The organism is Streptomyces sp. NPDC087901 (assembly GCF_044742205.1).
GTDB lineage: Bacteria > Actinomycetota > Actinomycetes > Streptomycetales > Streptomycetaceae > Streptomyces.
Map to the genome: position 1 here is coordinate 56,238 of NZ_JBIUUC010000006.1, position 57,271 is coordinate 113,508.

50 protein-coding genes, 1 pseudogene and 1 riboswitch (2 of these 52 only partly in view) are annotated in these 57,271 nt (G+C 70.5%); of the genes and pseudogenes, 32 read left to right on the forward strand and 19 right to left on the reverse strand.

Annotated features, from left to right (window positions below):
• Both ACIOEW_RS20485 and ACIOEW_RS20490 read right to left on the reverse strand, forming a co-directional pair.
• Positions 1-523, reverse strand: the 5' portion of a protein-coding gene (locus tag ACIOEW_RS20485; RefSeq protein ID WP_401965017.1) for a TauD/TfdA dioxygenase family protein. It extends 335 nt beyond the left edge of the window; the window shows 523 of its 858 coding nt (coding positions 1-523); its start codon is at positions 521-523; its stop codon lies off the left edge, out of view.
• A 241-nt stretch (positions 524-764) separates the two neighbouring features.
• Complete coding sequence (locus ACIOEW_RS20490; RefSeq protein WP_401965018.1) at positions 765-1,952, reverse strand: serine hydrolase domain-containing protein; 1,188 nt, start codon at positions 1,950-1,952, stop codon at positions 765-767.
• A gap of 308 nt (positions 1,953-2,260) precedes the next feature.
• Between ACIOEW_RS20490 and ACIOEW_RS20495 the strand changes: the two genes are divergently transcribed.
• Both ACIOEW_RS20495 and ACIOEW_RS20500 read left to right on the forward strand, forming a co-directional pair.
• Positions 2,261-3,496 (forward strand): nucleotide disphospho-sugar-binding domain-containing protein, encoded by a 1,236-nt coding sequence (locus ACIOEW_RS20495; protein ID WP_401965020.1) that lies wholly within the window; start codon positions 2,261-2,263, stop codon positions 3,494-3,496.
• Positions 3,497-3,531: 35 nt separating this feature from the next.
• Positions 3,532-4,908: an NDP-hexose 2,3-dehydratase family protein gene (locus tag ACIOEW_RS20500; RefSeq protein WP_401965022.1), complete on the forward strand. Its 1,377-nt coding sequence runs from the start codon at positions 3,532-3,534 to the stop codon at positions 4,906-4,908.
• A 323-nt stretch (positions 4,909-5,231) separates the two neighbouring features.
• On the opposite strand, the gene rfbD is transcribed toward ACIOEW_RS20500, so the two are convergent.
• From rfbD to gcvT, 7 genes are all read right to left on the reverse strand, one after another.
• A complete protein-coding gene (gene rfbD, locus ACIOEW_RS20505; protein WP_401965023.1) occupies positions 5,232-6,155 on the reverse strand; it encodes a dTDP-4-dehydrorhamnose reductase in 924 nt (307 codons plus the stop codon).
• On the reverse strand, positions 6,152-7,138 hold the full coding sequence (rfbB, locus tag ACIOEW_RS20510; RefSeq protein ID WP_362550826.1) for a dTDP-glucose 4,6-dehydratase: 987 nt from the start codon (positions 7,136-7,138) through the stop codon (positions 6,152-6,154). The genes rfbD and rfbB overlap by 4 nt, the downstream gene beginning before the upstream one ends.
• Complete coding sequence (locus ACIOEW_RS20515) at positions 7,135-8,202, reverse strand: glucose-1-phosphate thymidylyltransferase (RefSeq protein WP_362550823.1); 1,068 nt, start codon at positions 8,200-8,202, stop codon at positions 7,135-7,137. Before ACIOEW_RS20515 ends, rfbB begins: the two co-directional genes overlap by 4 nt.
• Before the next feature lie 396 nt (positions 8,203-8,598).
• Positions 8,599-9,981 carry an L-serine ammonia-lyase gene (locus ACIOEW_RS20520; RefSeq protein WP_362550820.1) on the reverse strand — a complete coding sequence of 461 codons (1,383 nt, stop codon included), beginning with the start codon at positions 9,979-9,981 and terminating at the stop codon, positions 8,599-8,601.
• A 155-nt stretch (positions 9,982-10,136) separates the two neighbouring features.
• The gene (gene glyA / locus ACIOEW_RS20525; RefSeq protein WP_362550817.1) at positions 10,137-11,396 is read right to left on the reverse strand and encodes a serine hydroxymethyltransferase; all 1,260 of its coding nucleotides are present in this window, start codon (positions 11,394-11,396) and stop codon (positions 10,137-10,139) included.
• An 18-nt stretch (positions 11,397-11,414) separates the two neighbouring features.
• A complete protein-coding gene (gene gcvH / locus ACIOEW_RS20530) occupies positions 11,415-11,792 on the reverse strand; it encodes a glycine cleavage system protein GcvH (RefSeq protein ID WP_362550815.1) in 378 nt (125 codons plus the stop codon).
• 101 nt (positions 11,793-11,893) lie between these two features.
• Positions 11,894-13,009 (reverse strand): glycine cleavage system aminomethyltransferase GcvT, encoded by a 1,116-nt coding sequence (gcvT, locus tag ACIOEW_RS20535; protein ID WP_401965024.1) that lies wholly within the window; start codon positions 13,007-13,009, stop codon positions 11,894-11,896.
• Positions 13,010-13,151: 142 nt separating this feature from the next.
• A riboswitch (glycine riboswitch) is annotated at positions 13,152-13,245 on the reverse strand.
• Positions 13,246-13,413: 168 nt separating this feature from the next.
• Between gcvT and ACIOEW_RS20540 the strand changes: the two genes are divergently transcribed.
• From ACIOEW_RS20540 to ACIOEW_RS20590, 11 genes are all read left to right on the forward strand, one after another.
• Complete coding sequence (locus ACIOEW_RS20540; protein WP_401965025.1) at positions 13,414-14,148, forward strand: AAA family ATPase; 735 nt, start codon at positions 13,414-13,416, stop codon at positions 14,146-14,148.
• A gap of 116 nt (positions 14,149-14,264) precedes the next feature.
• Positions 14,265-15,035: an enhanced serine sensitivity protein SseB gene (locus ACIOEW_RS20545; RefSeq protein WP_362550807.1), complete on the forward strand. Its 771-nt coding sequence runs from the start codon at positions 14,265-14,267 to the stop codon at positions 15,033-15,035.
• 175 nt (positions 15,036-15,210) lie between these two features.
• On the forward strand, positions 15,211-16,017 hold the full coding sequence (locus ACIOEW_RS20550) for an enhanced serine sensitivity protein SseB C-terminal domain-containing protein (protein WP_401965026.1): 807 nt from the start codon (positions 15,211-15,213) through the stop codon (positions 16,015-16,017).
• Between the two features lie 394 nt (positions 16,018-16,411).
• Complete coding sequence (locus ACIOEW_RS20555) at positions 16,412-17,404, forward strand: ABC transporter permease (protein ID WP_362550801.1); 993 nt, start codon at positions 16,412-16,414, stop codon at positions 17,402-17,404.
• Positions 17,405-17,448: 44 nt separating this feature from the next.
• The gene (locus ACIOEW_RS20560) at positions 17,449-19,209 is read left to right on the forward strand and encodes an ABC transporter substrate-binding protein (RefSeq protein ID WP_401965027.1); all 1,761 of its coding nucleotides are present in this window, start codon (positions 17,449-17,451) and stop codon (positions 19,207-19,209) included.
• A gap of 90 nt (positions 19,210-19,299) precedes the next feature.
• The gene (locus ACIOEW_RS20565; RefSeq protein ID WP_362550795.1) at positions 19,300-20,289 is read left to right on the forward strand and encodes an ABC transporter permease; all 990 of its coding nucleotides are present in this window, start codon (positions 19,300-19,302) and stop codon (positions 20,287-20,289) included.
• Positions 20,286-21,374, forward strand: coding sequence for an ABC transporter ATP-binding protein (locus tag ACIOEW_RS20570; RefSeq protein ID WP_362550792.1), 1,089 nt, complete (start codon positions 20,286-20,288; stop codon positions 21,372-21,374). Before ACIOEW_RS20565 ends, ACIOEW_RS20570 begins: the two co-directional genes overlap by 4 nt.
• Complete coding sequence (locus ACIOEW_RS20575; protein WP_401965028.1) at positions 21,371-22,672, forward strand: ABC transporter ATP-binding protein; 1,302 nt, start codon at positions 21,371-21,373, stop codon at positions 22,670-22,672. Before ACIOEW_RS20570 ends, ACIOEW_RS20575 begins: the two co-directional genes overlap by 4 nt.
• 18 nt (positions 22,673-22,690) lie before the next feature.
• Positions 22,691-23,350 carry a trimeric intracellular cation channel family protein gene (locus ACIOEW_RS20580; RefSeq protein WP_350991017.1) on the forward strand — a complete coding sequence of 220 codons (660 nt, stop codon included), beginning with the start codon at positions 22,691-22,693 and terminating at the stop codon, positions 23,348-23,350.
• A gap of 153 nt (positions 23,351-23,503) precedes the next feature.
• Entirely contained in the window at positions 23,504-24,370 is an 867-nt protein-coding gene (locus ACIOEW_RS20585) for a thioesterase family protein (RefSeq protein WP_362550786.1), read from the forward strand.
• Positions 24,371-24,448: 78 nt separating this feature from the next.
• Positions 24,449-25,441 (forward strand): helix-turn-helix transcriptional regulator, encoded by a 993-nt coding sequence (locus ACIOEW_RS20590; protein WP_401965030.1) that lies wholly within the window; start codon positions 24,449-24,451, stop codon positions 25,439-25,441.
• Here ACIOEW_RS20590 and ACIOEW_RS20595 read toward each other — a convergent pair.
• Both ACIOEW_RS20595 and ACIOEW_RS20600 read right to left on the reverse strand, forming a co-directional pair.
• Positions 25,389-26,252 (reverse strand): alpha/beta fold hydrolase, encoded by an 864-nt coding sequence (locus tag ACIOEW_RS20595; protein ID WP_401965031.1) that lies wholly within the window; start codon positions 26,250-26,252, stop codon positions 25,389-25,391. The genes ACIOEW_RS20590 and ACIOEW_RS20595 overlap by 53 nt on opposite strands.
• Before the next feature lie 175 nt (positions 26,253-26,427).
• On the reverse strand, positions 26,428-27,081 hold the full coding sequence (locus tag ACIOEW_RS20600; RefSeq protein ID WP_401965032.1) for a TetR family transcriptional regulator: 654 nt from the start codon (positions 27,079-27,081) through the stop codon (positions 26,428-26,430).
• 87 nt (positions 27,082-27,168) lie between these two features.
• Here ACIOEW_RS20600 and ACIOEW_RS20605 point away from each other — a divergent pair, with 87 nt between their 5' ends.
• The 3 genes from ACIOEW_RS20605 to ACIOEW_RS20615 all read left to right on the forward strand — a co-directional run bounded on the left by ACIOEW_RS20605 (position 27,169) and on the right by ACIOEW_RS20615 (position 29,070).
• Positions 27,169-27,345: a hypothetical protein gene (locus ACIOEW_RS20605; protein WP_362551002.1), complete on the forward strand. Its 177-nt coding sequence runs from the start codon at positions 27,169-27,171 to the stop codon at positions 27,343-27,345.
• Positions 27,346-27,394: 49 nt separating this feature from the next.
• The gene (locus ACIOEW_RS20610; protein ID WP_401965033.1) at positions 27,395-27,757 is read left to right on the forward strand and encodes a DUF4190 domain-containing protein; all 363 of its coding nucleotides are present in this window, start codon (positions 27,395-27,397) and stop codon (positions 27,755-27,757) included.
• 143 nt (positions 27,758-27,900) lie between these two features.
• Positions 27,901-29,070 carry a cysteine desulfurase family protein gene (locus tag ACIOEW_RS20615; RefSeq protein WP_362550771.1) on the forward strand — a complete coding sequence of 390 codons (1,170 nt, stop codon included), beginning with the start codon at positions 27,901-27,903 and terminating at the stop codon, positions 29,068-29,070.
• 133 nt (positions 29,071-29,203) lie between these two features.
• On the opposite strand, the gene ACIOEW_RS20620 is transcribed toward ACIOEW_RS20615, so the two are convergent.
• On the reverse strand, positions 29,204-29,881 hold the full coding sequence (locus ACIOEW_RS20620) for an N-acetylmuramoyl-L-alanine amidase (RefSeq protein WP_362550768.1): 678 nt from the start codon (positions 29,879-29,881) through the stop codon (positions 29,204-29,206).
• Positions 29,882-29,942: 61 nt separating this feature from the next.
• On the opposite strand from ACIOEW_RS20620, the gene mnmA reads away from it, so the two are divergent.
• Positions 29,943-31,079, forward strand: coding sequence for a tRNA 2-thiouridine(34) synthase MnmA (gene mnmA, locus ACIOEW_RS20625; protein WP_362550765.1), 1,137 nt, complete (start codon positions 29,943-29,945; stop codon positions 31,077-31,079).
• 201 nt (positions 31,080-31,280) lie between these two features.
• Here mnmA and ACIOEW_RS20630 read toward each other — a convergent pair whose 3' ends face one another.
• Both ACIOEW_RS20630 and ACIOEW_RS20635 read right to left on the reverse strand, forming a co-directional pair.
• Positions 31,281-32,081 carry an alpha/beta fold hydrolase gene (locus tag ACIOEW_RS20630; RefSeq protein WP_401965035.1) on the reverse strand — a complete coding sequence of 267 codons (801 nt, stop codon included), beginning with the start codon at positions 32,079-32,081 and terminating at the stop codon, positions 31,281-31,283.
• Positions 32,082-32,187: 106 nt separating this feature from the next.
• Positions 32,188-32,523: a DUF427 domain-containing protein gene (locus ACIOEW_RS20635; RefSeq protein ID WP_362550759.1), complete on the reverse strand. Its 336-nt coding sequence runs from the start codon at positions 32,521-32,523 to the stop codon at positions 32,188-32,190.
• A gap of 124 nt (positions 32,524-32,647) precedes the next feature.
• Between ACIOEW_RS20635 and ACIOEW_RS20640 the strand changes: the two genes are divergently transcribed.
• The 9 genes from ACIOEW_RS20640 to gatB all read left to right on the forward strand — a co-directional run bounded on the left by ACIOEW_RS20640 (position 32,648) and on the right by gatB (position 43,506).
• On the forward strand, positions 32,648-33,187 hold the full coding sequence (locus ACIOEW_RS20640) for a TIGR00730 family Rossman fold protein (protein ID WP_362550756.1): 540 nt from the start codon (positions 32,648-32,650) through the stop codon (positions 33,185-33,187).
• 38 nt (positions 33,188-33,225) lie between these two features.
• On the forward strand, positions 33,226-33,915 hold the full coding sequence (locus ACIOEW_RS20645; protein WP_401965037.1) for an SDR family oxidoreductase: 690 nt from the start codon (positions 33,226-33,228) through the stop codon (positions 33,913-33,915).
• A gap of 121 nt (positions 33,916-34,036) precedes the next feature.
• Positions 34,037-35,062 carry a methionine synthase gene (locus ACIOEW_RS20650; RefSeq protein ID WP_362550750.1) on the forward strand — a complete coding sequence of 342 codons (1,026 nt, stop codon included), beginning with the start codon at positions 34,037-34,039 and terminating at the stop codon, positions 35,060-35,062.
• A 30-nt stretch (positions 35,063-35,092) separates the two neighbouring features.
• Positions 35,093-37,303, forward strand: a complete 2,211-nt coding sequence (gene ligA, locus ACIOEW_RS20655; protein ID WP_401965039.1) for an NAD-dependent DNA ligase LigA — start codon at positions 35,093-35,095, stop codon at positions 37,301-37,303.
• 257 nt (positions 37,304-37,560) lie between these two features.
• Entirely contained in the window at positions 37,561-39,732 is a 2,172-nt protein-coding gene (locus ACIOEW_RS20660; protein ID WP_401965041.1) for a putative bifunctional diguanylate cyclase/phosphodiesterase, read from the forward strand.
• Positions 39,733-39,939: 207 nt separating this feature from the next.
• The gene (gene gatC / locus ACIOEW_RS20665) at positions 39,940-40,236 is read left to right on the forward strand and encodes an Asp-tRNA(Asn)/Glu-tRNA(Gln) amidotransferase subunit GatC (protein ID WP_003966094.1); all 297 of its coding nucleotides are present in this window, start codon (positions 39,940-39,942) and stop codon (positions 40,234-40,236) included.
• A gap of 5 nt (positions 40,237-40,241) precedes the next feature.
• Positions 40,242-41,744, forward strand: coding sequence for an Asp-tRNA(Asn)/Glu-tRNA(Gln) amidotransferase subunit GatA (gatA, locus tag ACIOEW_RS20670; RefSeq protein ID WP_362550740.1), 1,503 nt, complete (start codon positions 40,242-40,244; stop codon positions 41,742-41,744).
• Positions 41,741-41,983 carry a hypothetical protein gene (locus tag ACIOEW_RS20675; RefSeq protein WP_148020961.1) on the forward strand — a complete coding sequence of 81 codons (243 nt, stop codon included), beginning with the start codon at positions 41,741-41,743 and terminating at the stop codon, positions 41,981-41,983. Before gatA ends, ACIOEW_RS20675 begins: the two co-directional genes overlap by 4 nt.
• A gap of 14 nt (positions 41,984-41,997) precedes the next feature.
• Entirely contained in the window at positions 41,998-43,506 is a 1,509-nt protein-coding gene (gene gatB, locus ACIOEW_RS20680; protein ID WP_401965043.1) for an Asp-tRNA(Asn)/Glu-tRNA(Gln) amidotransferase subunit GatB, read from the forward strand.
• An 82-nt stretch (positions 43,507-43,588) separates the two neighbouring features.
• On the opposite strand, the gene ACIOEW_RS20685 is transcribed toward gatB, so the two are convergent.
• Complete coding sequence (locus ACIOEW_RS20685; protein ID WP_401965044.1) at positions 43,589-45,511, reverse strand: protein kinase; 1,923 nt, start codon at positions 45,509-45,511, stop codon at positions 43,589-43,591.
• 341 nt (positions 45,512-45,852) lie between these two features.
• Here ACIOEW_RS20685 and ACIOEW_RS20690 point away from each other — a divergent pair, with 341 nt between their 5' ends.
• The 3 genes and pseudogenes from ACIOEW_RS20690 to ACIOEW_RS20700 all read left to right on the forward strand — a co-directional run bounded on the left by ACIOEW_RS20690 (position 45,853) and on the right by ACIOEW_RS20700 (position 49,879).
• Complete coding sequence (locus ACIOEW_RS20690; protein WP_401965045.1) at positions 45,853-48,084, forward strand: MMPL family transporter; 2,232 nt, start codon at positions 45,853-45,855, stop codon at positions 48,082-48,084.
• A 310-nt stretch (positions 48,085-48,394) separates the two neighbouring features.
• Positions 48,395-49,211, forward strand: a pseudogene (locus ACIOEW_RS20695) (polymorphic toxin-type HINT domain-containing protein); the annotation flags it as partial.
• Between the two features lie 359 nt (positions 49,212-49,570).
• Entirely contained in the window at positions 49,571-49,879 is a 309-nt protein-coding gene (locus ACIOEW_RS20700; protein ID WP_401965047.1) for a hypothetical protein, read from the forward strand.
• Positions 49,880-50,026: 147 nt separating this feature from the next.
• Here ACIOEW_RS20700 and ACIOEW_RS20705 read toward each other — a convergent pair whose 3' ends face one another.
• Entirely contained in the window at positions 50,027-50,305 is a 279-nt protein-coding gene (locus tag ACIOEW_RS20705) for a hypothetical protein (RefSeq protein WP_401965049.1), read from the reverse strand.
• Positions 50,306-50,532: 227 nt separating this feature from the next.
• Between ACIOEW_RS20705 and ACIOEW_RS20710 the strand changes: the two genes are divergently transcribed.
• The 3 genes from ACIOEW_RS20710 (at position 50,533) to ACIOEW_RS20720 (ending at position 54,828) form a co-directional block, all read left to right on the forward strand.
• The gene (locus ACIOEW_RS20710; protein ID WP_401965050.1) at positions 50,533-51,210 is read left to right on the forward strand and encodes a hypothetical protein; all 678 of its coding nucleotides are present in this window, start codon (positions 50,533-50,535) and stop codon (positions 51,208-51,210) included.
• Positions 51,211-51,456: 246 nt separating this feature from the next.
• Positions 51,457-51,636, forward strand: coding sequence for a hypothetical protein (locus ACIOEW_RS20715; RefSeq protein WP_362550716.1), 180 nt, complete (start codon positions 51,457-51,459; stop codon positions 51,634-51,636).
• Positions 51,637-51,693: 57 nt separating this feature from the next.
• Entirely contained in the window at positions 51,694-54,828 is a 3,135-nt protein-coding gene (locus ACIOEW_RS20720) for an AAA family ATPase (protein WP_362550987.1), read from the forward strand.
• A 68-nt stretch (positions 54,829-54,896) separates the two neighbouring features.
• Here the strand turns inward: ACIOEW_RS20720 and ACIOEW_RS20725 are convergent, their stop codons facing one another.
• From ACIOEW_RS20725 to ACIOEW_RS20735, 3 genes are all read right to left on the reverse strand, one after another.
• Positions 54,897-55,187, reverse strand: coding sequence for a DUF6191 domain-containing protein (locus tag ACIOEW_RS20725; protein WP_401965052.1), 291 nt, complete (start codon positions 55,185-55,187; stop codon positions 54,897-54,899).
• Between the two features lie 55 nt (positions 55,188-55,242).
• Entirely contained in the window at positions 55,243-56,433 is a 1,191-nt protein-coding gene (locus ACIOEW_RS20730) for a PQQ-dependent sugar dehydrogenase (protein WP_401965053.1), read from the reverse strand.
• 218 nt (positions 56,434-56,651) lie between these two features.
• A protein-coding gene (locus ACIOEW_RS20735; protein ID WP_362556130.1) for an aldo/keto reductase crosses the window boundary here: on the reverse strand, positions 56,652-57,271 show its 3' portion. 373 nt of this gene lie beyond the right edge of the window; 620 of the gene's 993 nt are visible here — the last part of the coding sequence; its start codon lies beyond the right edge, outside the window; its stop codon occupies positions 56,652-56,654.

The following is a 57,271-nucleotide window of genomic DNA, read 5'->3' on the forward strand; positions in this document are numbered from 1 at the left end:
ACCGCTGGGCGAGGAACGCCTTGCGCGTCGCCTCACCGCGGTCGGTGCCGAGCCGGGGCTGCTCGGCGTGGTTGGTGTGGACTGCCCACAGCCTGTCGGCGATCTCCCTCAGCTCCGACGGGAGTTGCTTGTAGGCCGCCTCGCCGTTGGCGACCAGGGTGTCGCCTCCGTAGGGCGGCAGGACGACGCTGCGCAACGTCGTCCCCATGGACGGAGTCGGTGTGAAGCTGATGTCGGTGTGCCAGTGGTCCGCACGCTGGTCCTCGCCGTCGACCGCGATCACCTGGGGCTTGCCGCCCACGGTGCGCATCATCGGGTGCTTCTGCGTGAGCGGGCCGAACCGGCCGGCGAAGGCCAGCTGGTCCTCGTCGGTGATCTTCTGGTCCCGGAAGAAGAGCACCTTGTGCTCGAGAAGGCCCTGGCGGACCTGGGAGAAGACCGGACCGGAAAGCTCACTGCTCAGATCGACGCCGATCACCTCGGCGCCGATATGACCACCGATCCTACGGATTTCTAAGGACATTCTTGGTTCCCTTCATCGACAGCGGATCGAAGAAGAACAGGTACGGCTAAGGGCCGTCCCGTATTCCCTGGTGGATCAGCGCGCGGCGTCAGATGCGGCGCATCGCAAGGCGGAGGGGCGTCCGCATACTGGATGTATTCGGGCGTTCCGACAACGGAGGGGGTCCCCCGTGCCATTGAGGCCACGGGGGAGGGGTGCCGTAGCTGTCGTCGAGCGCCCGCCAGGGATTACGGGACAGCCCTCAGGCGCCGGATGAAGCTGTGTCGAACTTCCCGACACTGCGGTAGACGGCCTCGATGAGCCGTCGCGGCCGCTCGTCCAGACTTCCCATCACAGGGGAGCCGGCGTTCTGCATATAGCCGAAGGCGATGTCGTACTCGGGGTCGGCGAAAATGTACGACCCGGTCGCCGCGCTGAGGCCGAAAGCGGTGTCGAGGCCGGCCGAGGCCGGGAACACCGGATGATCAGGCACCTGGAAACCCAGGCCCCAGTTGCACTGCGTGAGCGTCACCAGGCAGTGGCCCTCGGAGTGCGGCCGGGTCAGCTCCGCCAGGGTGGCGGGGCTGAGCAGCCGGATGCCGTCGACCTCACCGATCAGCGCGGCCATGAAGCGGGCGAGTGAAGGCGCGCTGGCCCGTGCCCCGTAGGACGGGTCCTCGGCCACCAGTTCCACCACACCGCCGTCCAGCGCCAGGCTGCCCATCATCGAGCGGTAGGTGAGCGAGGCGGTGTCGATGAACGAGGCCAGGTCGATGTCGTCGCCCGCGAACAGCGCCTCGGCCTTGGACTGGAACATGGTGGCGACATGGACCGCGTCCGGATCGGGAACGCCGATGTAACAGTCCAGCCCGAGCGGACCGGCGATCTCCCGGGCGAAGAACCGGCCGACCGTCAACCCGGTCCTGCGACGCACCAGTTCACTCACCAGGTACCCGAAGGTGATGCCGTGGTAGCCGTGTGCGGTGTCCGGCTCCCACTCCGGACGCGCCGCGGCGAGCGCCTCGGCGATCGGGGTGTGGGCCCGCATGGCCTCGTTGGTGATCGGGGCGTGGTCCAGGCAGACCACTCCGGAACGGTGGCTGAGCACCATCCTGAGGGTGATGTGCTCCTTGCCGCCGGCGGCGAACTCGGGCCAGTACTCCGCTACCGGAGTGTCCAGTTCCAGGAGCCCCCGCTCCACCAGCAGCAGCGCCGAAACGGTGACCAGCGCCTTGGTGGGTGAGGCGAGAAGACCGAGGGTCTCGGGCCGCCAGAGGTCGTCGGCGTTCTCGCTCGCGGTGCCGGCCCACAGGTTCACCACCGGCCGGCCGCGGTGGTAGACGCATACTCCGGCCCCCACCTCCGCGCCCGACGCGAAGTTCGCCTCGAACGCCTTCGCCACCTCGGCGAAGGCGTCCTCCACCGACCCGTTCCGCGGAATATCACTCACAGCGCCCACCCTTCGTACTCACGTCGGATCAAACCTTGACGATAGTTTCACCACTCGTGTCCCACTTGAATTCCGGTAATGCGACGCTCGGGCCGGAACGGCATGCCGCGCAGGAGGGGGAAAGTGATCAATGGCCTAGGTCTCCGGTGTCCCCGACCGGCTCGGAGCCTGGAAGTCCATCGGGTGACGGAGCTTCGCTGGGGGCACACTCGAATAACGATGGTGAATTCCTCTACTGCGTATTGAGTGGCGAATTCTCCAGGGTCGGGCGAGCCATTTATCGGCGTCCCTGTGGCAGCATCCCGAATATGAAAATCCTCTTTCCTGCCGCGCCCGGCTATGGGCTGCTGCTGCCGGTCGTGCCATTGGTGTGGGCCGCACGGGCCGCCGGGCACGAGGTCCTCCTCGCCACCACCGCCTATGTGACCGGAGCCGCCGCGGAGTCCGGACTCCCGACCGTCAACGTCTTTCCGCACCGAGATGTCGGCGCGGACCTGCTGCTCGCACAGAGCGGCGAGGTCCCCCCGCCCGCCGACGGAGAGCCGGACCGGCTCCCGCCGGGCTACTGGGAGGCCGCCCGTGACATGAAGCCCTTCGACCTCTTCACGCTCGCCATGACCGAGGGCACGATCGAGGCGGGCCGCAGCTTCGGAGCCGACCTCGTGGTGTACCCCTCCGACCATGCGGCCGGCCTGCTGGCCGCGGCCGCGCTGGGGGTTCCGGCGCTGGAGGTCGGCAACCGCGTCTCCTGGTCGATGCGCGACAAGGACATCAAGGAGAGCGGTGCGCAGAACCACCGCACCGGCGTCATCGACGAGGACTCGCCGGTCATCGCCGGGCTGCGGGAACGGCTGGGCATCGGCGACCGCCGGCCCCGGCTGGTCGCGCGTATCGATCCGCGGCCCCCGAGCCTCGGCGGGCTGGACCAGGACGAGCCCGACGCCGAGGGCGGCAGCCCTTGGTGGCCGATGCGCTATGTCCCCTACAACGGCGGTTCCGTCGTGCCCGAGTGGGTGCTGAAGCCGAGTGAGCGGCCGAGGATCTGCCTGACCCTGGGCACGGTCATCCCGCTGCTGTCCGACGGCAGTGGACTCCTGCTGCTGATCAAGGCGCTGAGCGAACTGGACGTCGAGATCGTCCTCGCCGACCACTCGACGGACTTCGAGGCGCTCGGCGAACTGCCCGACAACGTACGCCTGGCCGGGTACCTTCCGCTGTCGGCCTTCCTCGGCACCTGCTCGCTGATCGTGCACCACGGCGGCTCGGGCACCACCGCCGCCGCGCTGCACAGCGGAATTCCGCAGCTGGTGCTGCCCGACGGCGCCGACCAGCCCCTGGTGGCTCAGCGGGTCGTCGACTGCAAGGCCGGTCTGTCCCTGCCGCTCGGCGAGGCCGCCCCGGTCACCGTGCGGGAATTGGCCGAGCGTCTGCTCACCGATCCCGCCTATGCCGAAGCGGCGGCGGCGGTGAGCGCGGAGATGGCGGCCCAGCCCAGCCCCGCGGCCGTGATCGACCGACTCGTGCGGGAGCTGCAGTCCCGGTAGCGGCCCGGCTTTCGAACTGTCCTTGGGAGCCCCAATTGTTTTCTGGAATAGCCGACTTCACCAGCTGGTTCACCGCCCGGTGCGAGGCGAACGAGTACCGCGTGTCCCAGGTCCCGCTCGACCGGCTCGACGGCTGGCACATCGAGCCGGGGACCGGGAACCTGGTCCACCGCAGCGGGCGCTTCTTCTCCGTCGAGGGCCTGGACATCAGGAACTCGGGCCGTGAGGTCGACGCCTGGCAGCAACCGATCATCGTGCAACCCGAATACGGGATCCTCGGGTGCCTCGTCAAGCAGTTCGACGGCGTCCCGCACTTCCTGCTGCAGGCCAAGATGGAACCGGGCAACATCAACCTCGTCCAGCTCTCGCCCACCGTGCAGGCGACGAAGAGCAACTACACACAGGTGCACGGCGGCAAGGCCGTTCCGTACCTGGAGTGGTTCGTCGCTCCTCGCAGGGGACGGGTCCTGCACGACGCGCTCCAGTCCGAGCAGGCGTCCTGGTTCCTGGGCAAGCGCAACCGCAACATGATCGTCGAGGTGGAGGAGGACATCGACCTGCTCGACGACTTCTGCTGGCTCAGCGTCGCCCAGATCGGTGAACTGCTCGCGGTCGACAACCTGGTGAACATGGACACCCGGACCGTCCTCTCCGGTGCGGCCCCGTTCCGGCTGACGGGTTCCAAGCGCCGGGGGGACACGTTCCGCAACGCGCTGGCCCGTTCCTGGCAGCCGGACTCGGGGAGTCACCGCGAAACGGCGGAGCTGCTGAGCTGGTTCACCGAGGCCAAGTGCCGGGCCACCCTGACCCGGGAGCGCATCCCGTTGTCGAAGGTGCACTCGTGGTCGCTGTCCGACGGCGTCATCACCCATGACGAGGGCAAGCACTTCAGCGTCGTCGGCGTCGACGTCGCCGCCAGCAACCGCGAGGTGGCCAGCTGGTCCCAGGTGATGCTCAAGCCCCGCAGCGAAGGCGTGATCGCCTTCGTGGCCAAACGCGTGGAGGGCGTGATGCACCTGCTGGTGCAGGCCCGGGTCGAGACGGGGGCCGGCGACGTGATCGAGATGGCGCCGACGGTCCACTGCCAGCCGGGCAACTACGGGTCGCCCCCCGGCGCCGGAAGGCCGCGGTTCCTGGACGAGGTTCTCACCGCACCGCCCGGGAACGTCCGCTTCGAGGCGATCCATTCCGAGGAGGGCGGCCGGTTCTACCACGCGCAGAACCGCTATCTCCTGGTCGAGGCGGACGAGGACTTCCCGGTCGATGTCCCGGACAACTACGCCTGGATGACGTTGCGTCAGCTGATGGAGTTCGTGCGCTACGGCAACCACCTCAACGTGGAGGCCCGCAGCCTGCTGACGTTCCTGGGCTTCGCCGACCTGGACGCGCCGACCCTGAGCAACGCCGCGTAGGGCATCCGCACGTACGACTGGCCCCGACTCGGACGAGTCGGGGCCAGCAGTACGTGCGGGCGGGGTGTCGGGCACGAGTGATCCGCGGAGGTCCGGCCGACGGGACCCCCGGGAGCCCGCGGAGCCCGCCGTGCCGTTCCCGACGCCGCCCGCAAACGCAGGCCGGCGCACCTGCCGGGCGAACGCATCGAGCCCGGTCCAGGAGGACCGGGCTCGGAGCAGGGGAGAGAAGGGTCCCGGTCAGGGGCCGGCTCGGCCGCGACGATGGGCGGAGGCCGGCCCCGAGGCAGAGCGCAGAGGAGGGCCGTTCTCGCCGCCGGCCGTCAGGCCGAGGGCAGGGGCCGGCTGGCCGCGCCGCCGGCCCGGCCTCCGGCAGCCGCTCGGCGTACCTCGGGCAGCGCTTCGGCCAGCGCCTCCCACCACGGCCTGATCGGTTCGATCCCCGCCGTGCGCCACCGGCCGTGGCTCAGCACGCTGTACGCGGGCCGGGGCGCGGGCCTAGGGAAGACGTCGGTGGAGGTGGGGCGTATGCGCTCGGGGTCCGCGCCGAGAAGGGTGAAGATCTGCCGGGCGTACTCGAACCAGGTCGTCTCGCCCGTACTGGTGCCGTGGTACACACCGGGCGGGGCGGTCCCGTCGAGTGCACCGCGGCCCAGGGCGACCAGCCGGTCGGCGAGGTCCCTCGTCCAGGTGGGCTGCCCCCGCTGGTCGTCGACCACGTCGAGGGTGTCCCGCGTCTGCTCCAGGCGGATCATCGACCGTACGAAACTGGGCCCGTTCGCCCCGTACAGCCAACCGGTCCGCACCACGTAGCCGGTGTCCGGCAGGGTCTCCAGCACACCCTGCTCGCCCGCCAGCTTGGTGCGCCCGTACACACTCCGGGGCGCTGTGGGCGCGTCCTCCCGGTACGGCGCTCCGGCGTCTCCCGCGAAGACGTAGTCCGTGGAGACCTGGATCAGTACGGTGCCCGTCGCGGCGCACTCCTCGGCCACCCGGCGCGCACCCGTGCCGTTGACGGCGAGGGCCGCGGCGGGCTGCGCCTCCGCGTCGTCGACCGCCGTCCACGCCGCGCAGTTGACCACCACGGCCGGGCGGCGGTTCTGGAGGAGGGCCCGTACCGAGCCGGCGTCGGTGACGTCGAGGGCGGGGCGGCCCAGGCCGACGGCGGGGACGCCGGCCGCCGCGAGCTGTCGCAGGACGTCACGGGCGAGCATCCCGCCCGCCCCCGTCACCAACCACGGGTTCACAGCGCGGCCCGCTCCTTCAGGGGCTCCCACCAGTCGCGGTGGTCGCGGTACCACTGGACCGTCTCCGCCAGTCCCTCCCGGAAGTCCACCCGCGGCGCGTAGCCCAGCTCGTCCCGGATCTTCGAGCAGTCGACCGAGTACCGGCGGTCGTGGCCCTTGCGGTCCTCGACATGGACGACGCTGGAGTCCCAGTCGGCGCCGCACGCGGCGAGGAGCATCTCCGCCAGCTCCTTGTTGGACAGTTCGGTGCCTCCGCCGATGTTGTAGATCTCGCCGGCGCGCCCCCGGGTGCGGACGAGTTCGATGCCCTGGACGTGGTCGTCGACATGCAGCCAGTCCCGGACGTTGCCGCCGTCGCCGTACAGCGGGATCTTCCCGCCGTCCAGCAGCTCCGTGACGACGAGCGGGATGAACTTCTCGGGGAAGTGGTGGGGGCCGTAGTTGTTGGAGCAGCGGGTCACCCGCACGTCCAGTCCGTGCGTCCGGTGGTAGGACAGCGCGATGAGATCGCTGGACGCCTTCGCCGACGCGTAGGGGGAGTTGGGCCGCAGCGGGTCCGTCTCGGGCCAGGAGCCCTCGTCGATCGACCCGTACACCTCGTCCGTGGAGATGTGCACGAACGTCTCGACGCCGGCCTGGCGCGCGGCGTCCACCAGGGTGTGCGTGCCCAGCACGTTGGTCCGTACGAACTCGGCTCCTCCGTCGATCGACCGGTCCACGTGCGACTCCGCCGCGAAGTGCACCACCTGGTCGTGTCCGGCCATCAGCCGCGCGACGAGCTCGCCGTCGCAGATGTCGCCCTGCACGAAGGTGAATCCGGGATGCGCGCGCACGGCGTCCAGGTTGGCGGGATTCCCCGCGTAGGTGAGTCGGTCCAGCACCGTCACGGACACATCGCCGGGCCCCTCGGGGCCCAGTAGCGTCCGGACGTAGTGGGAACCGATGAAGCCGGCACCGCCGGTGACCAGCACACGCTTCGTCATGACGAGATCTGCACCTTGCTGTGGTCACCGAGTACGAACCGGTGGGCGGACGGGTTGCGGGGGGCCGGGGTCACCTGCACGTCGCGGCCGATGAGGGAGGCCTCGACACGGCGGACACCGGTCAGCGCGGAGTTCTGCAGGATGATCGTGTACTCGACCTCGCTGTCCGAGATGTGGCAGCCCTCGGAGATGGAGGTGAACGGCCCGACGTACGAGTCGGTGATCACGGCGTCCGCTCCGATGATCGCGGGCCCGACGACACGGCTGCCGGTGATCCGGGCGCCCTTCTCGATCCGCACCCGGCCGATGATCTCGCTGTCGGCGTCGACCGTGCCCAGCACGTCGGGGACGACGGTCTCCAGCACCGAGCGGTTGACCTCCAGCATGTCGGTGACGTTGCCGGTGTCCTTCCAGTACCCAGAGATCGTGGTCGAACGCACGTCCCGGCCCTCGTCGATCAGCCACTGGATCGCGTGGGTGATCTCGAGTTCGCCGCGCCACGACGGCTTGATGGCGAGAACGGCGTCATGGATGGCCGGTGTGAACAGGTAGACGCCCACCAGGGCGAGATCGCTCTTGGGGTGTTCGGGCTTCTCCACCAGTGCGGACACCCGGCCCTCCGCGTCCAGTTCGGCCACTCCGAACGCCGACGGGTCGAGCACGGGGGTCAGCAGGATGTGCGCGTCGGGGCGCTCGGTGCGGAAGCTGTCCACCAGTTCGGTGACGCCGCCGACGATGAAGTTGTCGCCGAGGTACATCACGAAGTCGTCGTCGCCCAGGAAGTCACGGGCCACGCGTACCGCGTGCGCCAGCCCCAGCGGCGCGTCCTGGCGGATGTAGGTGATCTCCAGGCCGAACGCCGAACCGTCCCCCACGGCCTTGCGGATCTCGTCGGCGGTGTCCCCGACGACGACGCCGACCTCGGTGATGCCGGCGTCGGCGATCGCCTCGAGGCCGTAGAAGAGGACGGGCTTGTTGGCCACCGGCACCAACTGTTTCGCCGAAGTATGGGTGATCGGTCGAAGTCGGGTCCCAGCCCCGCCCGACAGCACGAGTGCCTTCACGTAGCCAGCCTCCACAGCAGATGACTCCAGTCTCTTTCCGCTCGTAGCGTGGAGGCCGTAGCTGCAGGGAAGGTGGAGCCGCAGTGGAGAGGCGCCGTCCCGGGGCCCGCAGGCACGTCCGACGCCCGCCCGTGCGGAGGAGGGACCTGCGGCGGGGTGAGGAAGGCCCTGACAGCGCCAAAGGCGTGAACGCGCCGGGCAGGGCCCGCCTGCCTGACGGCTTCCCGCAGTTCCTGGCGGGCGCGGGACGCCGGCTGCGGCGCCTCGCCGCGTTGTCGGAACGCCCCGGATACATCCGGTATTCGGGCGTCCCTCCGTCTTACGACGCACCGCATCCGACGCCGCGCGCTGATCCACCAGGAACTAGCTGATCCACCGGGAACTACGGGACAGCCCTCAGCACTCGATGATGTTCACCGCGAGCCCGCCCCGCGCGGTCTCCTTGTACTTGACGCTCATGTCGGCGCCCGTCTCCTTCATGGTCTTGATGACCTTGTCGAGGGAGACCTTGTGGATGCCGTCGCCGCGCAGCGCCATCTTCGCGGCGGTGACGGCCTTCACCGCCGCCATGCCGTTGCGCTCGATGCACGGGATCTGGACGAGCCCGCCGACGGGGTCGCAGGTCAGGCCGAGGTTGTGCTCCATGCCGATCTCGGCGGCGTTCTCGACCTGCTCGGGGGTGCCGCCCAGGACCTCGGCGAGGGCGCCCGCGGCCATGGAGCAGGCGGAGCCGACCTCGCCCTGGCAGCCGACCTCGGCGCCGGAGATGGAGGCGTTCTCCTTGAACAGCATGCCGATGGCGCCGGCTGCCAGCAGGAAGCGGACGATGCTGTCGTCCTTCTCCGCCTCGGTGGCGCCGCCGGCCGCGAAGTTCATGTAGTAGTGCAGCACCGCCGGGATGATGCCGGCCGCACCGTTGGTCGGGGCGGTGACGACGCGGCCGCCCGCGGCGTTCTCCTCGTTGACCGCCATCGCGTAGAGGGTGATCCACTCCATCGCGTGGGTCTGCGGGTCGCCCTCGGCGCGCAGCTGGCGCGCGGTGTTCGCCGCGCGGCGGCGGACCTTGAGGCCACCGGGCAGGATGCCCTCGCGGGCCATGCCGCGGGACACGCACGCCTGCATGGCGCGCCAGATGTCCAGCAGACCGGAGCGGATCTCGTCCTCGGTGCGCCAGGCGCGCTCGTTCTCCAGCATCAGGGAGGAGATCGACAGGCCGGTGTCGCGGGCGAGGCGCAGCAGCTCGTCGCCGGTGCGGAAGGGGTGCTTGAGGACCGTGTCGTCGAGGACGATCCGGTCCTCGCCGACGGCGTCCTCGTCGACGACGAAGCCGCCGCCGACCGAGTAGTACGTCTTCTCGAGGAGCAGGGTGCCCTCGTGGTCGTACGCGAAGACCGTCATGCCGTTGGCGTGGTACGGCAGCGTCTTGCGGCGGTGCAGGATCAGCTGCTTGTCGGCGTCGAAGGCGATCTCGTGCATGCCGAGGAGGTTGATCCGGCCGGTGGTGCGGATCGCGTCGACCCGGTCGTCCGCCGTTTCGACGTCGACGGTACGGGGGGACTCGCCCTCCAGGCCGAGCAGGACGGCCTTGGGGGTGCCGTGGCCGTGGCCGGTGGCGCCGAGGGAGCCGAAGAGTTCGGCGCGTATCGAGACGGTGTGGGCGAGCAGGCCCTCGTTCTTCAGCCGGCGCGCGAACATACGGGCAGCGCGCATGGGGCCGACCGTATGGGAGCTGGACGGGCCGATGCCGATCGAGAACAGGTCGAAGACCGAGATGGCCACGGGGTGACTCCTAAGGGTTGGTAGACGCCTTTGTCTGCCGGGTGGTGCGGTACGGGCGGGGTGGGCCCGAAGAGCGGGGACAAGGGATGGGGCACCGCGCTCACTGTTCAGTGTGCGCGGTGCCCCTCCCCAACATGCAAATACGCCGGTCCGGACTACTTCAGACCGGAGTACAGCGGGAACTTCTCGGCGAGCGCGACGACGCGGGCCTTCAGGTCGTCCGCGTCGTAGGACGGCTTGAGGGCGGACGCGATGATCTCGGCGACCTCGGTGAAGTCCTCCACCTGGAAACCGCGGGTGGCGAGCGCCGGCGTGCCGATCCGCAGACCCGAGGTGACCATCGGCGGCCGCGGGTCGTTGGGGATGGCGTTCCGGTTGACCGTGATGCCCAGCTCGTGCAGCCGGTCCTCGGCCTGCTGGCCGTCCAGCTCGGAGTTGCGCAGGTCCACCAGGACCAGGTGCACGTCGGTGCCGCCGGAGAGGACGGAGACGCCGACCTCGGTGACGTCCGGCTGCACCAGACGCTCGGCGAGGATGCGGGCGCCGTCCAGGGTGCGCTGCTGGCGCTCCTTGAACTCCTCGGTCGCGGCGACCTTGAACGAGACCGCCTTGGCCGCGATCACGTGCTCCAGCGGACCACCCTGCTGACCGGGGAAGACCGCCGAGTTGATCTTCTTGGCGAGCTCCTGCGTCGACAGGATCACACCACCGCGCGGACCGCCGAGGGTCTTGTGCGTGGTGGTCGTGACGACGTGGGCGTGCGGCACCGGGTTGGGGTGCAGACCCGCGGCGACCAGACCGGCGAAGTGCGCCATGTCGACCATCAGGTACGCGCCGACCTCGTCCGCGATGCGGCGGAAGGCGGCGAAGTCCAGCTGGCGGGGGTAGGCGGACCAGCCGGCCACGATCAGCTTCGGCTTGGACTCCTTGGCGAGGCGCTCGACCTCGGCCATGTCCACGACACCGGTCTCGTCCACGTGGTACGGGATCACGTTGTAGAGCTTGCCGGAGAAGTTGATCTTCATGCCGTGGGTCAGGTGACCGCCGTGCGCCAGGCTCAGGCCCATGATCGTGTCGCCCGGCTTCAGCAGCGCGAACATCGCGGCGGCGTTGGCCTGCGCACCGGAGTGCGGCTGCACGTTCGCGGCCTCGGCGCCGAAGAGCGCCTTGATGCGGTCGATGGCGATCTGCTCGACCACGTCGACGTGCTCACAGCCGCCGTAGTAGCGGCGGCCGGGGTAGCCCTCGGCGTACTTGTTGGTCAGGACGGAGCCCTGGGCCTCCATGACCGCGACGGGAGCGAAGTTCTCCGAGGCGATCATTTCGAGGGTGGACTGCTGACGGTGGAGCTCGGCGTCGACAGCGGCGGCGACGTCCGGGTCCAGCTCGTGGAGGGAGGAGTTGAGAAGCGACATCAGGTGGTCCCTTGGGTCTCAGTTACCGGAGAACTCGGTGTACTCGTCGGCGGAGAGCAGGTCCTTCGGCTCCTCCGCGATACGTACCTTGAACAGCCAGCCGCCTTCGAACGGAGCGGAGTTCACCAGCGACGGGTCGTCCACGACGTCCTGGTTCGCGGCCGTGACCTCGCCGGACACCGGCGAGTACAGGTCGCTGACCGACTTGGTCGACTCCAGCTCGCCGCAGGTCTCGCCCGCGGTCACCGTGTCACCGACCTCGGGGAGCTGGGCGTAGACGACGTCACCGAGCGCGTTGGCCGCGTACTCCGTGATGCCGATCGTGGCCACGCCGTCCTCGACGGCCGACAGCCACTCGTGCTCCTTGCTGTACCGCAGCTGCTGGGGGTTGCTCATGACCTGAATTCTCCTGTACGCGGGGGAGTGCTGATGAACGATGGTCTTACGGTGTGAGACAGGACTGCGTCACGTACGCAGTGCCGGATCCGCCGCCGGTTCTACTTCTGCCGCTTGTAGAACGGCAGGGCCACGACCTCGTAGGGCTCGTGACTGCCCCGGATGTCCACCCCGACGCCCTCGGTGCCGGGCGTGGCGTGTGCGGCGTCGACGTACGCCATGGCGATCGGCTTGCCGAGTGTGGGCGAGGGTGCGCCCGAGGTGACCTCGCCGATCACCTGGCCGTCGGCGACGACGGAGAACCCGGCGCGCGGCACCCGGCGGCCCTCGGCGACCAGGCCGACGAGCTTGCGGGGCGGGGCGGTCTCGGCTCGCTCGGCGGCGGCCTCCAGGGCCTTGCGGCCGACGAAGTCGCCCTCCTTCTCGAACTTCACGACCCGGCCGAGACCGGCGTCGAACGGCGTCAGCGCCGTGGTCAGCTCGTGCCCGTAGAGCGGCATGCCCGCCTCCAGGCGCAGCGTGTCGCGGCAGGAGAGCCCGCACGGGATCAGGCCGCGGGAGGCGCCGGCCTCGGTGAGGGCCCGCCACAGCTGCTCGGCGTGCCCGGGGGCGACGAAGAGCTCGAAGCCGTCCTCGCCGGTGTAGCCGGTACGGGCGATCAGCGCGGGGACCCCGGCGACCGTGCCGGGCAGCCCGGCGTAGTACTTCAGACCGTCCAGGTCGGCGTCGGTGACGGCCGCGAGGATGGCGGGGGACTCGGGGCCCTGGACGGCGAGCAGCGCGTACGCGTCGCGGTCGTCGCGCACCTCGGCGTCGAAGCCGTCGGCGCGGGCCGTCAGCGCGTCCAGCACGATCTGGGCGTTGCCGGCGTTGGCGACCACCATGTAATCGGTCTCGCCCAGCCGGTAGACGATCAGGTCGTCCAGGATGCCGCCGTCCTCGGCACAGATCATCGTGTAGCGGGCGCGGCCCACGGAGACGGTGCCGATGTTGCCGACGAGCGCGAAGTTCAGCAGCGCCACGGCCTCGGGGCCGGTGACGGTGATCTCGCCCATGTGCGAGAGGTCGAAGAGGCCGGCCTTCGTGCGCACGGCGTTGTGCTCGTCGCGCTCACTGGCGTACCGCAGGGGCATGTCCCAGCCCGCGAAGTCGGTCATGGTCGCACCCAGCGAACGGTGCAGGGCATCGAGGGCGGTGAGACGGGTGGCGGTGCTCATGGTTCAAGGCTCCCAGGGCATGACGACGAGGACGATCCCTCCCCATCTGTCATCGGAACCTGAGAGGTTCGCCGAGAGACCCCGCAGGGGTTCGGCTTGCACCTTGGGTGGAGCCGCAGGGCGACTCGCTTTTCAGATCTGCCTCATCCACGCGGTACGGGGCCTGAGAGATTCAAGGGAGGATCTTGCTCCTTCGGCGCCCGGCACGGTGGCCGGGACTCTCCCGCGCGGATTCGAGCGGCCTGTATGCAGTTGAGGGGGCCATCATCGCACGCATTGCGGGAGAGTGGGGGGCCGGTACCGATGCCGGTCTCCTGCAGGATCCGGCGGGTCGGACGGTTGTGCCGCATTACCTTTTCTTTACACTTCTTGGGCAGGTGTGGGTAGCCGACAGGGGGAGGGCGATGACGTTGCAGCGGTACGCGACGACCGCGGGGGTCGCGCACGGCGCACTGCCCGCGCAGCCGGGTGCACCGGCCAGGGAGGCGTTGGGCCCGCACGCACCCGTCGTACGGGACCTGCGGGAGCGGGGCGGGCGCAGCCCGCGCGGCCTGCACTTCGCCGCGGGCGACGTGGTGGTGGTCTCCGGACTGCCCGGCAGCGGCAAATCGACACTCATCGCACGGGCCGTCTCGGCGCACGCCGTCGACTCCCAGAACACCAGGGACCGCTGGGCGGCCCTGATGCCCCGCTTACTTCCGTACGCCCTCTACCGTCCGCTCGTCCGCGTCGCCCACTACTGGGGCCTGTGGCGGGTGCTGCGATCGGGCGCCTCCGTAGTCGTCCACGACTGCGGCACCCAGGCCTGGGTGCGCGGCTGGCTGGCCCGTGACGCCAGGCGCCGCGGCCGCATCCTGCACCTCGTACTGCTCGACGTCACCCCGCAGACGGCGAGGGAGGGGCAGCGCGAGCGCGGCCGAGGAGTCTCCGGGTACGCGTTCGCCCGGCACCGCAGGGCCGTGGGGCGGCTGCTGCGGGACACCGAGGCGGGCCTGCTGCCGCTCGGGTGCGCCTCGGCGGTGCTGCTGGACCGGGAGGCGGCGGGGCTGCTGAAGCGGATCACATTCGCAGACGCACAGAGTGAGGCCGGACATCCCGTGTCCCGAATCGCGGACCCCGGCGCGACAGGCGGGCCGTAGTCCCGCCCGCTTCCGATCCGGCAGCTCGAAGCGGGACTGCCGGAGAACCCGGCAGCCTGTCACGAAGGATCGACGCTAATCTCTTGCTGCACGACATGGGGTGAGAGAGGGAGACAGTGGACATTCCGGCACCGGCCCGGACCCATCCGCAGGGCGGATGGCCGGCCAACGAGCTCGAAGAAGTGCTGAGCGCCTCGCTCGGCAGCCCGGAGGCGGGCGGCCGGCTGGTGGAGGTGCTCGGCCGCAGCCACTTGTGGGTGCCCCTGCCCAGCGGCGGCTCGCCGGACGCCACCGACCTCGATCTGCCGACGCTGGACATCGAGGGCGCGCCGTACGTGCCCGTGTTCAGCTCCGAACAGCAGTTCCTCGCCTGCGTCGGCGCCCACATGTCGTTCACCGTGGCCCCCGCCCGCGAGTTCGCCCGGGGCCTGCCCCCGCAGCTCGGCATCGCGGTGAACCCGGGCGGCGCGGTCGGCATGCCGCTGCCGCCGCCCGCCGTCGCCGAGCTCTGCCGGACCGGCCGCACCGCGCTGGACGGACCGTCCAGCGGCGGCCGGGTCCGGCTGTACGAGCCGGACTGGCAGGAGGAGCCCGTCGACTTCCTCTCCGCCGCGGCCGGGGAGTTCGAGGCGAGCGGTGTCGTGCTCAGCGCCCGCCGCGCCCTGGCCAGCATCGAGGGCGGCGACCCCGTCCTCTTCGTCGGCATCGAGTTCTCCACCTGGGACGGAGCCGGGCGCAACGCCCCCATGGACGCCCTGGGCCGGGCGCTGGGGCACGTCGAGGTGCCCTGGCCCGTCAACCTGGTGCTGCTCGATGTGGCCCAGGACCCCGTCGCCGACTGGATGCGGGCGCGGGTGCGCCCCTTCTACCAGCGCCCCGCCGAGTAGCGGTACGGCAAGGGGGCCGGTGCCACGGGCCGACTGCTCCGGCCCCGGGAGTCAAGTCGGTGTCAGGGCCGCCGCATAAGCTGGTTTGATGGCTGGTGCCTCGGCACCGCGCCGCCCCCGAGAGCCCCGGGAGCGGCAGGCCGACACAGTGGATCGAAGAGGGGCGGGACCCAGGGTGAGTGCGTCAGGCACCGCGGCGGCCGGGCAGGTCGAGCACATGCTGCGCCAAGTGACCCCCGGGCGCTACGACGCGTACGAGGCACTCCTCCAGGCCCTCGCGGCCGACCGGATCTGGATGCTCCTCTGGCACGGCCGGGCCGGCTCGCCCGACGCCCAGTACGGCAACATGGAGATCGACGGCCTCGGCTACGCCCCCTGTGTCACCTCCGCCCAGGAGCTCTCCGCCAGTGGCTGGAACCGGGACCACGAGGTCGTGAGCGGCCGCGACATCGCCCGCGCCCTGTTCCCCGACCGCTGGGGCATCTGGCTGAACCCGCACGCGCCGGGCGGCGGCGTGGGCATCCCCTGGCTGGACCTGCGCCGGATCGCCACCGGCCTCGACCGGATGCCCGCCGGCCCGCTGCGGATCAGTGACCCCGCCATCGAGATCCCGCAGTTCTACGCCCAGCTCACGCGGAACGCCCACCACACCCCCGCGATCCGCTCGTTGCGCCGCGCCTGGGTGCAGCCCGCGCTCGGTGTCCCGTACCTCGCCATCGGACTCGACCTGTACGACACGAGCGGACCGTCCGTGGACGCCGTGCGGGCGATGATGCAGCAGTCCATCGGCACGGTCCCGGAGGGGCTCCCGGTCTCCACGGTCGCGATGGCCGACGAGTACGACCCGGTCGCGATGTGGCTGCGCGCCAACTCCCGTCCGTTCTACGACCGCGAGCCGCACGCCCCGGCCGGCCGCGGTGCCGCCGTCGCTCCCGGTTACGGCTATCCGCAGGCCCCCGGCCCCGCCCCGCGCGCCTACTAGGGCCACCCAAGTCCGGCTCCAGGAACGGACAAAGGGCTCCTGGGTGGACAAGGCGTCCGTCACGGTCACCCAAATAGCCACGTAATGACGCCCCTTGGGTGTCATGTCCGTTCTGGCGGATTAGTGGCCGAGTGTTCCGCTCACTCGATCATGCTGTCCGGATAACGGAAGCTCACTGACCGCATCACGTTTGAGCAAACATTCCCCGCCAGGTCTGGCGGGTGATCACAAAGTGACTGAAGACTCCACGCAGCAGGTGCTCCATGCCCTCCGTGCCCCACTCTCGAGCAGGGCCCGTTCGGCAGCGCACCCTTGCACGATTCAGGTCATGTAGAAGCCGCTACAGCGGCGGTCACGGGCCGGCCACCGCCGGCCGAGAGGGGTCTCCAGCGCAATGACGGCACCTATCGAGACCACCAGGGCGGATGCACAGCCCGAAGCGGTACTGGAAGGCGCAGGCCGTAAGGAGATCGAAGGGCGCTCGCTCGGCCGCATCGCCTGGACCCGCTTCAAGCGGGACAAGGCGGCGATGGCCGGTGGCATCGTTGTCGTGCTGCTGATCCTCACCGCGGTGCTGTCCAAGCCGCTCCAGTCACTCCTGGGGCTCGACCCCAACGCGTTCAACCAGAGCCTGGTCGACCCGCTCATGCTGGCGCCCAAGGGCGACTTCGGCGGGATGAGCCTGGACCACCCGCTCGGTGTCGAGCCGCAGACGGGCCGCGACATCCTCGCGCGCATCCTCGAAGGCTCCTGGGTCTCGCTCGTGGTCGCCGTCGGCTCCACGCTGCTGTCCGTCGTCATCGGTGTCGTCATGGGCGTCGTGGCAGGGTTCTACGGCGGCTGGGTGGACAGCTTCATCAGCCGGCTGATGGACACCTTCCTCGCCTTCCCGCTGCTGCTCTTCGCGATCTCCATCTCCGCCTCCCTGCAGGGCAACGCCTTCGGGATGGAAGGGCTCACGCTGCGGATCGCGGTCCTGATCTTCGTGATCGGATTCTTCAGCTGGCCCTACATCGGCCGCATCGTCCGCGCGCAGACCCTGTCGCTCCGTGAGCGCGAGTTCGTCGAGGCCGCCAGGTCGCTGGGCGCCCGCGGCCCGTTCATCCTCTTCCGCGAGCTGCTGCCCAACCTGATCGCGCCGATCCTCGTGTACGCGACGCTGCTGATCCCCACGAACATCCTCTTCGAGGCAGCTCTGTCCTTCCTCGGCGTGGGCATCGCGCCGCCGCAGGCGTCCTGGGGCGGCATGCTCACCCAGGCGGTCGACCTCTACGAGGTGGACCCGATGTTCATGGTCATCCCCGGCATGGCGATCTTCGTCACCGTGCTGGCCTTCAATCTGCTGGGGGACGGGCTGCGTGACGCACTCGACCCTCGTGGCAAGTAAACGCGGCAGTGCCGCACAGGACTAGCGAGGGGGCTTTCCTCACCATGCAGAACAGAAAGACAGCAGCGGCCATAGCCGTGGCCGTAGCGGTGTCGCTCGGCGCTTCGGCGTGCAGCGGCAGCGACTCCGACAGCGGCGGCAAGAGCGGCGGCGGCAACGTCAAGGCCGACGCCGGCCTGACGGGCATCGTCAACGCGACCGACAAGAAGGGGGGGACGGTCACGTACGAGCACACCAGTGGCCCGGACTCCCTGGACCCCGGCAACACGTACTACGGCTGGGTGCAGAACTTCGCCCGCCTGTACGCCCGTTCGCTGGTGACCTTCAAGCCGGCCGCCGGCAAGGAGGGCCTCGAGGTCGTTCCCGACCTGGCCACCGGACTCGGCAAGGCCAGCGCGGACGCGAAGACCTGGACGTACACGCTCCGCAAGGGCGTGAAGTTCGAGGACGGCACCGAGATCACCTCGAAGGACGTCAAGTACGCCGTCGAGCGTTCCAACTTCGCGCCGGAGGCCCTGTCCAACGGTCCGACGTACTTCAAGGCCTACCTCGAGGGCGGCGACAAGTACAAGGGTCCGTACAAGGACAAGTCCGCCGCGGGCCTCAAGTCCATCGAGACCCCGGACGACTCCACGATCGTCTTCCACCTCAACAAGCCGTTCGCGGACATGGACTACCTCGCCGCCTTCTCGCAGACGGCGCCGATCCAGCAGAAGGCCGACACGGGCGCCAGCTACGTCCAGAAGATGGTCTCCTCGGGTCCGTACAAGTTCTCGGCGTACGACGAGAGCAAGGGCGCGACCCTGGTCCGCAACCCGGAGTGGGACGCCAAGACGGACCCGATCCGCAAGGCGCTGCCGGACAAGATCGAGCTGAAGTTCAACGTCAACCCCACCACGGTCGACGACCACCTGCTCAACGACGTCACCACCGCGGACATCGCGGGCACGGGTCTGCAGTCCAAGACCCAGCCCAAGGTCCTGGTCAAGGCGGCGGAGAAGGCGAAGACGGACAACCCGTACGCCGGCGCCCTGCAGTACCTGGCGCTGAACGTCAACGTGAAGCCGTTCGACAACGCCGAGTGCCGCAAGGCCGTCCAGTACGCCGTCGACAAGCAGAGCATGGTCGACTCGATCGGCGGCTCGGTCAAGGGCGACCCGGCCAGCACGGTCATCCCGCCGAGCGTCGCCGGCTACAAGAAGTTCGACCTGTACCCGAGCGAGGGCAGCAAGGGCGACGCCACCAAGGCCAAGGAGCACCTGACCAAGTGCGGTCACCCCGGGGGCTTCAAGACCACGCTGACGGCGCGTTCCGACCGTCCTGACGAGGTCACCGCCGCCACGCAGCTCCAGGGCAGCCTGAAGGCGATCGGTATCACCGCCGAGATCAAGCAGTTCCCGGCGGACAAGTACTTCACCGACTTCGCGGGTGTCCCGAACTGGGTCCACAAGAACAACGCGGGCATGATGATGATGGCCTGGGGCGCCGACTGGCCGACCGGCTTCGGCTTCCTCGACCAGATCGTCAACGGATCGGCCATCAAGCCGTCCGGCGGCACGAACCTGATGGAGCTCAACGACAAGGGGATCAACGAACTCCTCGTCAAGGGCATCGGCACCGTCGACACCACGGCGCGTAACGCGACGTGGGGCGAGGTCGACCAGAAGGTCATGGAGAACGCCTCGGTCGTTCCGCTCTTCTACCGCAAGAACCTGCTCTACCGCCCGGACTCCGCGGCGAACGTCACCGTCACCAACGCGTACCTCGGCATGTACGACTACGTGCTCATGACGTCCACCAAGTAACACCTGTTCATCAAAAGCATCCCTTGAAAGGCAGGTGAAGGCGCCGGGCCGGCGGGCGTACCCCGTCCGCCCGCCCGGCGCCGCACGGCTGTGGCTGCGTACATCATCCGACGCGTATTCGCCGCGGTGTTGCTGCTGCTGGTGGTCAGCGCAGTCACGTTCGCGATCTTCTTCCTGGTGCCCCGCCTCGGCGGGCAGACCCTCGACTCCATGGCCGCCCAGTACGTCGGGAAGAGTCCCGACCCCGACGTCATCGCGGCGGTCAAGAAGAACCTGGGGCTCGACCAGCCCCTCTATCTCCAGTACTGGCACTTCGTCAAGGGCATCGTCGTCGGCGCCGAGTACCAGTTCGGCCCCGACCCGGTCACCTGCAACGCGCCCTGCTTCGGGTACTCGTTCAAGACCCACACCGAGATCTGGCCGCAGCTTGTCGACCGTGTCCCGGTCACGCTCTCGCTGGCCGTCGGTGCCGCTGTCATCTGGGTCGTCTCCGGTGTCGCGATCGGTGTCGTCTCCGCGCTGAAGCGGGGCTCGTTCTTCGACCGCCTCTCCATGGGCGTCGCCCTCGCCGGTGTCTCGCTGCCGATGTTCTTCACCGGCCTCGTGGTCCTGGCGCTCTTCGGCAACGGGGAGTACGTACCGTTCACCGATGACCCGGTGGCATGGGCGAGCAGTCTGGTCCTGCCGTGGTGCACACTCGCCCTGCTCTACTCCGCGCTCTACGCCCGGCTCACCCGGGCCGGGATGCTGGAGACGATGGGTGAGGACTACATCAGAACCGCGCGGGCCAAGGGCCTCAAGGAACGCAATGTGGTCGTCAAGCACGGGCTGCGTTCCGCGCTCACCCCGCTGGTCACGATCTTCGGTATGGACTTCGCGCTGCTGTTGGGCGGCGCGGTCATCACCGAACGGGTCTTCTCCTTCCAGGGCCTGGGTGCCTTCGCCATCCAGGGTGTGACCACCGCCGACCTGCCCAAGGTGATGGGCGTGACCCTGGTCGCCGCCTTCTTCATCGTCATCTGCAACCTGCTGGTGGACCTCGTGTACGCCGCGATCGACCCCCGGGTGAGGCTCTCATGAGCGGCGCAATCAAGAAGGACTCCCAGGCAGCGGACGTCGTCCCGGCTCCGCGGTCCGGCGACGACCACGCGTTCCTCTCCGTACGCAACCTCAGCGTCCACTTCGACACCGACGACGGCCTGGTCAAGTCCGTCGACGGCGTCAGCTTCGACCTGGAGGCGGGCAAGACCCTCGGCATCGTCGGTGAGTCCGGCTCCGGCAAGTCCGTGACCTCGCTGGGGATCATGGGCCTGCACACCTCGGAGCGTGCCCGGATCGGCGGCGAGATCTGGCTGGACGGCGAGGAGCTCATCGGTTCGGGCTCCGAGCGCGTACGGAAGCTGCGCGGCCAGAAGATGGCCATGATCTTCCAGGACCCCCTCTCCGCCCTGCACCCGTACTACAGCATCGGCGCGCAGATCGTGGAGGCCCACCGGGTCCACAACAAGGTCGACAAGAAGGCCGCGAAGAAGCGCGCCATCGAGATGCTCGACCGCGTCGGCATCCCCGAGCCGCACCGCCGTTACGATGACTACCCGCACCAGTTCTCCGGCGGTATGCGCCAGCGCGCGATGATCGCGATGGCCCTGGTCAACAACCCGCAGCTGCTCATCGCCGACGAGCCGACGACCGCCCTCGACGTCACCGTCCAGGCGCAGATCCTCGACCTCATCCGCGACCTGCAGAAGGAGTTCGGCTCCGCGGTCGTCATGATCACCCACGACCTCGGTGTCGTCGCCGAGATCGCGGACAACCTGCTCGTGATGTACGCGGGACGGTGCATCGAGCGCGGCACCGCCGAGAAGGTGTTCTACGAGCCGCAGCACCCCTACACCTGGGGCCTGCTCGGCTCGATGCCGCGCATCGACCGTGAGCAGACCGAGCGGCTCATCCCGGTCAAGGGTTCGCCGCCCAGTCTCATCAACGTCCCGTCGGGCTGCGCCTTCCACCCGCGCTGCCCGTACGCCGACGTCCCGCCCGACAACATCACGCGCACCGAGCGTCCGGAGCTGCAGCAGGTCAGCGACGGGCACTACTCCGCGTGCCATATGTCGCGCGAGCAGCGCGAACGGATCTGGACCGAAGAGATTGCGCCGAAGCTGTGACTGAGCTGAACAAGAAGACTCCCGCGCCAGCCGCGGCCGGGTCGGACGGGTCCGGTCCCGAGCCGCTCCTCAAGGTCGACGGCCTGGTCAAGCACTTCCCGATCACCAAGGGCCTGCTGAAGCGCAAGGTCGGCGCGGTCCAGGCCGTGGACGGGCTCACCTTCGACGTGCGCCCCGGGGAGACCCTGGGCGTCGTCGGCGAGTCGGGCTGCGGCAAGTCGACCATGGGCCGGCTGGTGACCCGGCTCCTGGAGCCGACCGGAGGCAAGGTCGAGTTCCAGGGCCGCGACATCACCCACATGTCCGCGGGGCGGCTCCGGCCGATGCGCCGCGACATCCAGATGATCTTCCAGGACCCGTACGGCTCGCTGAATCCGCGCCACACGGTCGGCGGGATCGTCGGCACCCCCTTCCGGCTCCAGGGCGTCAAGCCCGAGGACGGCGTGAAGGCGGAGGTCCAGCGGCTGCTGGAGCTGGTGGGGCTCAACCCCGAGCACTACAACCGCTACCCGCACGAGTTCTCCGGCGGCCAGCGTCAGCGCATCGGCATCGCACGGGCGCTCGCGCTGAAGCCGAAGCTGGTCGTCGCGGACGAGCCGGTCTCGGCGCTGGACGTGTCGATCCAGGCGCAGGTGGTGAACCTGCTGGACGACCTCCAGGACGAGCTCGGGCTCACCTACATGATCATCGCGCACGACCTGTCGGTGATCCGCCACGTCTCGGACCGGATCGCGGTCATGTACCTCGGCAAGATCGTCGAGCTCGCGGACCGCAAGTCGCTGTACGAGGCGCCGATGCACCCGTACACGAAGGCGCTGATGTCCGCGGTGCCCGTGCCGGATCCCCGTCGGCGGGGTGCCAAGAGCGACCGCATCCTGCTCAAGGGCGATGTGCCGTCGCCGATCTCGCCGCCGACCGGATGCCGGTTCCACACCCGGTGCTGGAAGGCGACCAAGGTCTGCGGGACGACCGAGCCGCCGCTGCTCCAGCTGAAGACCGGGCACCAGGTGGCCTGCCACCACCCGGAGAACGCCGAGGACTTGGCGCCGGGGGACGCTCCGCTCGTCACGGACGTCATCACGGTCAGGTCGACGGCCGCGACGGTGCCGCCTGCGGAGCCGGAGGGAGCGGGCACGTCGGCCGAGGAGCCGGCGGAGGCCGTCGCGCCGGAAGCGCCGGAAGCGCCGGAGGAGGCCGCCGAGGCTGCGCCCGACGGCGACGGCAAACGCGGCGACGAGGGTTCCGCCGCGACACCCTCGGAGCCATCAGAGGCCTCGGGGGGCAGCCCCAAGGAGTAGTACCGGCACAATTGCCCGGTGCTCAACGAACTGTTCACGCCCTCCGTCCAGCATGCGCTCGACATCGTCGGGATCTTCGTCTTCGCGATCTCCGGCGCTCTGCTCGCCGTACGCAAGAACTTCGATGTCTTCGGCATCGCGGTTCTCGCCGAGGTGACCGCGCTGGGCGGGGGGCTGTTCCGTGACCTGATCATCGGCGCGGTGCCGCCCGCCGCCTTCACGGACCTCGGGTACTTCACCACCCCGCTGCTCGCAGCCGGCCTGGTCTTCTTCCTGCACCCGCAGGTCGAACGGATCCAGCTCGGCGTCAACGTCTTCGACGCGGCCGGCCTCGGGCTCTTCTGCGTCACGGGGACGGTGAAGGCGTACGACTACGGCCTCGGGCTGACGGCGTCGGCGGCGCTCGGCCTGGCCACCGCGGTCGGCGGCGGTGTGCTGCGCGACGTGCTGGCCAACGAGGTTCCGTCGCTGCTGCGCTGGGACCGTGACCTGTACGCGGTGCCCGCCATCGTCGGGGCGACCATGATCGTGCTCTGCATCCGCTTCGACGCGCTCAACGCCTTCACCAGCGGCTGCGCGGTGCTCACGGCGTTCGTGCTGCGGCTGCTGGCGCTGCGCTACCACTGGCGGGCCCCGCGCGCCTACAACCGGCGCTCGGCGACACCGGACGAGGGGTAGACCGGCTGCCGCCATCTCTCACCGACGCCGGACGAGAGGCGGGCCGTCCGCCGCCATCCGGCCGACGCCTGACGAGGGGCAGACCGGCTGTCGTCATCTCACCGACCCGAAAAAGCTACCGCTCAGTAACGCAATCGGTGTACCGTGCATGCCATGGCACAGGCAGCAGAGCAGGCGGCACCGACCGCGCAGGCGACCATCGGGGACAGCGAGTTCGACCGGGACACCGCCGTCACCCTCCGCGAGGAAGGCGTCTACGACGCAGAACTCTCCGCGGGCTGGACGATCATCCACGCAGTCAACGGCGGCTATCTGCTGGCCATGCTCGGCCGCGCACTCGGTGAGGCCCTGCCGCACCCGGACCCCTTCTCGGTCTCGGCGCACTACCTCACCGCGTCCGTCCCCGGCCCCGCCGTCATCCGTACCCAGACCGTCCGCACCGGGCGCACCCTCTCCACCGGCCAGGCCTCCCTCTTCCAGTACGCCGAAGACGGCACCGAGGTCGAGCGCATCCGGGTCATCGCCACCTACGGCGACCTGGACGCCCTGACCGACGACATCCGTACGGCGGCCAAGCCGCCTGCCATCCCGCCCCGTGAGCACTGCCTGGGTCCGAGCGACGGCCCGGCCCCGATCCCCGGAAGCTCCGCGATCACCGAACGGCTCGACATCAAGCTCGACCCGGCGACGATCGGATGGGCCATCGGGCAGCCGTCCGGCAAGGGCGAGATGCGCGGCTGGTTCGGGCTCGCGGACGGCCGTGACGCCGACCCGCTCTCACTGCTCCTCACCGTCGACGCGCTGCCGCCGACCTCCTTCGAGCTCGGGCTCAAGGGCTGGACCCCGACCATCGAGCTCACCACCCACATCCGCTGCCGCCCCGCGCCCGGCCCCCTGCGTGTCTCCATCACCACCCGCAACCTGGCGGGCGGCTTCCTGGAGGAGGACGCGGACGTCTGGGACAGCGCGGACCGGCTGGTCGCGCAGTCCCGCCAGCTCGCCCGCGCACCGCGCAGCTGACCGCTCCGCACCGGCCGGGGCCGGTGTGCGGCTGATGGCCTGTACCGGCCCGGCCACGGCCCGGGGGATGCTGGACGGGTGAAATCCGACCGGCTGCTCTCGATCCTGCTGCTGCTCCAGACCCGCCGTCTGGTGCCCGCCACCGAGCTGGCCGAGCGCCTCGACGTCTCCGTACGCACCATCTACCGGGACGTCGAGGCGCTCTCCGCGTCCGGCGTGCCCGTCTACGCCGAACGCGGGCGCCACGGCGGCATCGCCCTGCTCCCCGGGTTCCGTACCGACGTCACCGGGCTGACCGCCGACGAGTCGCGCGCCCTGTTCGTCCTGGCCGCCGACGGCGCCCACGCCGCACTCGGGCTCGACGAGGCGATCGCCTCCGCCCTGCGCAAGGTGATGGCTGCGCTGCCCGCCCCGCACCGGCCCGCCGCCGAGCTGACCAGCCGCCGGATCCTCGTCGACCCGGTGCGCTGGATGAGCGGACCGCGCGCCGTCGTCGACGTCGCCGATCTGTACGACGCCGTGTTCGCCGACCGGCGGCTGCGGCTGCGCTACCGCCACAGTGGTACGCGGACGGCCCGCACGTACACCGTCGATCCGTACGGCCTCGTGGTGAAGGCGGGCGTCTGGTACCTGGTCGCCGACGTCGACGGGGCGCCCCGGCTCTTCCGCGCGGACCGGGTGCGCGGGGCCACCCTCACCGATGACCAGGTCGTGCGCAGGCCCGGCGTGGAACTGGCGCACGTCTGGAAGGAGTTGCGCCGTCAGGTCGAGGAACGGCAGGGGGAGGTGACCCTGCGGGTGCGGGTGCACCGCTCCCGGTTCGACCTGTTCCTGCGGCTGAACGCGGGCGTGCTCACGGGAAAACCGGGACCCGATGAACGGGACGGCGAGTGGCTGCTGGCCGACCTCGCGGTGGAGTCGCCGGAGTGGGCGCGCTCCCTGCTTTCCTTCGGCCCGAACGTCGAGGTGCTGGAGCCGCCGGAGGCCCGTGCGGTGCTCGCCGCGCACGCGGCCGCGGTCATGGCGCTGTACGGCGATCCGGGGCCGGAGCGGCCCGCAGGAAGCGGGTGAGCGCGGCGGTCAGCTCCGCCGGGGCGTCCTCCTGCACGAGATGCCCGGCCCCTTCGATGATCCGCAGTTCGCTGCCGGGGACGAGAGCGGCCAGTTCATGGCCACGGGCGACCGGGATCCACGTGTCGTCGGCGCCCCAGCAGATCAGCACCGGCAGGGCGAGCTCCCCGTACCGGTGCTGGATCTCGTCGGTGAACCGCTGGTCGTTCTGGCTGATCTGCCGGTAGAAGGCGGGCTGCCCCGCCTCGGTGCACCAGGGCGCCACGAGCCGGTCCAGCACGGCCGGGCGCAGTCCGGGGCCGCTGGCGGAGCTCACGTACTCCCGCACCAGCGCCCGGTGCAGTGCGGGCGTCAACTGCTCGAAGACGTCCGGGTGTCCGCCGAGCAGCCGGTACGTGGGGGAGCCCCAGGGCGCCAGCGCCACCGGGTCGACCAGGGCGAGGCGACGGTAGCGGGCGCCGTGCAGCAGATGGGCGCGCAGGGCGACACAGCCGCCGAAGTCATGGGCCACCAGGGCAGGTTCGGACAGCTCCCAGTGACCGAGGAGCTCGGTGAGGACCCGGGCCTGGGAGCCGAGCGAGACGTCCTGGCCATCGAACTGCGCGGAGTCGCCGTACCCGGGCAGGTCCCAGACGAACACCCGGTGGTCCTGGGCCAGCGCCCGGGCCACGCCGCGCCAGACGTACGAGGAGAAGGGCGTGCCGTGCACCAGCACGACGGGCGGCGCCCCGGCCCGGCCCAGGGCGGCCCAGCGGACCTCCCCGGCGGAGCTGTGGAACGTACGGTCCAGGACCCAGGCGTCGTCGCTCATGCATGGCAGCCTAAAGGGCTGTACCGCAGTTCCTGGCGGGCGCACGGCGGCGGCTACGGCGCCTCGCCGCGTAGCCGGAACGCCCGAATACATCCAGTGCCCGGGCGTCCCTCCGCCTTGCGACGCACCGCATCCGACACCGCGCGCTGACCCGCCAGGAATTGCGGGACAGCCCTCAGGAGGCTTCTGAAGCGGATGAGGAGGACGCGGGTCCGTCCAGCCAGTGCAGGCGGCCGAGGGTGACCAGCCGTAGGCGGCGTCGGGCGACGCGCGCCACCTGCGCGTCTCCGTCCGGGCCGGCGTCCAGCATGGCCGACGCGGTGATCACCATGTGGTCGACGTAGAGGCCGCCCAGCATCAGCAGATCCTCCTCGTTCCAGCCCTGTGACTCGGGCTCGTCCGCGAGGGCCGCCGCCACTTCCTCCGCGAACCGCCGCAGTTGGGCGGCGATGGCCTCGCGGACCGGGCCGACCCCGCCGTGCTGCTCGCGGGCGATGAAGCGGAAGTGGGCGGGCTGTTCCCGGACATGGCGCGCTATCAGATCGACGCTGCGGTCCAGCCGGACCTCGCTGTCGCCGGTCTCGGCCAGGATCGCGCCGATCATTCCGTGGAGGCTGCCCAGCGTCTGCTCGACCAGAGCCACGCCGAGTGCGGCGATGTCGTCGAAGTGCCGGTAGAAGGCCGTGGGCGTGACACCCACGGCGCGCGTCACCTCGCGCAGGCCCAGGCTGCTCAGACTCTGGTGCTCGAGCAGTCCGAGGGCGGCGTCCAGCAGGGCCTGGCGGGTCTTCAGCTTCTGGGTCTGGCGGATACCGGCGGTGTGACTCATGCCATTCAGTAAACAACTGTTCTCCGGGGCGGGGAAGTCGGATGCGGGTCTAGACTGACAAGTCAGTGAACAGTCGTACTCTCAACCGTGGAAAGGCTGACCATGATCGTCCTCGTCGCCGCCCTGCTCCTGCTGGGGATCGTGCTGGGAGCGGTGGTCCAGATTCCGCTTCCGCTGTCCCTCACGCTCGGCGCCCTGATCGGCTGCTGGCTCCTGGTCTTCGCCGTACGCGAGCGGACGGGCGCCCGCCGCCGCTCCCGATGACCGCCCGGCCGTCCAGCGCACCGCATCCAGATCCGAAGGAGTCCGCACGATGACACTCACCGCTTTCACCCGCCGCTCCGAGGCCGCCGCCCGGCCCCCCGTCGGCGACACCTCCGCCCCGGCCGCTCCGCCGTCCCCGGCCGTCCCGCCGTCGGCCGTCCCGGTCAAGCGGCCCACCCGGGACGCGGACGGTCTCGCCGTCGCGTCCTTCGTCCTCGGTCTCGTCGGCCTCCTGGTGCTGAATCTGGTGCTCGGCCCGATGGCCATCGTCATGGCGATCGTCGCGCTGGCCCGCTCCACCACCCGTCGCGGCCGTGCCCTGCTCGGTCTCGCGCTCGGCGTCGCCGACCTGGTGATCCTCGCCTTCGTCGTCACCGGAAACGGCGTCGTCGCCTGGAGCTTCGGCGGCTGACGGAGCGCGGATCCTGACGCTCGCCCCCACCGGATCGGGCTCCGGACCGGGCGGGCCGGGCCACGCATTTCGCGGTGCGCGGGCACCGGGACACCATGCGCTCGCCGTACGCCCCGCCGCGGGCTCGTAGAATCGAGCCCACCATGGCTTACCTCGACCACGCCGCGACCACGCCGATGCTGCCGGAGGCGATCGCGGCGATGACCGCACAGCTCGCCGTCACCGGCAACGCGTCCTCACTCCACGCCGCCGGGCGCCGGGCCCGCCGTACCGTCGAGGAGTCCAGAGAGACCCTCGCCGACGCCCTCGGCGCCCGCCCCAGCGAGGTGGTCCTCACCTCCGGCGGTACCGAGTCGGACAACCTCGCGGTGAAGGGCCTGTACTGGGCCCGCCGCGACGCCGACCCCCGCCGTACCCGGATCCTGGCCAGCCCCGTCGAGCACCACGCGGTGCTGGACGCCGTCGACTGGCTCGCCGAGCACGAGGGCGCGACCGTCGAGTACCTCCCCGTCGACCGCTACGGCCGCGTCCACGCCGACGTGCTGCGCGAGGCGCTGGTCCGTAACCCCGACGACGTCGCGATGATCACCGTGATGTGGGCGAACAACGAGATCGGCACCGTCATGCCGGTCCGTGAACTGGCCGAGGTCGCCCGCGAGTTCGACGTCCCCATGCACGCCGACGCGGTGCAGGCCTTCGGGCAGCTCGAAGTCGACTTCGCCCGCTCCGGGCTCGCCGCGATGACCGTGAGCGCGCACAAGATCGGCGGGCCGTTCGGAGTCGGCGCGCTGCTGCTCGGCCGCGAGTACACCCCCGTACCCGTGCTGCACGGCGGAGGGCAGGAGCGCCGTGTGCGCTCCGGGACCCTGGACGTGCCCGGCGTCGCCGCGTTCGCCGTCGCGGGACGGCTCGCGGCCGACGGGCGCGAGGATTTCGCCCGGGAGATCGGCGGGCTCCGCGACGAGCTGGCCGCGGCCGTCCTGGCACAGGTCCCGGACGCCGTCCTCGGCGGCGACCCGGCCCCCGGCGGCCGGCTGCCGGCCAACGCGCACTTCACCTTCCCCGGCTGCGAGGGCGACTCGCTCCTGCTGCTGCTGGACGCCCAGGGCATCGAATGCTCCACCGGCTCCGCCTGCACGGCCGGGATCGCCCAGCCCAGCCACGTCCTGCTGGCCACCGGCACCGATCCGGACCTGGCCCGCGGCACCCTGCGCTTCTCGCTGGGCCACACCTCCACCAAGCAGGACGTCGAGGACGTGGCGCGTGCGATCGGCCCGGCGGTGAAGCGGGCGAGGACGGCGGGGCTCAGCTGACGGCCACGGCCGGGACGGCGGGGCTCAGTCGACGGGCCCGGCCGGGACGGCGGGGTCCAGTTGACGGCCCCGCCGTCCCTGCCGGTTCCGGCTTCGTTCCGGCCCTGTTCTGGCCTCGGCTCCGGCCTCGGCCTCAGACTTTCGCCGCCCGGACCAGCTTCATGTAGCGGTCCCAGTCCCAGCCCTTTCCCGGGTCCGTGTGGTCGGCCCCCGGCACCTCCACGTGCCCGATGATGTGCTCGCGGTCCACCGGTATGTCGTACCTCGCGCATATCGCCGCGGTGAGCCGGGCGGACGCCCCGTACATCGCGGCTGTGAAGCCCTGCGGGCGTTCCACGAAGCCCTCGTGCTCGATGCCCACGCTGCGTTCGTTGTAGGAGCGGTTGCCCGCGTGGAACGCCACGTCCAGCTCGCGGATCATCTGCGTCACATGACCGTCCTTGCGCACCACGTAGTGCGCAGCGGCCTTGTGCCCCGGGTCCTGGAAGACCCGGACCGCGCTGCTGAAGCTGCCCTGTGTGACATGGATGACCACGCGGTCGATGTCGTAGTCGTCGGGGCGGTCCGCCCGCCGCCAGTTCGCCTCGGAGGCCGCCGTCCACGTGGCCCGTGCGAAATCCACCTCACCCGGCTTGCGCGGCTTCTCCACCCCGGGCAGCCGCCACCAGGCCCGCTTCAGCTGTTCCCGCGCCAGCGCCGCCGTACCCGCTGCGGTGACGACGCCGCCGATCAGCACCGCGCGCCGGCTGATCCCGCTGCCGGTCCCCGATCCTGCGGGGCCCTTGGCGCCCGCCGTCCCCTTGCTCCCCATGTGACCGACAACGCTTATCCGCGAGCATTCGGTTCCCGTCGACCCGTACCCTGGTGGAGCTATGACTCAGACTTCCCAGCGCCCCCTCCGTGTGCTCGCCGCCATGTCGGGCGGTGTCGACTCCGCTGTCGCGGCCGCCCGCGCCGCCGAGGCGGGCCACGACGTGACCGGTGTGCACCTCGCCCTCTCCGCGAATCCGCAGTCCTTCCGGACCGGCGCCCGGGGCTGTTGCACCATCGAGGACTCCCGCGACGCCCGCCGTGCCGCGGACGTCATCGGCATCCCCTTCTACGTCTGGGACCTCGCGGAACGCTTCCGCGAGGACGTCGTGGAGGACTTCGTCGCCGAGTACGAGGCGGGGCGCACCCCCAACCCGTGCCTGCGCTGCAACGAGAAGATCAAGTTCGCGGCCCTGCTCGACAAGGCCCTGGCGCTCGGCTTCGACGCGGTCTGCACCGGCCACTACGCCACCGTGGTCCTCGGCGAGGACGGCAGCCGTGAGCTGCACCGCGCCTCCGACATGGCCAAGGACCAGAGCTACGTCCTCGGCGTCCTGGACGAGCGCCAGCTGGCCCACGCGATGTTCCCGCTCGGCGACACCCTCACCACCAAGGACGAGATCCGCGCCGAGGCCGAGCGCCGGGGCCTCGCGGTGGCCAAGAAGCCCGACAGCCACGACATCTGCTTCATCGCCGACGGCGACACCCAGGGCTTCCTGGCGGACCGCCTCGGCGGCACGGCGGAGGGCGACATCCTGGACGAGTCCGGTACGAAGCTGGGCACCCACGAGGGCGCCTTCGGCTTCACCATCGGCCAGCGCAAGGGCCTGCGCATCGGCCACCCGGCCGCCGACGGCAAGCCGCGCTATGTCCTGGACATCTCCCCGGTGAACAACACGGTGACCGTCGGCCCCGTCGAGGCCCTCGACGTGACGGCCCTCACCGCGATCAGGCCCCGCTGGTGCGGCACACCGCCGTCCGGCCCCGGCACGTACACCGCCCAGCTCCGCGCCCACGGCGGCGAGACCGAGGTGAGCGCCGAGCTGCGCGACGGCACGCTCCACGTCACCTTCACCGAACCGGTACGGGGCGTGGCCCCCGGCCAGGCGGTCGTGCTGTACGACGGGACGCGGGTGCTCGGGTCGGCGACGATCGCGACGACGGTGCGCAGAGAGACGGCGGCGGCCACTTCGGACTGACCGACGCGGCCGGTACTGACCGATGAGGCCGGTAGCGCCCGCGGCCCTGGGTGCCGTCAAGGACTGCACCTGTGGACCGGCCGTAGGTGCCCCGCGCGGGAACGCCCGACCCCTGTACGGGCGCAGCCGCGCGGGGTGCTCTGGCCCCCCGGGCCCGCCCGCGTGCGCTCAGGACGCCTGACCGCCGTGCACGCCCTGGGTTCAGGACGCCTGGCGTACGCGGGCGTCCCGAGCGAAGAAGTCCGCCAGCACCGGAGCGATCGCCTGTGGTGCCAGCTCCCGGGCCTGTCCCGTCAGCGTGCGGTGACGGCCCCGGGGGAGGGCGTCCGCCAGCAGGCGGGTCGACGCCCTGGCGGTGGCCGGGCTGAAGCCGCCGCAGACCACCAGGGTCCGCGCCGTCACCGACGCGAACCGCTCCACGGGAACCGCGCCGGTGCCCAGCACCGCGTCGTCGTACGCCAGGGTGTGTGCCACGGATTCCAGGGTCCGCCACAGCGGCGCCCTCCGCATCCTGGCGACCATGTCGGCCGCGACCCCCGTCACGGACAGGAACAGTTCCACCGCCCCGCCCCGGTCCCCGGCGGAGAGCAGCCGGTGCAGCCGGGCCGTGCAGCCGGCCTTGAACAGCAACCCCGGTGCGCCCGGGGTGTACGGCGGCTCGTACACCGCGAGCCGGGCGGCCGGGACCCCGGCGGCCTGCGCCTCCAGGGCCAGCGCACCGCCGGCTCCGACACCGAACACGGAGGGCCGGCCGCCGACCGCCTGTGTGAGAGCGGCCAGGTCCTCGATCTCGCGCTCCACCGCATACGGCGAACCGTCCCCGCTGGCCCCCCGGCCGCGCCGGTCGTACGTGACGACCTCGAAGTGCGGCGCGAGGAGGCGGGCCAGCGGAGCCTCGGTCGCCGCGGTGCCCAGCGCGCCGTTCACCAGAATCAGCGGCGGTCCTTCGCCCCGGCGCCGGTACGCGATCAGGGTGCCGTCGCGGGAGAGAGTCTTGTCCATGTGGAGGTGGACTGCGGCGCTTCGCAAAACTCATCGTTTTCCGCGAAGACTTTTTGAAGTCCCTCTTCTCCGCAGCTCAGAAGGGGTGTTGACGGTGTGCCGGCTGTCAGGCCGCCGACGTCTCGGTGTCGTAGAAGCAGAAGTGGTCCTTGATCGCGGCCACTTCGTCCTTCGGCTCCGGGTACGCCCAGACGAGGTCGGCCGCCTCCGGGCGGGACCAGTAGGAGGCATCTCCCTTGAACGGGCAGTGGGTTCGGGTGTCCGATGCCGTGAGCAGCTCGGTGCGCACGTCCTCGGGCGGCAGGTAGTAGCGGACCGGACAGCCCGTCTCGCGCAGCACGAGCGGGCGCCGGCTCTCGGCGAGCAGCACGCCGTCACGGACCACGCGCACGTGCTCGGTGGAGGGTTCGACGGTGATGAGGTGTCCTCGGGTGGCAGTCATGTATTCCTCAGCCGCGCGGCCCCCGGGTTTCTTCCCCAGGATTCCGCCCTGTCGGTTCCGGGCTCAGGCGGACCGGCACATGGGGGCGGCGTCGCATGCGCCGCTCTGCCTTACCGTGGCAGCCATGAAGATCTGCGTTTTCCTCTCCGCCGCCGACCTCGACGACCGCTACACCGTGCCCGCACGCGAATTCGCCGAACTGATCGGCCGCGGCGGGCACACCCTGGTCTGGGGCGGTTCGGAGAGCGGGCTGATGAAGGTCGTCGCCGACGGCGTGCAGGAAGCGGGCGGGAAGCTGGTCGGGGTGTCGGTGGACTTCCTGGCCGCGAAGGCGCGGACCAACGCGGACGAGATGGTGATCGCGGGCGACCTCGCCGAGCGCAAGGCACTGCTCCTGGAGAAGTCCGACGCGATCGTGATCATGGTGGGTGGCACCGGCACGCTCGACGAGGCCACCGAGATCCTGGAGCTCAAGAAGCACGGCAAGCACACCAAGCCGGTCGTGCTGCTCAACACGGCGGGGTTCTACGACGGTCTGCGCCAGCAGTTCCAGCGCATGGAGGAGGAGGGCTTCCTCCCGCTCCCGCTGACTGACCTGGTGTTCTTCGCGAAGGACGGGGTCGGCGCCCTGGCCTACCTGGAGGAGTCCTCCGGCCTGCAGTGACGTGCGGGTGGCGAGGCGGCGGGTGCGACGATGGGGGCATGTCCACTCACCTCATCACCGGTGCCGGTTCCGGCATCGGCGCAGCCGTCGCCCGTCGTCTCACGGAGCGAGGGGACGAGCTCGTCCTCCTGGCCCGTGACGCGGGCCGCGCCAAGGAGCTGGCCGCGCTCCACCCCGGCGCCCGCACGATCGTCGGCGACCTGTCCAACCCGGACCGGCTCTCCTGGGCCTTCGGCCAGCAGCCGATGCCGGAGCGGCTGGACTCGCTGCTGCACATCGCGGGCGTCGTGGAGCTCGGCCGCGTCGGCGAACTCACCCCCAAGGCCTGGCACTTCCAGCTCAACGCCAACCTCGTCGCCCCGGCCGAGCTCACCCGCCTCTTCCTCCCGCAGCTGCGCGTCGCCCAGGGCCACGTCCTCTTCGTCAACTCCGGTGCCGGGCTTGCCGCCCACGCCGAATGGGGTGCCTACGCCGCCAGCAAGCACGGCCTGAAGGCGCTCGCCGACTCGCTGCGCCACGAGGAGCACGAGAACGGGGTCCGGGTGACGTCCGTGTACCCGGGCCGTACCGCCAGCCCCATGCAGGCCAAGGTCCACCAGCAGGAGGGCAAGGAGTACGACGCCTCGCACTGGATCGACCCGGAGTCCGTCGCCACCACGATCCTGATGGCGCTCGACCTGCCCCGCGACGCCGAGGTCAACGACCTCACGGTGCGCCCCGGCCGCTGACGGCCCGGGCGGCGGAACGGTGCGCCCCGGCCGTGCTGACGGCCCGGGCGGGATCGGCCGCCCTCCCTCAGTGCGTCCGGCCGCTGACGGTTCGGGCGCCGGACCGCCGTAGGCTTCCCGCGTGAGCGAGAAGAGCAAGTTCAGCGGGTGCCCGGCCACCGGAATCGGTTCGATGCCCGGAGGGGACGCCCGGGAGGCGGCGAAGACCGTCACCGGCTCCTTCGGGGACGGCCAGGGCGTGCCGTATCTGGCGGAACTGCCCGCGCGCGGTCCCGGCGCGGACATGATCGGGCGGACCATCGGGCTGCTCGTCGAGATGTACGGACACGTCGAGCCGAGCGGCTGGCGCCTCGGCGACCGGCCGGGACGCGACACCCGCCGGGCCCGGTCCTGGCTCGGCGAGGACCTCGACGCACTGGAGGAGTTCACCCAGGGATACGAGGGCCCGCTCAAGGTGCAGGCCGTCGGTCCGTGGACGCTGGCAGCCGCGCTGGAGCGCCGGAGCGGCGAGGCCGTCCTCGGCGACCCCGGCGCCTGCCGCGACCTTGCCGGCTCGCTCGCGGAGGGCCTGCGCAACCACCTCGCCGAGGTGCGGCGCCGGATGCCCGGTGCGCGCGTGATCCTCCAGCTCGACGAACCGTCGCTGACCGGGGTCCTGCTCGGGCGGATCAGGACGGCGAGCGGCTACCGCACCTACCGGGCCGTGGACCGCCAGATCGTGGAGGACACGCTGCGCGAGGTGCTGGGTGTGGCCGGCGAGGCCGCCACGCTCGTGCACACCTGTGCCCCCGACGTGCCGTTCGCCCTGCTGCGCCGGGCCGGGACCGACGGGATCTCGTTCGATTTCTCCCTGCTCACCGAGCGTGAGGAGGAGGCGATCGGGGAAGCGGTCGAGGGCGGTACCCAGCTGTTCCTCGGAGTGGTGCCGGGCACCGACCCGGCCTCGGGCGGATTGTCGGACCCGGGCGGTAGCGTCATGGGTGTCAGGACGCTGTGGCGCAGGCTGGGGCTGAATCCGGGGACTCTGACCGAGTCCGTGGCGATCACTCCCTCGTGCGGTCTCGCGGGTGCCTCGCCCGCGTACGCCCGTGCCGCGCTCGCCCACTGCGCCCGGGCCGCGAAATCGCTCGCAGACAACCCTGAGTAGCGGGGTACTGGGTAACGGGAGGACGGGACGATGGCCGGCGAACAGCAGACGTCACTGCCAGGAGAACAGGAGACGGCGGTGCCGGCGGAGGCACGGGAGCGGCACGCGCTCCTCGCCGAGCAGATCGAGGAACACCGCTTCCGCTATTACGTGAACGACCAGCCGGTCGTCAGCGACGCGGAGTTCGACCGGCTGATGCGTGAGCTGGAGGCACTGGAGGACGAGTACCCGCAGCTGCGCACGCCCGACTCACCGACCCAGAAGGTCGCGGGGCCGTACCGGACGGAATTCACCTCCGTCGCGCACCGCGAGCGGATGCTGTCCCTGGACAACGCCTTCGACGACGAGGAGCTGGCCGCCTGGGGCGAGCGAGTCGCCCGGGACGTGGGCGCCACCGGCTACCACTTCCTCTGCGAGCTCAAGATCGACGGCCTCGCGGTCAACCTCACGTACGAGAACGGCCTGCTGACCCGTGCCGCGACCCGCGGCGACGGCCGCACCGGCGAGGACATCACGCCCAACGTCCGTACGATCGCGGAGATCCCGCACCGGCTGAAGGGCGACCGGATCCCGGAGCTGGTCGAGATCCGCGGCGAGGTCTTCTTCCCGATGGAGGGGTTCGAGGAGCTGAACGCCCGGCTGGTGGAGGCCGACGACAAACCCTTCGCCAACCCGCGGAACGCGGCGGCCGGTTCGCTGCGCCAGAAGGACCCCAAGGTCACCGCCACCCGGCCGCTGCACATGGTGGTCCACGGCATCGGCGCCCGCGAGGGCTTCGACATCGACTGTCTCTCGCACGCCTACGAGCTGCTCCACGAGTGGGGTCTGCCCACCGCCAAGTACAACAAGGTGGTGGACTCCCTCGCCGGAGTACGGGAGTTCATCGCCTACTTCGGCGAGCACCGGCACTCCGTGGAGCACGAGATCGACGGCGTCGTCGTCAAGCTCGACGAAATCCCGCTGCAGGGCAGGCTCGGCTCCACCTCCCGCGCACCGCGCTGGGCGATCGCCTGGAAGTACGCGCCGGAGGAGGTCAACACCAAGCTCGTCAACATCCGGGTCGGCGTCGGCCGCACCGGACGTGTCACCCCGTACGCCCAGGTCGAACCGGTCGAGGTGGCGGGCTCCGAGGTCGAGTTCGCGACCCTGCACAACCAGAACGTGGTCCGTGCGAAGGGCGTCCTGATCGGCGACACCGTCGTGCTCCGCAAGGCCGGCGACGTGATCCCGGAGATCCTCGGCCCGGTCGTCGACCTTCGCGACGGCACCGAGCGGGCCTTCGTCATGCCGACCCACTGCCCCGAGTGCGGGACGGAGCTGCGGCCGATGAAGGAGGCCGACATCGACGTCCGCTGTCCCAACGCCCGCTCCTGCCCGGCGCAGCTGCGGGAGCGGGTCGCCTATCTGGCGGGGCGCAAGTGCCTGGACATCGACCACTTCGGATACGTCGCCGCCGCAGCCCTGACCCGGCCGCTGGAGCCCGCCGATCCGCCGCTCCGGGACGAGGGCGATCTCTTCGGGCTGACCGTCGAGCAGCTGCTGCCCATTCGCGCCTACGTCCTCGACATGGACAGCGGACTGCCCAAGAGGGACCCGAAGACGGGTGAGGAGAAGACCGCCCTGGTCTTCGCCAACCAGCAGGGCGAACCGAAGAAGAACGCCCTCGCCATGCTGGACGCCATCGCCGAGGCGAAGGAGGCCCCGCTGGCCCGGATCCTCACGGGGCTCTCCATCCGCCACGTCGGGCCGGTCGCCGCCCAGGAGCTGGCCCGCCAGTTCCGGTCCATCGACCGGATCGACGAGGCCACCGAGCAGGAGCTGTCCGACGCCGACGGGGTCGGGCCGATCATCGCCGCCTCGGTCAAGCAGTGGTTCGCCGAGGAGTGGCACCGCGAGATCCTGCGCAAGTGGCGGGAGGCCGGGGTCCGGATGGAGGACGAGGGCGCCGGCGAGGAGGAGGGGCCGAGGCCGCTCGAAGGGCTCACCGTCGTCGTGACCGGAACCCTGACGGGGCACACCAGGGACGGTGCGAAGGAGGCCCTCCAGAGCCGTGGGGCGAAGGTCACCGGTTCGGTCTCGAAGAAGACGTCCTTCGTGGTGGTCGGAGACAACCCCGGATCGAAGTACGACAAGGCGATGCAGCTGAAGGTGCCCGTGCTGGACGAGGACGGCTTCGCGGTGCTGCTCGAACAGGGGCCGGACGCGGCGCGCGAGGCCGCGGTACCGGCCGAGGAGCAGTAGGGGAGCGGACACGGGCGTGCCGGAGGGTGAGGAGGAGGTGACGCACCGTCGGATTCACCCGATCGGCGCATAGCAGATGCTGACGGACGGTCGGTTCGCATTCGGGCAAGAGCTGTAGACCGCTGCCCCTGGACGCCTTCGGCGGCCTACTGTTGGGAGATGCGCCTGCGGAACCCGGCCACCGCGTGGACGGGGCGCGGTGACACGGAACGGAACCATCGCGTGACATCGGCACCGCCGGCTGTGAGAGGGACGGAATGAAACCGACCGAGAACGCCGCACTGGTGTCGCGGCTGCAAGGTTTCGTGGGCCTCATCCCCAAAGTGGGTGCCGTCGTCGTGGCCCTCGCCACGGTCCAGCTCGCGACCGGTTTCTACCGGACCGTGAGCGGCGGGCACGCCCTCTTCCCGGACGGGAAAGCCGGCTGGTCGCTCGCCGTCCTCACGGGGATAGTCGTCGGCCATCTGGTCGCGCTCGGCCGCGACCGCTGGTGGGGCGGAACCGGCTCCGGCGCCGCCCTCACCCTCGCTGTGCTGCTCCTCTACGGCTGGGTGCCCGCGGGCTTGGTCAGCCTGGTCGTGGTCGTGCTCGTCGGTGTGGCCCGGCGGCACCGCTGGTGGCAGGGGCTGCTGCACGGGGCGGTGGACATCCTGGGCGTGGGCGCGGCGGCGCTGGTCCTGGCCGCGTTCGGCGAGGTGCAGACCGTCGAATCGCCCTGGCGGCCACTCGACTGGGGCATCGATGCCGTCCCGGAGGTCCTGCTCGCGGCCTCCACGTATCTCCTCGTCACCCGGGTCCTGCTCTGGTACGCCCGGTCCCCGCAGGGCGGCGGACTGCCGACGGTCGCCCGCACCGCGCTGCTGCGTCAAGGTCTCGTCGCCGTCGCCCTCCTCGGCATCGCCCCGCTGATCTGCGTCGTCGCGACGACCATGCCCGTCCTGCTGCCCCTCTTCGCGGTCCCGCTGATCGCGCTCGACTCCACGCTCTGGATCGCCCGTGCCAGGGCCGAGGAGCAGCTGCGGGACCCGCTGACCGGGCTGCCGAACAGACAGTGGCTGCTGGAGCGGACCTGGACGGCGCTGGAGGAGGCCGAGAGCCTCGGCAGCCGGGTCGGCCTCGTCCTGATCGACCTCGACCGCTTCCGGGCGGTCAACGACACCCTCGGCCATCTCGCCGGGGACAGGCTGCTGCTGCAGATAGCGGACCGGCTGCGGCTCGCCCTGCCGCGCGGCGCGGAGGCGGCCAGGCTCGGCGGCGACGAGTTCGCCGTTCTGCTGCCGGCCGCGGACTCCGCCACCAGTGCCCAGCGCGTCGCCCGCCACCTGGTGGCCGAGCTCTCCTCACCACTGGACCTCGACGGACTCACGCTGGTGCTGGAGGCCAGCGCCGGCGTCGCCGTCTACCCCGACCACGCACTGGACGCGGAAGGGCTGCTCCGGCGTGCGGACGTGGCGATGTACCAGGCCAAGCGCGACCGGACGGGCGTGGAGGTGTACGAGTCGAAGCGCGACAGCAACACCCCGGACCGGCTCGGCCTCCTCGGTGATCTGCGGCGCGCGCTGGACGCCGGTGAGGTGGAGCTGCACTACCAGCCGAAGGTCCGGTTCGACGGTCAGGTGGCCGGCCTGGAGGCGCTGGTGCGCTGGGTGCATCCGGAGCGGGGGCGGGTCCCGCCGGACGAGTTCATCGCCATTGCCGAGTCGTCCGGGCTGATGCCGCACCTCACGGAGTACGTCCTGGAGACGGCACTGGCCCAGGTCGCCCGGTGGCGGGCGCAGGGACTGTTCGTCCCGGTCGCGGTCAACGTGTCCCCGCGTGATGTGCACACCCCCGGATTCGCGGGCAGCGTCGCGGCCCGGCTGGCCCGGCACGGTGTCCCGCCCGGCGCCCTGCAGCTGGAGATAACGGAACACGTGCTGCTGGAGGACCCGCAGCGGGCCGCGGACACCCTCGCGGGACTGACCGGACACGGCGTGAAGATGTCCCTGGACGACTTCGGTACGGGGTACTCCTCGCTGGTCCACCTGCGGCGGCTGCCGGTCAGCGAGCTCAAGATCGACCGGTCGTTCGTGGCCCGGCTCGCCATCGACCACGAGGACGCGGAGATCGTCCGCTGCACGATCGATCTGGCCCACTCGCTCGGTCTGGTGGTCGTCGCCGAGGGCGTCGAGGACGACGAGACGTGGGAGCGACTGCGGGACCTGGGCTGCGACGCGGTCCAGGGGTGGCTGGTAGCGGCCGCGATGCCGCCGCAGGAGACGACCGCGTGGCTGCGGGCGCGCGGCGAGCACGGATGGCGGCGGCCGGCGGATCTGGCGGCGGAGCTGGCGGCGGCCGCCGCGGCAGCGAGTGTGGCCGCCGCGGCGACGCCCGAGCTGGAACAGCGGCCGTCAGGGCGGGCGGTCGACTCGCGGCCCGCGACGACGTAGGGCGGGGCATCTGGGCGCGGGGCTGCCGTGAGGTGACCGGAGGCGCCGGGTGGCCGCTTTGCCCTCACGTGCCGGACGGGCTTGACGGGTGCCGGAGGCCGCTTTGTCCTCAAGCGCCGGGCGGGACTTCCATGGGTGGCCGTGGCCGGTGCGGGCGACCCCATAAGATTGGGCCAAAACCACACACCAACCCCTGAGGATCGCTGCATGCCTGGCATCACGCGCGAGGAGGTCGCCCACCTCGCCCGGCTGGCGCGTCTGGAGCTGAAGGGCGAAGAGCTCGATCACTTCGCCGGTCAGCTCGACGACATCATCGGCGCGGTCGCCCGCGTCTCCGAGGTCGCCGACCAAGACGTACCGCCGACCTCCCACCCGCTGCCGCTGACGAACGTCATGCGGGCGGACGAGGTCCGTCCGTCGCTCACCCCCGCGCAGGCGCTCTCCGGCGCCCCGGCCCAGGAGCAGCAGCGTTTCAAGGTGCCGCAGATCCTGGGGGAGGACTAAAAGTCATGACGGACATCAGCACCATCATCAAGCTCACCGCCGCCGAGATCGCCGCGAAGATCGCTTCGGGTGAGCTCACGGCCGTCGAGGTCACCGAGGCCCACCTGGCCCGGATCGAGGCCGTCGACGAGAAGGTCCACGCCTTCCTGCACATCGACCGCGAGGGCGCGCTCGCGCAGGCCCGCGCCGTCGACGCCAAGAAGGCGGCAGGCGAGAAGCTCGGCCCGCTGGCCGGCGTCCCGCTCGCGCTGAAGGACATCTTCACCACCGAGGACATGCCGACCACCGTCGGCTCGAAGATCCTCGAAGGCTGGGTCCCGCCGTACGACGCGACCGTCACCAAGCGGCTGAAGGCCGCCGACGTCGTGATCCTCGGCAAGACCAACATGGACGAGTTCGCCATGGGGTCCTCCACCGAGAACAGCGCCTACGGCCCCACCGGCAACCCGTGGGACCTCACCCGCATCCCGGGCGGCTCCGGCGGCGGTTCGTCGGCCGCTCTCGCGTCCTTCGAGGCCCCGCTCGCCATCGGTACGGACACGGGCGGCTCCATCCGTCAGCCCGCCGCCGTCACCGGCACCGTCGGCGTCAAGCCCACCTACGGCGGCGTCTCCCGCTACGGCATGGTGGCCTTCTCCTCCTCCCTCGACCAGGGCGGGCCCTGCGCCCGTACGGTCCTGGACGCGGCCCTGCTGCACGAGGCCATCGCCGGGCACGACCCGCTCGACTCGACCTCCATCGACGCCCCGGTCCCGCCGGTCGTCGAGGCCGCGCGCAACGGCTCCGTACAGGGCATGCGCGTCGGTGTCGTGAAGCAGTTCTCGGGCGAGGGCTACCAGGCCGGTGTCGTCCAGCGCTTCAACGAGTCGGTCGAGCTGCTGAAGTCGCTCGGTGCCACGATCGTCGAGCTGGACTGCCCGTCCTTCGACCTCGGCCTCTCGGCGTACTACCTGATTGCGCCGTCCGAGTGCTCCTCCAACCTCGCCCGCTTCGACGCCATGCGTTACGGCCTGCGGGTCGGCGACGACGGCACGAGGTCCGCCGAGGACGTCACCGCGCTCACCCGCGAGGCCGGCTTCGGCGACGAGGTCAAGCGCCGCATCATCCTCGGTACGTACGCGCTGAGCTCCGGCTACTACGACGCGTACTACGGCTCGGCGCAGAAGGTCCGCACGCTGATCACGCGGGACTTCGAGAAGGCCTTCGAGCAGGTCGACGTCATCGTCTCCCCGACGACGCCCACCACCGCCTTCCCGATCGGCGAGCGCGCCGACGACCCGATGGCGATGTACCTCGCGGACCTGTGCACCATTCCGACCAACCTGGCCGGCAACGCCGCCATGTCGCTGCCCTGCGGCCTGGCGCCGGAGGACGGCCTGCCGGTCGGGCTGCAGATCATCGCCCCCGCCATGAAGGACGACCGGCTGTACAAGGTCGGAGCCGCCGTCGAGGCCGCCTTCGTGGAAAGGTGGGGGCACCCGCTGCTTGAGGAGGCTCCGTCGCTATGAGTGCCATGGCTAAGAAGGCCAAGAACTTCAAGAAGTCCAAGACCGGCGCGTACGTGTCCATGGGCACCACCGCCTTCGGCGCGCTCAGCGTGTTCAAGCAGGTGAAGATGGCCCGCCAGGACAACGACACACTGCGGCTGATCGACGCCGCCGTATCCGCCGCCGCGATCGTGACCGGACTCGCGATCCTTTACCGCGAGCTCAAGCGTCTCGGCGACGACGACGTCCTGCTGGGCTGAGAGGGAAAGTTTCAGTGACTGTCATTGACCTGGAGTCGTACGAGGACGCCCTCGCGACGTACGACCCCGTCATGGGCCTCGAAGTCCATGTCGAGCTCGGCACCAAGACCAAGATGTTCTGCGGCTGCTCCACCGAGCTCAAGCAGGATGCCAACTCGCAGACCTGTCCGGTCTGTCTCGGGCTGCCCGGCGCGCTGCCGGTCGTGAACGAGATCGGCGTCGAGTCCGCCATCAAGATCGGTCTCGCGCTGAACTGCGAGATCGCCGAGTGGTGCCGCTTCGCCCGGAAGAACTACTTTTATCCGGACATGCCGAAGAACTTCCAGACCTCTCAGTACGACGAGCCGATCGCCTTCGACGGCTATCTGGACGTCCAGCTGGAGGACGGGGAGATCTTCCGTGTGCAGATCGAGCGCGCCCACATGGAGGAGGACACCGGCAAGTCGACGCACGTCGGCGGTGCCACCGGCCGGATCCACGGCGCGTCCCACTCCCTGCTCGACTACAACCGCGCGGGCATCCCGCTCATCGAGATCGTCACCAAGCCGATCGAGGGAGCGGGCGCACGCGCCCCCGAGGTCGCCAAGGCGTACGTCGCCGAGCTCCGCGAGCTCATCAAGGCGCTCGGCGTCTCGGATGCCCGCATGGAGATGGGCCAGATGCGCTGCGACGTGAACCTGTCGCTGCGCCCGCACGGACGCGAGGCGTTCGGCACCCGCTCCGAGACGAAGAACGTGAACTCGCTGCGTTCCGTCGAGCGGGCCGCCCGCTTCGAGATCCAGCGCCACGCCGCGGTGCTGAACTCGGGCGGCACGATCGTGCAGGAGACCCGGCACTTCCACGAGGAGGACGGCTCCACCACGGCCGGCCGCATCAAGGACAACGCCGAGGACTACCGCTACTTCCCCGAGCCCGACCTGGTGCCGGTCGCCCCGGCCCGGGAGTGGGTCGAGGAGCTCCGCAAGGGGCTTCCCGAGCTGCCGCGGTTGCGCCGCGCCCGGCTCAAGGAGCAGTGGGGTGTCTCCGAGCACGACATGCAGTCCATCCTCAACGCGGGCGCGGTCGACCTGATCGTGGCCACGACCGAGGCGGGCGCCCCGTCGGACCAGGCCCGCAAGTGGTGGATGGGCGAGCTCGCCCGTAACGCCAACGAGACCGGCCGCGGTCTGGACGAGCTGGGTGTCACCCCCGCGCAGGTCGCCAGGGTCGCCGAGCTCGTCACCTCCGGCGATCTCAACGACAAGCTGGCCCGTCAGGTCCTGGAGGGTGTCCTCGCGGGCGAGGGCGACCCGGACACCGTCGTCGAGAAGCGCGGCCTGAAGGTCGTCTCCGACGAGGGCGCGCTGTCCACCGCCGTGGACGAGGCCATCGCCGGCAACGCCGCCATCGCGGACAAGATCCGCGGCGGCAAGGTGGCGGCCGCCGGTGCGCTCGTCGGCGCCGTCATGAAGGCCACCCGTGGCCAGGCGGACGCTGCCCGGGTGCGCGAGCTGATCCTGGAGAAGCTCGGCGTCGAGGGCTGAGGCCTTCCCGTACGTCCGCGAAGGGGCGGTGCATCCGGTTCTCCACCGGGCGCACCGCCCCTTCGCGCATCACCCGCCGACGTCACCTCTTGAGCGTCGGCGCCCCCAGGATCAGATTGCCCATCTCGCAGTCGTCGGCGGGGTCGGCGTAGGAGACGCTCAGCCGGAGCACGCCGGTGACCGGCACGGAGATGGGCTTCGGCTTCCCGAGCAGCACCTCACCGGTGAAGCCGGGTTCGCCGTCGACCTCGATGGTGACCCGGGCGGACTTGTTCGACGAGTTGTCGTCGACACCCGCCACCATGGTCAGGGTCTTCCACTCGCGGCTCAGGTTGTACTCGGCGGAACCGCTGCACTCCTCGTCACCGCCGTCGGGCACCAGGGCGGTGTCGTAGTACTTGCTGTTCAGCGTGCCGTTCCCGACGGCGAGGCCGGCGTACTGACCGGTCGCGACGGGGTCCAGGGTAGTGAGCGACTTGGTGTCGGACGTGGTCGCCTCCGGGGGCGTGCCGGCCCCCTGCGAACCCTCCGACGCGTCCGGGGACGCGTCGGGCGTCGTCTCCGACCCGTCGGCCTGATCGGCGGGCGTGGTGGTCGTGACGGTCACGGTCGGGGCCGCCTTCGCCCCCTTGCCGTCGCCCTTCTCGTCGTTCCCCGAGCGCAGGGCCTGGACGCCGATCGTGGCCAGGGCGGCCACCAGGGCGAGCGACAGCAGGGGGACGAGGACCGGCCGGCGCTTCTTCGCGGTGGGCACCGGCTTCGCCGCGCTGTCCGGCCGCGTCGGGAACGGTGACTCCTCCCGCAGGGAGTGCGCCGGAGCGGGTTCCGGCGCGGCCGGACGGGCCTGCTCCTCCTGTGTGCCCGCGGGATTCACCGTGGTGGGCAGCGGCACCCCGGGGTCACCGGACGCGGTGATCGGGGGCGGGAAGACCGGCTGCGCGTCCGGCGGCGGCACCGGTGCCCCGGACGGCGGTACGGGGGCGCCGGGCGGCGGTACGGGGGTACCGGGCGGCAGCAGGGGAGGCGGCGGCACGGCTGCCGGGGCAGCTACCGGCGGCGTGTCCCGTACGGACTCCGAGGCCACCGCGGCGCGCGAGGAGGAGCCGGTGACCGTGGTCGACACCACGGCCGAGCGCACATCCTTCACCCACGACGAAAGGCTCTCCGGCCGACGGTCCGGTTCGGCCGCGCAGACGGACAGGATGCGCTCGCAGCGCTCCGGAGCCGCGGCCGCCACCTGGGGCAGCGCGCGCAGCGCGGCACGCAGCTGCTCGGGGGTGCTGGGCGGGGCCTGGCCGCTGAGCAGGAAGTAGGCGATCGCGCCGAACGCGTACCGGTCGGTGTTCGGCGTCCGCTTGCCCTCGAAGACCTCGGGGGCGGCGTAACCGGGGGTGAACCACACCTCGGCCGTCTGGTGGTCCGCGGTCAGCTTGCTCAGCCCGAAGTCCACGAGTGTGGCCTGGCCGTGCTCGTCGACCATGACGTTGCCGGGGGACAGGTCACCGTGCACGACGGTGCGCCCGGACGGTGTCGCCCGGCCCGAGTGCAGCCAGTCCAGCACGTCCGCGAGCTGTTCCAGCGTCCGCAGCACCTCGCGGCGCTCGGCGTGGGAGACGAGGGTCCGCTCGGCGCGCCAGTCCCTCAGGTCGAGACCGGCCACATGGTTCATGACCAGGACCAGGGCGCGCCCGGCAGCGGTCGAGGCGTCCCCGGTTCCGTGGATCGGAGGTCCCTCGAAGTGCTCGCGCACGCCCACGACACCCGGCCGGTTCACGAACCGCAGCAGCTCCGCCTGCTCCCGCCATTTCGAGCTGAGCCGTTGGAACTGCTCGATGGTGATCGTGGTCTTCGAGTCCAGCACCTTCACGACCACGGTCTCGGGCGCCCCGTCGAGCTCTATCTCCGCCCGGTAGAGGACGGCTTCGCCGCCCCGGCCGATGGAATTGAGCAGGCGGTATCTGTCAGGAGCCGAATCCGGTCCGATGTGGTGCGACGCACTGTTCAACTGGGCCCCCCAGGGACGGTAATTGACGGATCATAAGATAGCCGGGTCCGTCCGTCCCCGGCCAACGGAAACAAGATCCGCCTTCCCGGGCGCGGGTGCTCCCGGCAGGGGAGCACGGGCCGGTGAGGGCCGCGCGACCGCTGCCGCGCCGTGTATGCGCCCCGCCGTACGGCGGTGCTTATGTCGCCCATATGTTGACCTGGACCCCTGTGAGTAAGGCCACGAAACGGGCAAATGATCACAGTTGGCTGTCAGAGTGACGGCACTCAAGGTCATGCGTTCTCACACGGACGGTTCTGCCGAACCGCGTCGAGACCACGAACCCGCAGGGAGCACGTCCCTTGGCTGCCATCGCCCGCTGGTGCGTCACGCACCGCCTCCTCGCCGTCCTCATCTGGCTGCTCGCCCTCGGTGGTACAGCAGCCGCAGCGGGGTTCGCGGGTTCCGCCTACTCCAACGACTACGAGGCCCCCGGCACCGAGTCCGGGCGGGCGGCCGAGCTGCTGAAGAACGGATTCACGGATCTCGGCGGCGACACCGACACCATCGTCTGGCACACCGACGACTCCACGGTGCGGGCCGCGGACGTCACCCAGAAGATGACCGCCACGCTGCACGCGGTGGAGCGGCTGCCGGGCGTGGGAGCCGTCGGAGGGCCCTATACGGACCCCGGCTCCGGGCAGATCAGCCCGGACGGGCACACCGCCTACGCCACCGTCACCTTCGACCAGCAGGCGGACGACGTGCCGGCCGGGCAGGCCCGTGCCGTCGTCGACACCGCGAAGGCCGCTGCGGGCGAGCACCTCCAGGTCGAGCTGGGCGGCTCCGCCATAGCCCTCACCGAGGCGCCGGCCGCCCACCTCAGCGAGGCCGTCGGGGTGGTCGTCGCGGCCGTCGTGCTCTTCCTCGCCTTCGGCTCGCTCGCCGCCAGCCTGCTGCCCATCGCCACCGCCCTCGTCTCGGTCGGCACGGCGTACGCCGGCATCGTGCTGCTCGGACACGTGATGACCGTCGCCGACTTCGCACCCATGCTGGGCATGCTGGTGGGGCTCGGCGTCGGCATCGACTACGCGCTCTTCATCGTCACCCGGCACCGCAGAGGGCTGCGGCGCGGCATGACCGTACCCGAGGCGGCACAGCACGCGGTCACGACGACCGGCCGGGCCGTCGTCTTCGCCGGTGCCACCGTCTGCATCGCCCTGCTCGGCATGCTGATCCTGCGGCTGAGCTTCCTCAACGGCGTCGCCATCGCGGCCTCGCTCACCGTCGTGCTGACCGTCGCGGCCTCCGTGACGCTGCTCCCCGCGCTGCTGTCCCTCATCGGCATGCGGGCGCTGAGCCGGCGCGAGCGCAGGCGGCTGGCCGAGCACGGCCCGCAGCCGGAGCCGCCCACGGGCTTCGCCGCCCGCTGGTCCGCCTTCGTGGAGCGGCACCCCAAGCTGCTCGGGGCTCTCGCCGCCGTCGTGATGCTGGTCCTCGCACTTCCCACGTTCTCGCTCCACCTGGGCAGCTCCGACCAGGGAAACAACGCGAAGTCCTCGACCACCCGGCAGGCGTACGACCTGCTCGCCGACGGCTTCGGCCCCGGCGTCAACGGCCCGCTGACCGTCGCCGCGCACCTGGACGGCGCCGACGACCGTCTCGCGATGGACACCCTGCCCGCGACGCTGCGCGCCACCGACGGGGTGTCCTGGGCCTACCCGGTGACGTACAACTCCAGCGGCGACACCGCGTACGTCACCGTCGTCCCGGACTCGGCGCCGCAGTCCCGGCAGACCAGCGAGCTCGTGGACCGGCTGCGGACCGATGTCCTGCCGAAGGCCTCCGAGAACACCTCGCTCCAGGCCCACGTGGGCGGTGTGACGGCGAGCTACGACGACTTCGCCCAGATCATCATCGGCAAGCTCCCGCTCTTCATCGGGGTGGTCGTCGGACTCGGCTGCCTGCTCCTGCTGATGGCGTTCAGGTCGGTCGGCATCCCGTTGAAGGCGGCGGTGATGAACGTGGCGGCGGTGGCCTGCTCGTTCGGCGTCGTCGTCGCCGTCTTCCAGTGGGGCTGGGGCAGCGAACTGATGGGCCTCGGCAGCGCGGGGCCCATCGAACCCTTCCTGCCGGTGATCATGGTGTCCGTGCTCTTCGGCCTCTCGATGGACTACCAGGTGTTCCTGGTCGGCCGGATGTACGAGGAGTGGCTGGAGACCGGCGACAACCGGCGGGCGGTGAGGGTCGGTCTCGCCGAGACGAGCCGGGTGATCAACTCGGCCGCCGTGATCATGATCTCGGTCTTCCTCGCCTTCGTGCTCAGCGGGGACCGCGTCATCGCGATGTTCGGCATCGCCCTCGCCGCCGCCGTGGCCCTGGACGCCTTCGTCCTGCGCACCCTGCTGGTCCCCGCCCTGATGCACCTGCTGGGCGGCGCGAACTGGTGGCTGCCCGGCTGGCTGGACCGGCGGCTGCCGCGCATCAGCATCGAGGCGCCCGACTGCGGAGCGTCGCGGGCGGAAGCCCCGGAGCCGTGCGCGAGCGAGAGCGAGAGCGACGCGGTCGCGGCGACGGCTCAGCGCGTGCACTGACGGTGGGAGTCGTCCCGAGCGAAAGACTGACCACGAGCACCACGAGCACCACGAAGCGGCCGCCCCCGGTGGGTGCGGCCGCTTCGTACTGCTAGCCGATCGAGATGCGGACGTTGGTGACGATCTCGGTCCAGCTGCTCGAGAGCGTGGCCTTACCGCCCGGGTAGAGACGTACGGTCCCGTCGGCGGTCCTGATCGCCCAGATGTCAGGGATGCCGTCGCCTGTGACATCGGGAGTGCCGATGAGCTGGTAGACGGTTGAGCTTCCCCAGCCGGTTGACGTGTACTTGGTGTCCGCCCCGCCCTGTGAGAACTCACCACGGACGCAAGCGGCACGATCACCCGGGCCTCCCGCTCCTACGGCCAGGCCAACGCTCCCACGGTCGTCCGCACCACGAGCAATGGCGGCACAACGGGCCGCAAGCTAAACGCCCTCATCCCGGATCAGCTCGGAACCGCCAACACCTCGGTGGAGCCCTCCGGCACCCAGCCGGTGAACCGCCGCGCCTACAAGCCGTACGACGAACTGCGAGGCGCCAAGCCGACCACCTGGCCGAACAAGCGCAGCTACCGCGGCGTAGGCATCGACGCGACAACGGGTCTGACCCACATATGCGCGCGGGAATACGACCAGGGCCCCGGGTGCTTCCTCTCCGCCGACCCGATCATCGATATCGCGGACCCGATTCTGCAATCAATGCTTCCTTGCTGGAACGCGGGTTCTGCTGGCCGACAAGTCTTCAAAGGATATCCAGGACGTAAAACCCGGCGACAGCGTTCTTGCGACGGACCCGGAAACTGGTGAGACCGCCCCGCGTGAGGTCACGCGTCTCATCATTACCGAGGATGACAAGAACTTCAACGAGCTGACTATCCAGACCAAAGACGGCTCGAAAAGCCTGACGGCTACTTATGAACACCCTTTCTGGGTTCCCTCTCTCGGAGCCTGGGTCGAAGCGAGAAACCTAACCGCCGGTACGGATCTGCGGACTCCGGACGGGACCACCGTCTCTGTCACGGCCAACCGCGCATACTCGAAGCGCGCCCGCACCTACAACCTGATGGTCGACGACCTCCACACGTACTATGTGCTGGCGGGCGAGACTCCGGTACTCGTCCACAATTCAGGTCCTTGCGAATTTCCGTGGTCGAGTGGTCGAGTTTCGTCCAGTGTTCGGGCAATTGATGAGGGTCGCACTAGCATCACAGTTGGCTCGCGCTCCGAAGCGGAGGAAATTCTCCTGGGGAAGTTCCAGGGGGATGGGTACCGGAACGCGGCCGGATTTGACGGCAAGGGGACACGGCGATACTTCGGATCCAAGAGTGGAACGTATCACTGGGATGATCAGCTCGGTGCAGACGGCCGAGTGCTAGGACATGGCGCCGGTAATAGGGACGGCGACCTTCCTCATCTCCAGATTCACACATTCGAGGATTCTAAATATGGCGGATCCATTATTCGCATCTTCTGGAAGGGGTAGGTCGAATGCGTACCGAGGTTGCAAACCGCCTCGTGATGACAAGGGCTATGGTGTCGGCGCGCCGCCAACCCAGTACCCTGAACTCCTATGCATGGGTGTGGGCCTTCCCTCTGAAGGACGGAAAGTTCAGGGTCTCAACGGTTGAAATCCCCAAGCCCTTCGTGGATGAAGATGCTTGCTTTGGAGAAGAGGACATTGAGCGCGTCCATGTGGCTACCGTCGAGACTGTCGAGGAGATCGACACGGTGGTGCGGGAGCTCGGCGTCGATCCAGAAACTCTCGACGCTCCCTGGAAGGACGACTTCCCCCTGTAAGTGAAATGAGATCTCGCATTAAAGGTGGTCGACTTACTTCGGTGCGCTAATGCCCGCGACGCATTCCGAGTGAGTGGATCACCTTTCGGGAGGGAATAGATAACGATAGCGGTGACGGCAACGTCAGTAGTCCCGCGCCTTGTGTGGCTAAGCTGCTGTGAGGCTGAGCAACCTCTCAACTTCCGCTTCGACGACGCAGACCAACAGCGTGTTCTCCTCATCGAAGCGCAAGGTGAAGTGCGGATCGAGTTGCATCAGAAGGGCGAAGTTTTGCCGCTCCCCCGCAGACAGGGGAGGTTCCAGGTTCGCGGTGCACGTCCAGTGACTGCCGACGACGCAGACCGCGATTCGCACACCGAGCCGGCTCAAGCACGTCGACTGGTTCGCCCACCACTCAAGCGTCGCGGTGCCCTCGTAGCTGTCCATAGTCCAAGTATCGCGGGCGGGTAAGCGGCCGAGCGTCCCCTGTGCGGCGCCTGAGTCACAAGATCGTGTCACGAGCTCGTAAGACTGTTCCGCAGCCCGCACACGGCTGCTCCCGGTGACGTCCAGGTCACCCGGAACACACCGGACGGCGGTAGGGAAGACCGCGTGGCGCAACCGGAACGGGGACGTTAAGAGGGCTCTCATCTGCGGCACCTAGCGTGCGGTACATGAACCCCACGACTCCCACCACTCCCACAGCTCCCGTCACCGAGGGCGAGGGCGACGGAGAGAAGACGAAGAAGACGCTCACCGACACCGCCGCGAAGGAAGCTGCGGAACAGCACATTGACGAGGCGGGCCGGGGGATCGGAACATCCGAGGACCGTGACGCGCCCGCGGACGCGGTACCGGATCCGGCGCAGGACTTCGACCCGGATGCGGACCTCTACAAGGATGACGAGAACGAGCACGACGAGGACGAGGACGACAAGGAGTCCTCCGCCCTCGCCACCGCCGCGGCGGCCGTCGTCTCCGTCGGACTGGGCATCGTCTCGCTCAGCGGAGCCTGGAGCGGCCGGGTCGCCGCGGAGCGCGAGACGCTGATCGGGCAGATGAAGACCTCGTCCGGCGGATCCGCCGCACAGCAGATCTCCGAGATCTACGGCGACGCCTGGCACGCCACCGCGCTCGTCAACGGCCTCTTCGGCCTGCTCGCGCTGCTCGTCGGCGTCTACGTCCTGGTCCGTCCGGCGTTCGGGGCCCCGTCCGCTCACCCGCAGCCGGGCTGGATCCGCGCGGTCGCCAAGGGCGGAATCGCCCTCGGCGTCCTGGGCGTGCTGATCGCCGTGTGCATGTACTTCGACCTCATCGTCGCCCTGCCGACGGCGCCGGCGACGGCTGGTTAGAGCCGGGTCTGTCCGACTGCCGAGACCACGGTTCCTCGCGTACGTCACCTCGCGGCGCCCTCTAAGGCATGTGCGGGCGCCTGGGCAGGGCCCCTGCGGTGACGTAAGCCCCTCCCTAAGGCCCCCGGCCGCCACAGATGCGGAACTCGCCCGATGCGGCACCACCCCCTGGGGGACGACAGTGGTGGCACGGCAGAAGCACTGCCGCCACCGAGGCCCAACGGGCCCGTCCCCAGGGGGAATCGCATGTACGAGCTGGAACTCCACAAGGTCATGGCAGCCGAACTCGTCCGCCGCGCCGACAACGAGCGGCTCATCCGGGAGGCCCGCCGTGCCCGCAAGGCGGCGCGCAGTTCCGCGCGCCAGGAACGCGAGAGGACGGTGAGCGCGGAAAGGGACCGGGAGCGGTTCGCGCACGCCGCGTAAGGACGGACGACCGTGAATGTCCGGCTTTACCGCTCCACGCTGTCGGACCCGTGTGCGATGCTCGGCGACGTGGAGACCAGGTCAGTCAGTCCCGTGTTCATCGGCCGCGCGCGTGAACTCGGTGCGCTCACCGACGCACTCGCCGCCACCGCCCCGTCCGGCGGTGGCGGCGGCGAGCCGCAGGCGCTTCTCGTCGGCGGTGAGGCGGGCGTCGGCAAGACCCGTCTGGTCGAGGAGTTCCTCGCGGTGGCGGTCCGCCGCGAGGCCGTTGTCGCCGTCGGCGGTTGCGTCGAGATCGGAGCCGACGGCCTGCCGTACGCCCCCTTCTCCACCGCCCTGCGCGCCCTGCGCCGCACCCTGCCCGAGGAGATGGCCGCCGCCTGCGCGGGCCAGGAGGGCGAGCTGGCCCGGCTCCTTCCCGAGCTCGGCGAGGCCGGCCGAGACGCGGCCGACGAGCACGGCACCGCCCGTCTCTTCGAGCTCACCGCCAGGCTGCTGGAGCGCATCTCCGCGGACCGCGCCGTCGTGCTCGTCCTGGAGGACCTGCACTGGGCCGACTCCTCCACACGGCACCTGCTCGCCTACCTCTTCCGTACGCTGCGCAGCGGCCGCCTCGTCGTGATCGGCACCTACCGGGCCGACGACATCCACCGCCGCCACCCGCTGCGCCCTCTGCTGGCCGAGCTGGACCGGCTGCGTACCGTGCGCCGCGTCGAGCTCGCCCGGTTCAACCGGGCCGAGGTCCGCCGCCAGCTCACCGGCATCCTCGCGGCCGCCCCCGAACCCGCCCTGGTGGACGAGATATTCGAGCGTTCCGACGGGAACGCCTTCTTCGTCGAGGAGCTCGCCTGCAGTCTGGAGTGCGGCGACGGGGCCGGGCTGCCCGGCTCCCTGCGCGACCTGCTCCTCGTCCGGGTCGAGGCGCTCTCCGATGACGCCCAGAAGGTCGCCCGCATCATCGCCGAGGGCGGCTCCGCGGTCGAGTACGAACTGCTGGCCGCCGTAGCCGGCCTCGCCGAGGACGAGCTCATCGAGGCCCTGCGCGGAGCCGTCGGCGCCAACCTGTTGCTGACCACCCCGGAGGGCAACGGCTACCGCTTCCGGCACTCCCTGGTCCGCGAAGCCGTCAGCGACGACCTGCTCCCCGGCGAACGCTCCCGGCTCAACCGCCGTTACGCCCAGGCCCTGGAGGCCGACCCCGCCCTCGTCCGCGCCGGGGAACGCGCCACCCGCCTGGCCAGCTACTGGTACGGAGCACATGATCCGGCCAAGGCCCTGCCCGCTGTGCTGAAGGCATCCGTCGAAGCACGCCACCGCAACGCCTACGCCGAGCAACTACGGCTGCTGGAACGGGCGATGGAACTGTGGGACGACGCCCCCGAAGCGATACGCGGCACTCTCCGCCCCATCGACTACGCCGAGGTCTACCCGGCCTGCGGCCGCGACGGCTCCGCCCCGCTGAGCCACCTCGACCTGATGGCCGAGGCCACCGTCGCCGCGCGCTTCGGCGGCGAGCGCGAACGGGCCCTCACCCTCTGCAAGAAGGCCCTGCGCATCCTGGACGGCGAGGACGACGCCCTGCGCGCCGCCTGGTTCTGGGTCCAGCGCTCCCGCCTGGTCCAGGACCTCACCCGGGGCGACGGCTGGGACGAACTCGCCACGGCGGAGGAACTGGTCCGCGGTCTGCCCCCGTCGGCCGTGCACGCGGACGTCCTGACGAGTGTGGCCGGCTGGGGCGCCCTGCACCGGCCCGGCGCCCAGACCCTCGCCGCCACGGACCGGGCCGTGGAGTACGCACGGCTGGTCGGCGACGAGTACATCGAGCTGCAGGCACGGCTCACCCGCGGCTGGCTTAACGCCGACGCCGGAGCCGTCGACGAGGGCATCGGCGAGCTGTACGCCGTCCGTGACCGTGCCGACGAGCTGGGCCTCATCGGCGTCATGGGCCGGGCCGCCATCAACCTCCCCTCCACCCTCGAAGCCATGGGCCGGTCGCTGGAGGCGGTGGCCGCCGCCGACCACGGCATCAAGGTCTGCCACAGCCACGGTGTCGCGGACATGGAGTCCTGGGCCCGGACCAACCAGGCGATGTCGCTGTTCTCCCTCGGCCGCTGGGACGAGGCCCTGGCCACCACCGAGGCCGCCTCCCGCAAGGCACTGTCCCGGAAGTCACAGGGCCTCGTCGCCGCACGCCGCACCGAAGTGGCCCTGGCGCGCGGGGACCTTGCCGAGGCGGAACGTCAACTCGCGCTCACCCGAAGGAGCTTCGGCTCCAACGATCCTCAGCCGCAGCACATCATCAACATCGTCCGCCACACCCTCACCATCGCCGTGCAGCAGGGCAGCCTGCCCGAGGCGCGGGCGGCCTTCGAAGCCCAGGCGGCGGAAGGCTTCCCGCCCGGCACCCAGCGGTACGCCTTTCCCCTGCTGCACGTCGTCGCGGCGGCGGAGGCCGACGCCCGGGGGCTGCCCGCCACCGAACCGGGCCGGCCGGGCATCCTCGCCCTCGTCCGCAGCCACCTCAAGCGGCTGCCGGTAATCGTCCCCGTATGGGCCGCCTACGGTGTGCTGATCGATGCCGAACTGGCCCGGGCCGAAGGCCTCGACACTCCGGAACACTGGTCCCGCGCCGCCCAGGTCTTCACACCGCTGCACCGCCCGTACGAACTGGCGCAGATCCGTCACCGCTGGGCGGAGGCCCTGCTCATCGCCTCCGGCGACCGGACCGCGGCCACCGCGCTGCTGCGCGACGCCCACGACACCGCCAGGCAGCTCGGTGCGCGCCCGCTGACCGAGACCATCGAGCTGCTGGCAGGCCGCGCACGCATCACCCTCACCGATCCCGCCGCCCACGGCTCCGCGCCGGCCACGGACGACACGATCCCGGATGCCGTGACCGTCCCGGACCACGGGGACGTGCGGGGAGGCCAGGACCACTCGGAGGATCAGCTCCGGGCCGCGGCGGCCGCCGCGGTGGAGTCCTTCGGGCTGACCCCGCGCGAGCAGGACGTGCACCGGCTCGTGGCCGCCGGCCACACCAACCGCAGAATCGCCGAGGAGCTCTACATCTCGCCCAAGACGGCGAGTGTGCACGTCTCGAACATCCTGGCCAAGCTCGGCGTCACCGGCCGCGGCGAGGCGGCCGCACTCGCCCACCGGCTGCGGCTGTACCGGATGCCGAAGGACGCGTAGGGGCGCGTCCGGTAGCGGCATCGGGGCGGCGGCATCCGGGCAGCGGCATCGGGGCGGCCTCCGCGGGGTCAGGCCCCGTCGCCCCCGTCGCCGTCGCCGCCCGCACCGCCCCCGTCGGATCCGCCGCCCTCGTCCGCATCGCCGTCGTCCGTGCCGCCGCGGTCCCCGTCCGTCCCGCCCGGGTCCCCGTCCTCGTCCTCGTCACGGCGACGGACCACGACCTTGCCCGAAGTCAGGTCGATGGGGCCGCGCGCGGGGTCGCCGATGCCGAGATCCACCCGGGTCAGCTCCAGCCGCTTCTGCTCCTCCGCGGTGTGCTTGCGGCCGGGTGCGAAGAGCTCCTCGAAGAAATTGAACACGGGCTGCGCACCCTTCCGCCTGCTGTGGCCGCCGGGGCCTCTCGTCCGAAAGGCCCTACCGCACCTCGACCACCAGGATCCTGTCGTCTCCCGGCTTCGGGGTGCCGCGGGTGTCCGTCTCGCTCGTCACGAGCCAGAGTCTGTTGCCGCCCGCCGCGAGCACGGTGCGCAGACGGCCGTACTTACCCTCCAGGAACGACTGCGGTGCCGCCAGAGGTTCCTTGTCCGCCGTACCGGACAGCGGGATCCGCCAGAGCCGCTCACCCCGCAGACCGGCCATCCAGATCGATCCCTTGACGAAGGCGATACCGCTCGGGGACGCCTCGGACGTCTTCCACTGTGCCACGGGATCAAGGAATCCGGCCTGGCCGGCCTTGCCCTCGGCCTCCGGCCAGCCGTAGTTCCCGCCCGGCACGATCCGGTTCAGCTCGTCCCAGGTGTCCTGGCCGAACTCGGACGCCCACAGCTGCTTGTTCCCGTCCCACGCCAGACCCTGCACATTGCGGTGACCGTACGAATACACCACGGAGTCGGCCTCCGGATTGCCGTGCAGCGGCTCACCGTCCGGGGTCATCCGCAGGATCTTGCCGGCCAGCGACTTCTTGTCCTGCGCGAGGCCGTCGTCCCCCGTCTCGCCCGTGCCCGCGTACAGCATGCGGTCGGGGCCGAAGGCGATCCGGCCGCCGTTGTGGACGGCGCCCTTCGGGATGCCCCGCAGAATCGTGTCCGGGGCGCCCAGCAGCTGACCGGGGGTCGTCCCGTCCTCGTCGTAGAGCATGCGGGCGATGCGGTTGTCCGAAGCGGTGGTGAAGTACGCGTACACCAGGTGGTCGGTGCCGTAGTCGGGGGAGACGGCGAGGCCCAGCAGCCCGCCCTCCCCGGCCGCTGCCACCCCCGGCACGGTGCCCAGCAGCGTCTTCTTCCCGCTCTTCGCGTCGATCCGGGTGATAGTCCCCTTGTCGCGCGAGGACACCAGCAGATCGCCGTCCGGCAGCTTCGCGAGACCCCACGGCGAGTCCAGCCCCTCCGTGAGGGTCGACACCACCTTCACCGAGCCCTTCGCGGGCGGCAGATCGGCCGGGGGGCGCGAGGCCGACGGCGACGTGGACGGCGAGGCCGCCCGGCCCGGCGGGGGCGCGGACGTGCCGGCCGGTGAGCTCACCCCCTGGCCTGTCGTGCTCTCGACACCCTCCTGCGAGGAGCACCCCGCACCGAACATCAGGGCACCGGCCGCCAGCACGGCCACCGCACCCTGCCGCGCACCGTGACCACCCCCGCGGGGCGTCGCGCGACGCCCCACCGGTTCCCGCACAGATCCGAACCTCGCACCGCGCACAGCACCGACCCCTTCGACGACCGCCTGTCCACTGTTCTTACACCGCAGCCGCGCCCAGGGTTCCCGAAGCCCGCGGACTTTCTCGCTCGGCGATCAAACCGCACCCCCCGACGGCCGGCGTGCGGCCCTCAGTCCCACGACTCCCGTGCGGCCGGCAGCCGGTCGATCTCGTCGAGGTCCTGCACCGTCAGCGTCAGCCCGGCCGCCGCCGCGTTCTCGACGGCCCACCGCTCCTGCTTGGTCCCCGGCACCGGAACCACCTGGGGCCCCTGCCGCAGCACCCAGGCCAGCGCGACCTGCGCCGGCGTCGCCCCGTACCGCTCCGCGATCCGCCGCAGCCCCACCACCACCGGCTGGTTCGCTGCCATCATCTCGGCGGTGAACCGCGGATGCCTGGCCCGCAGATCCTCCGGCTCGAAACCCTGCCCCGGAGTGAGCGTCCCCGTCAGATAGCCGCTGCCCAGCGGCATCGCGGCCAGTACCCCGACCCCGCGCGCCGCACACCAGGGAAGCAGAGCCTCCAACGCCTGCGGGGACCACACGGAGAGCTCCGCCTGCACCGCGCTCACCGGAAAGACCTGCTGGACCCGCTCCAGCTGCCGGATCGTTTCGTCGTGCGTCCGCGCTCCGCGCCGGCGTCCGGCTCTGGCACCGACCGCGCACAGCCCGAGCGCTCGCACCTTGCCCGCGGTCACCAGCTCCGACATCGCGCCCCAGGTCTCCTCCACGGGCACCTCGGGATCGGCCC

Excerpts from the sequence above, each read along its gene's own strand:
- gcvT (WP_401965024.1), bottom strand. The coding sequence starts at position 13,009 with ATGAGCACCGCCACCCGTCTCACCGCCCTCGATGCCCTGCACCGTTCG.
- ACIOEW_RS20620 (WP_362550768.1), bottom strand. The coding sequence starts at position 29,881 with ATGGGGAGCAAGGGGACGGCGGGCGCCAAGGGCCCCGCAGGATCGGGG.
- ACIOEW_RS20615 (WP_362550771.1), top strand. The coding sequence starts at position 27,901 with ATGGCTTACCTCGACCACGCCGCGACCACGCCGATGCTGCCGGAGGCG.
- ACIOEW_RS20495 (WP_401965020.1), top strand. The coding sequence starts at position 2,261 with ATGAAAATCCTCTTTCCTGCCGCGCCCGGCTATGGGCTGCTGCTGCCG.
- ACIOEW_RS20660 (WP_401965041.1), top strand. The coding sequence starts at position 37,561 with ATGAAACCGACCGAGAACGCCGCACTGGTGTCGCGGCTGCAAGGTTTC.
- ACIOEW_RS20570 (WP_362550792.1), top strand. The coding sequence starts at position 20,286 with ATGAGCGGCGCAATCAAGAAGGACTCCCAGGCAGCGGACGTCGTCCCG.
- gatC (WP_003966094.1), top strand. The coding sequence starts at position 39,940 with ATGCCTGGCATCACGCGCGAGGAGGTCGCCCACCTCGCCCGGCTGGCG.
- ACIOEW_RS20710 (WP_401965050.1), top strand. The coding sequence starts at position 50,533 with ATGAACCCCACGACTCCCACCACTCCCACAGCTCCCGTCACCGAGGGC.
- ACIOEW_RS20560 (WP_401965027.1), top strand. The coding sequence starts at position 17,449 with ATGCAGAACAGAAAGACAGCAGCGGCCATAGCCGTGGCCGTAGCGGTG.
- ACIOEW_RS20635 (WP_362550759.1), bottom strand. The coding sequence starts at position 32,523 with ATGACTGCCACCCGAGGACACCTCATCACCGTCGAACCCTCCACCGAG.
- ACIOEW_RS20675 (WP_148020961.1), top strand. The coding sequence starts at position 41,741 with ATGAGTGCCATGGCTAAGAAGGCCAAGAACTTCAAGAAGTCCAAGACC.
- gcvH (WP_362550815.1), bottom strand. The coding sequence starts at position 11,792 with ATGAGCAACCCCCAGCAGCTGCGGTACAGCAAGGAGCACGAGTGGCTG.
- ACIOEW_RS20700 (WP_401965047.1), top strand. The coding sequence starts at position 49,571 with ATGCGTACCGAGGTTGCAAACCGCCTCGTGATGACAAGGGCTATGGTG.
- ACIOEW_RS20640 (WP_362550756.1), top strand. The coding sequence starts at position 32,648 with ATGAAGATCTGCGTTTTCCTCTCCGCCGCCGACCTCGACGACCGCTAC.
- ACIOEW_RS20600 (WP_401965032.1), bottom strand. The coding sequence starts at position 27,081 with ATGAGTCACACCGCCGGTATCCGCCAGACCCAGAAGCTGAAGACCCGC.
- ACIOEW_RS20540 (WP_401965025.1), top strand. The coding sequence starts at position 13,414 with ATGACGTTGCAGCGGTACGCGACGACCGCGGGGGTCGCGCACGGCGCA.
- mnmA (WP_362550765.1), top strand. The coding sequence starts at position 29,943 with ATGACTCAGACTTCCCAGCGCCCCCTCCGTGTGCTCGCCGCCATGTCG.
- ACIOEW_RS20720 (WP_362550987.1), top strand. The coding sequence starts at position 51,694 with ATGCTCGGCGACGTGGAGACCAGGTCAGTCAGTCCCGTGTTCATCGGC.
- ACIOEW_RS20630 (WP_401965035.1), bottom strand. The coding sequence starts at position 32,081 with ATGGACAAGACTCTCTCCCGCGACGGCACCCTGATCGCGTACCGGCGC.
- ACIOEW_RS20645 (WP_401965037.1), top strand. The coding sequence starts at position 33,226 with ATGTCCACTCACCTCATCACCGGTGCCGGTTCCGGCATCGGCGCAGCC.
- ACIOEW_RS20585 (WP_362550786.1), top strand. The coding sequence starts at position 23,504 with ATGGCACAGGCAGCAGAGCAGGCGGCACCGACCGCGCAGGCGACCATC.
- ACIOEW_RS20610 (WP_401965033.1), top strand. The coding sequence starts at position 27,395 with ATGACACTCACCGCTTTCACCCGCCGCTCCGAGGCCGCCGCCCGGCCC.
- ligA (WP_401965039.1), top strand. The coding sequence starts at position 35,093 with ATGGCCGGCGAACAGCAGACGTCACTGCCAGGAGAACAGGAGACGGCG.
- ACIOEW_RS20705 (WP_401965049.1), bottom strand. The coding sequence starts at position 50,305 with ATGGACAGCTACGAGGGCACCGCGACGCTTGAGTGGTGGGCGAACCAG.
- rfbB (WP_362550826.1), bottom strand. The coding sequence starts at position 7,138 with ATGACGAAGCGTGTGCTGGTCACCGGCGGTGCCGGCTTCATCGGTTCC.
- glyA (WP_362550817.1), bottom strand. The coding sequence starts at position 11,396 with ATGTCGCTTCTCAACTCCTCCCTCCACGAGCTGGACCCGGACGTCGCC.
- ACIOEW_RS20595 (WP_401965031.1), bottom strand. The coding sequence starts at position 26,252 with ATGAGCGACGACGCCTGGGTCCTGGACCGTACGTTCCACAGCTCCGCC.
- ACIOEW_RS20715 (WP_362550716.1), top strand. The coding sequence starts at position 51,457 with ATGTACGAGCTGGAACTCCACAAGGTCATGGCAGCCGAACTCGTCCGC.
- ACIOEW_RS20555 (WP_362550801.1), top strand. The coding sequence starts at position 16,412 with ATGACGGCACCTATCGAGACCACCAGGGCGGATGCACAGCCCGAAGCG.
- gatA (WP_362550740.1), top strand. The coding sequence starts at position 40,242 with ATGACGGACATCAGCACCATCATCAAGCTCACCGCCGCCGAGATCGCC.